At 68.1% G+C, this 52,832-nt stretch carries 60 protein-coding genes (2 of these 60 only partly in view); 32 read left to right on the forward strand and 28 right to left on the reverse strand.

Annotation, left to right across the window (positions count from 1 at the left end):
• Positions 1-18: the final stretch of a porin gene (locus tag XINFAN_RS04990; protein WP_124085384.1), read on the forward strand. The gene continues 975 nt to the left of window position 1, outside the view; only the last 18 of its 993 coding nucleotides appear in the window; the start codon falls outside the window, past its left edge; its stop codon occupies positions 16-18.
• A 165-nt stretch (positions 19-183) separates the two neighbouring features.
• Complete coding sequence (locus tag XINFAN_RS04995; protein ID WP_124085385.1) at positions 184-837, forward strand: YggS family pyridoxal phosphate-dependent enzyme; 654 nt, start codon at positions 184-186, stop codon at positions 835-837.
• A 40-nt stretch (positions 838-877) separates the two neighbouring features.
• Here XINFAN_RS04995 and XINFAN_RS05000 read toward each other — a convergent pair whose 3' ends face one another.
• Together XINFAN_RS05000 and ribA are read right to left on the reverse strand one after the other, a co-directional pair.
• Positions 878-1,345, reverse strand: a complete 468-nt coding sequence (locus XINFAN_RS05000; protein ID WP_124085590.1) for a L,D-transpeptidase family protein — start codon at positions 1,343-1,345, stop codon at positions 878-880.
• Positions 1,346-1,398: 53 nt separating this feature from the next.
• Positions 1,399-2,511 (reverse strand): GTP cyclohydrolase II, encoded by a 1,113-nt coding sequence (gene ribA / locus XINFAN_RS05005; RefSeq protein WP_233352126.1) that lies wholly within the window; start codon positions 2,509-2,511, stop codon positions 1,399-1,401.
• Positions 2,512-2,666: 155 nt separating this feature from the next.
• Here ribA and XINFAN_RS05010 point away from each other — a divergent pair, with 155 nt between their 5' ends.
• Positions 2,667-3,353, forward strand: coding sequence for a response regulator transcription factor (locus XINFAN_RS05010; protein ID WP_124085387.1), 687 nt, complete (start codon positions 2,667-2,669; stop codon positions 3,351-3,353).
• Between the two features lie 346 nt (positions 3,354-3,699).
• Entirely contained in the window at positions 3,700-4,488 is a 789-nt protein-coding gene (locus tag XINFAN_RS05015) for an exodeoxyribonuclease III (RefSeq protein WP_124085388.1), read from the forward strand.
• A gap of 51 nt (positions 4,489-4,539) precedes the next feature.
• Here the strand turns inward: XINFAN_RS05015 and XINFAN_RS05020 are convergent, their stop codons facing one another.
• Positions 4,540-5,085 carry a TlpA family protein disulfide reductase gene (locus tag XINFAN_RS05020; protein WP_124085389.1) on the reverse strand — a complete coding sequence of 182 codons (546 nt, stop codon included), beginning with the start codon at positions 5,083-5,085 and terminating at the stop codon, positions 4,540-4,542.
• Between the two features lie 40 nt (positions 5,086-5,125).
• Here XINFAN_RS05020 and argH point away from each other — a divergent pair, with 40 nt between their 5' ends.
• From argH to XINFAN_RS05045, 5 genes are all read left to right on the forward strand, one after another.
• Entirely contained in the window at positions 5,126-6,529 is a 1,404-nt protein-coding gene (argH, locus tag XINFAN_RS05025) for an argininosuccinate lyase (RefSeq protein ID WP_124085390.1), read from the forward strand.
• 27 nt (positions 6,530-6,556) lie between these two features.
• Complete coding sequence (locus tag XINFAN_RS05030) at positions 6,557-6,688, forward strand: argininosuccinate lyase (protein WP_124085391.1); 132 nt, start codon at positions 6,557-6,559, stop codon at positions 6,686-6,688.
• On the forward strand, positions 6,688-6,912 hold the full coding sequence (locus XINFAN_RS05035; RefSeq protein WP_124085392.1) for a hypothetical protein: 225 nt from the start codon (positions 6,688-6,690) through the stop codon (positions 6,910-6,912). The genes XINFAN_RS05030 and XINFAN_RS05035 overlap by 1 nt, the downstream gene beginning before the upstream one ends.
• Positions 6,913-6,978: 66 nt before the next feature.
• A complete protein-coding gene (lysA, locus tag XINFAN_RS05040) occupies positions 6,979-8,244 on the forward strand; it encodes a diaminopimelate decarboxylase (protein WP_124085393.1) in 1,266 nt (421 codons plus the stop codon).
• Positions 8,245-8,283: 39 nt separating this feature from the next.
• A complete protein-coding gene (locus XINFAN_RS05045; protein ID WP_124085394.1) occupies positions 8,284-10,752 on the forward strand; it encodes a DUF4175 domain-containing protein in 2,469 nt (822 codons plus the stop codon).
• A gap of 52 nt (positions 10,753-10,804) precedes the next feature.
• Here the strand turns inward: XINFAN_RS05045 and XINFAN_RS05050 are convergent, their stop codons facing one another.
• On the reverse strand, positions 10,805-11,707 hold the full coding sequence (locus tag XINFAN_RS05050; RefSeq protein ID WP_124085395.1) for a zinc-ribbon domain-containing protein: 903 nt from the start codon (positions 11,705-11,707) through the stop codon (positions 10,805-10,807).
• A 168-nt stretch (positions 11,708-11,875) separates the two neighbouring features.
• Between XINFAN_RS05050 and XINFAN_RS05055 the strand changes: the two genes are divergently transcribed.
• The 4 genes from XINFAN_RS05055 to XINFAN_RS05070 are packed head-to-tail and all read left to right on the forward strand — an operon-like array spanning position 11,876 to position 14,771.
• A complete protein-coding gene (locus tag XINFAN_RS05055) occupies positions 11,876-12,547 on the forward strand; it encodes a cell division ATP-binding protein FtsE (RefSeq protein ID WP_124085591.1) in 672 nt (223 codons plus the stop codon).
• 2 nt (positions 12,548-12,549) lie between these two features.
• Positions 12,550-13,455, forward strand: coding sequence for a cell division protein FtsX (locus tag XINFAN_RS05060; RefSeq protein ID WP_233352141.1), 906 nt, complete (start codon positions 12,550-12,552; stop codon positions 13,453-13,455).
• Complete coding sequence (locus XINFAN_RS05065) at positions 13,452-14,180, forward strand: lysophospholipid acyltransferase family protein (RefSeq protein WP_124085396.1); 729 nt, start codon at positions 13,452-13,454, stop codon at positions 14,178-14,180. The genes XINFAN_RS05060 and XINFAN_RS05065 overlap by 4 nt, the downstream gene beginning before the upstream one ends.
• A 12-nt stretch (positions 14,181-14,192) precedes the next feature.
• A complete protein-coding gene (locus XINFAN_RS05070; protein WP_124085397.1) occupies positions 14,193-14,771 on the forward strand; it encodes a hypothetical protein in 579 nt (192 codons plus the stop codon).
• Here XINFAN_RS05070 and XINFAN_RS05075 read toward each other — a convergent pair.
• From XINFAN_RS05075 to XINFAN_RS05085, 3 genes are all read right to left on the reverse strand, one after another.
• On the reverse strand, positions 14,764-15,225 hold the full coding sequence (locus XINFAN_RS05075) for a hypothetical protein (protein ID WP_124085398.1): 462 nt from the start codon (positions 15,223-15,225) through the stop codon (positions 14,764-14,766). The two genes, XINFAN_RS05070 and XINFAN_RS05075, sit on opposite strands and share 8 nt — an antisense overlap.
• 41 nt (positions 15,226-15,266) lie before the next feature.
• Complete coding sequence (locus XINFAN_RS05080) at positions 15,267-16,226, reverse strand: acetyl-CoA carboxylase carboxyltransferase subunit alpha (protein ID WP_124085399.1); 960 nt, start codon at positions 16,224-16,226, stop codon at positions 15,267-15,269.
• Between the two features lie 472 nt (positions 16,227-16,698).
• Positions 16,699-17,658 (reverse strand): L-malyl-CoA/beta-methylmalyl-CoA lyase, encoded by a 960-nt coding sequence (locus tag XINFAN_RS05085; protein WP_124085400.1) that lies wholly within the window; start codon positions 17,656-17,658, stop codon positions 16,699-16,701.
• A gap of 181 nt (positions 17,659-17,839) precedes the next feature.
• Between XINFAN_RS05085 and dgcA the strand changes: the two genes are divergently transcribed.
• Complete coding sequence (gene dgcA, locus XINFAN_RS05090) at positions 17,840-18,802, forward strand: N-acetyl-D-Glu racemase DgcA (RefSeq protein ID WP_124085401.1); 963 nt, start codon at positions 17,840-17,842, stop codon at positions 18,800-18,802.
• 4 nt (positions 18,803-18,806) lie between these two features.
• The gene (locus tag XINFAN_RS05095; RefSeq protein ID WP_124085402.1) at positions 18,807-19,664 is read left to right on the forward strand and encodes a D-amino-acid transaminase; all 858 of its coding nucleotides are present in this window, start codon (positions 18,807-18,809) and stop codon (positions 19,662-19,664) included.
• A gap of 66 nt (positions 19,665-19,730) precedes the next feature.
• Here XINFAN_RS05095 and XINFAN_RS05100 read toward each other — a convergent pair whose 3' ends face one another.
• The 3 genes from XINFAN_RS05100 to XINFAN_RS05110 form a co-directional block, all read right to left on the reverse strand.
• Positions 19,731-20,741, reverse strand: coding sequence for a calcium-binding protein (locus XINFAN_RS05100; RefSeq protein WP_124085403.1), 1,011 nt, complete (start codon positions 20,739-20,741; stop codon positions 19,731-19,733).
• A gap of 239 nt (positions 20,742-20,980) precedes the next feature.
• Complete coding sequence (locus XINFAN_RS05105; protein ID WP_124085404.1) at positions 20,981-21,295, reverse strand: DUF1244 domain-containing protein; 315 nt, start codon at positions 21,293-21,295, stop codon at positions 20,981-20,983.
• Positions 21,288-22,034: an N-formylglutamate amidohydrolase gene (locus XINFAN_RS05110; RefSeq protein ID WP_124085405.1), complete on the reverse strand. Its 747-nt coding sequence runs from the start codon at positions 22,032-22,034 to the stop codon at positions 21,288-21,290. The genes XINFAN_RS05105 and XINFAN_RS05110 overlap by 8 nt, the downstream gene beginning before the upstream one ends.
• Positions 22,035-22,206: 172 nt before the next feature.
• Here XINFAN_RS05110 and pyk point away from each other — a divergent pair, with 172 nt between their 5' ends.
• The 4 genes from pyk to rplT all read left to right on the forward strand — a co-directional run bounded on the left by pyk (position 22,207) and on the right by rplT (position 24,603).
• Positions 22,207-23,652, forward strand: a complete 1,446-nt coding sequence (gene pyk, locus XINFAN_RS05115; protein WP_124085406.1) for a pyruvate kinase — start codon at positions 22,207-22,209, stop codon at positions 23,650-23,652.
• Positions 23,653-23,687: 35 nt separating this feature from the next.
• Positions 23,688-23,912, forward strand: a complete 225-nt coding sequence (locus tag XINFAN_RS05120; protein WP_124085407.1) for a hypothetical protein — start codon at positions 23,688-23,690, stop codon at positions 23,910-23,912.
• Between the two features lie 112 nt (positions 23,913-24,024).
• Positions 24,025-24,225 (forward strand): 50S ribosomal protein L35, encoded by a 201-nt coding sequence (gene rpmI, locus XINFAN_RS05125; RefSeq protein ID WP_124085408.1) that lies wholly within the window; start codon positions 24,025-24,027, stop codon positions 24,223-24,225.
• Positions 24,226-24,237: 12 nt separating this feature from the next.
• Positions 24,238-24,603, forward strand: coding sequence for a 50S ribosomal protein L20 (rplT, locus tag XINFAN_RS05130; RefSeq protein ID WP_124085409.1), 366 nt, complete (start codon positions 24,238-24,240; stop codon positions 24,601-24,603).
• Between the two features lie 49 nt (positions 24,604-24,652).
• On the opposite strand, the gene XINFAN_RS05135 is transcribed toward rplT, so the two are convergent.
• The gene (locus tag XINFAN_RS05135; protein ID WP_124085410.1) at positions 24,653-25,066 is read right to left on the reverse strand and encodes a DUF4260 family protein; all 414 of its coding nucleotides are present in this window, start codon (positions 25,064-25,066) and stop codon (positions 24,653-24,655) included.
• Positions 25,067-25,198: 132 nt separating this feature from the next.
• On the opposite strand from XINFAN_RS05135, the gene pheS reads away from it, so the two are divergent.
• Positions 25,199-26,278 carry a phenylalanine--tRNA ligase subunit alpha gene (gene pheS / locus XINFAN_RS05140; protein WP_124085411.1) on the forward strand — a complete coding sequence of 360 codons (1,080 nt, stop codon included), beginning with the start codon at positions 25,199-25,201 and terminating at the stop codon, positions 26,276-26,278.
• Positions 26,279-26,335: 57 nt separating this feature from the next.
• Here pheS and XINFAN_RS05145 read toward each other — a convergent pair whose 3' ends face one another.
• Both XINFAN_RS05145 and XINFAN_RS05150 read right to left on the reverse strand, forming a co-directional pair.
• Complete coding sequence (locus tag XINFAN_RS05145) at positions 26,336-27,478, reverse strand: TIGR03862 family flavoprotein (protein WP_124085593.1); 1,143 nt, start codon at positions 27,476-27,478, stop codon at positions 26,336-26,338.
• Between the two features lie 15 nt (positions 27,479-27,493).
• The gene (locus XINFAN_RS05150) at positions 27,494-28,111 is read right to left on the reverse strand and encodes an enoyl-CoA hydratase/isomerase family protein (RefSeq protein WP_124085412.1); all 618 of its coding nucleotides are present in this window, start codon (positions 28,109-28,111) and stop codon (positions 27,494-27,496) included.
• Positions 28,112-28,236: 125 nt separating this feature from the next.
• Here XINFAN_RS05150 and XINFAN_RS05155 point away from each other — a divergent pair, with 125 nt between their 5' ends.
• From XINFAN_RS05155 to XINFAN_RS05170, 4 genes are all read left to right on the forward strand, one after another.
• Entirely contained in the window at positions 28,237-29,745 is a 1,509-nt protein-coding gene (locus XINFAN_RS05155; RefSeq protein WP_124085413.1) for a DUF2125 domain-containing protein, read from the forward strand.
• A gap of 82 nt (positions 29,746-29,827) precedes the next feature.
• A complete protein-coding gene (locus XINFAN_RS05160) occupies positions 29,828-31,396 on the forward strand; it encodes a hypothetical protein (RefSeq protein WP_124085414.1) in 1,569 nt (522 codons plus the stop codon).
• Between the two features lie 73 nt (positions 31,397-31,469).
• Positions 31,470-32,816, forward strand: a complete 1,347-nt coding sequence (locus XINFAN_RS05165) for a TldD/PmbA family protein (protein WP_124085415.1) — start codon at positions 31,470-31,472, stop codon at positions 32,814-32,816.
• Complete coding sequence (locus tag XINFAN_RS05170) at positions 32,803-33,594, forward strand: 3'(2'),5'-bisphosphate nucleotidase CysQ (RefSeq protein ID WP_124085416.1); 792 nt, start codon at positions 32,803-32,805, stop codon at positions 33,592-33,594. Before XINFAN_RS05165 ends, XINFAN_RS05170 begins: the two co-directional genes overlap by 14 nt.
• Here the strand turns inward: XINFAN_RS05170 and XINFAN_RS05175 are convergent.
• The 3 genes from XINFAN_RS05175 to XINFAN_RS05185 are packed head-to-tail and all read right to left on the reverse strand — an operon-like array spanning position 33,591 to position 35,162.
• Complete coding sequence (locus tag XINFAN_RS05175; protein ID WP_124085417.1) at positions 33,591-34,004, reverse strand: NUDIX hydrolase; 414 nt, start codon at positions 34,002-34,004, stop codon at positions 33,591-33,593. The two genes, XINFAN_RS05170 and XINFAN_RS05175, sit on opposite strands and share 4 nt — an antisense overlap.
• Entirely contained in the window at positions 34,001-34,279 is a 279-nt protein-coding gene (locus XINFAN_RS05180) for an NfeD family protein (RefSeq protein WP_124085594.1), read from the reverse strand. Before XINFAN_RS05180 ends, XINFAN_RS05175 begins: the two co-directional genes overlap by 4 nt.
• Before the next feature lies 1 nt (position 34,280).
• Positions 34,281-35,162, reverse strand: a complete 882-nt coding sequence (locus tag XINFAN_RS05185) for an SPFH domain-containing protein (protein WP_124085418.1) — start codon at positions 35,160-35,162, stop codon at positions 34,281-34,283.
• 155 nt (positions 35,163-35,317) lie between these two features.
• Here XINFAN_RS05185 and XINFAN_RS05190 point away from each other — a divergent pair, with 155 nt between their 5' ends.
• The 3 genes from XINFAN_RS05190 to lpxK are packed head-to-tail and all read left to right on the forward strand — an operon-like array spanning position 35,318 to position 37,761.
• The gene (locus XINFAN_RS05190; protein ID WP_124085419.1) at positions 35,318-35,560 is read left to right on the forward strand and encodes a DUF4170 domain-containing protein; all 243 of its coding nucleotides are present in this window, start codon (positions 35,318-35,320) and stop codon (positions 35,558-35,560) included.
• Positions 35,561-35,563: 3 nt separating this feature from the next.
• The gene (locus XINFAN_RS05195; RefSeq protein ID WP_124085420.1) at positions 35,564-36,766 is read left to right on the forward strand and encodes a 3-deoxy-D-manno-octulosonic acid transferase; all 1,203 of its coding nucleotides are present in this window, start codon (positions 35,564-35,566) and stop codon (positions 36,764-36,766) included.
• Positions 36,766-37,761, forward strand: a complete 996-nt coding sequence (lpxK, locus tag XINFAN_RS05200) for a tetraacyldisaccharide 4'-kinase (RefSeq protein WP_124085421.1) — start codon at positions 36,766-36,768, stop codon at positions 37,759-37,761. The genes XINFAN_RS05195 and lpxK overlap by 1 nt, the downstream gene beginning before the upstream one ends.
• Before the next feature lie 72 nt (positions 37,762-37,833).
• Here lpxK and dxs read toward each other — a convergent pair whose 3' ends face one another.
• The 6 genes from dxs to XINFAN_RS05230 form a co-directional block, all read right to left on the reverse strand.
• On the reverse strand, positions 37,834-39,753 hold the full coding sequence (dxs, locus tag XINFAN_RS05205; protein ID WP_124085422.1) for a 1-deoxy-D-xylulose-5-phosphate synthase: 1,920 nt from the start codon (positions 39,751-39,753) through the stop codon (positions 37,834-37,836).
• A gap of 12 nt (positions 39,754-39,765) precedes the next feature.
• The gene (locus XINFAN_RS05210; RefSeq protein WP_124085423.1) at positions 39,766-40,635 is read right to left on the reverse strand and encodes a polyprenyl synthetase family protein; all 870 of its coding nucleotides are present in this window, start codon (positions 40,633-40,635) and stop codon (positions 39,766-39,768) included.
• Positions 40,632-40,871: an exodeoxyribonuclease VII small subunit gene (locus tag XINFAN_RS05215; protein ID WP_124085424.1), complete on the reverse strand. Its 240-nt coding sequence runs from the start codon at positions 40,869-40,871 to the stop codon at positions 40,632-40,634. Before XINFAN_RS05215 ends, XINFAN_RS05210 begins: the two co-directional genes overlap by 4 nt.
• Before the next feature lie 11 nt (positions 40,872-40,882).
• The gene (locus XINFAN_RS05220) at positions 40,883-41,791 is read right to left on the reverse strand and encodes a histone deacetylase family protein (RefSeq protein WP_124085425.1); all 909 of its coding nucleotides are present in this window, start codon (positions 41,789-41,791) and stop codon (positions 40,883-40,885) included.
• Between the two features lie 67 nt (positions 41,792-41,858).
• A complete protein-coding gene (locus XINFAN_RS05225; RefSeq protein WP_124085426.1) occupies positions 41,859-42,554 on the reverse strand; it encodes a response regulator in 696 nt (231 codons plus the stop codon).
• A complete protein-coding gene (locus XINFAN_RS05230; RefSeq protein ID WP_124085427.1) occupies positions 42,554-43,048 on the reverse strand; it encodes a MarR family winged helix-turn-helix transcriptional regulator in 495 nt (164 codons plus the stop codon). Before XINFAN_RS05230 ends, XINFAN_RS05225 begins: the two co-directional genes overlap by 1 nt.
• 144 nt (positions 43,049-43,192) lie before the next feature.
• Between XINFAN_RS05230 and XINFAN_RS05235 the strand changes: the two genes are divergently transcribed.
• Positions 43,193-44,059 carry a branched-chain amino acid aminotransferase gene (locus XINFAN_RS05235; RefSeq protein ID WP_124085428.1) on the forward strand — a complete coding sequence of 289 codons (867 nt, stop codon included), beginning with the start codon at positions 43,193-43,195 and terminating at the stop codon, positions 44,057-44,059.
• A gap of 167 nt (positions 44,060-44,226) precedes the next feature.
• On the opposite strand, the gene XINFAN_RS05240 is transcribed toward XINFAN_RS05235, so the two are convergent.
• The 5 genes from XINFAN_RS05240 to mtgA form a co-directional block, all read right to left on the reverse strand.
• A complete protein-coding gene (locus XINFAN_RS05240; protein WP_124085429.1) occupies positions 44,227-44,655 on the reverse strand; it encodes an organic hydroperoxide resistance protein in 429 nt (142 codons plus the stop codon).
• A gap of 3 nt (positions 44,656-44,658) precedes the next feature.
• On the reverse strand, positions 44,659-44,826 hold the full coding sequence (locus XINFAN_RS21920; protein ID WP_199286366.1) for a hypothetical protein: 168 nt from the start codon (positions 44,824-44,826) through the stop codon (positions 44,659-44,661).
• 113 nt (positions 44,827-44,939) lie between these two features.
• On the reverse strand, positions 44,940-46,016 hold the full coding sequence (gene queG, locus XINFAN_RS05245) for a tRNA epoxyqueuosine(34) reductase QueG (protein ID WP_435530848.1): 1,077 nt from the start codon (positions 46,014-46,016) through the stop codon (positions 44,940-44,942).
• A 66-nt stretch (positions 46,017-46,082) separates the two neighbouring features.
• Positions 46,083-46,748 (reverse strand): FtsZ-binding protein FzlA, encoded by a 666-nt coding sequence (gene fzlA, locus XINFAN_RS05250; RefSeq protein ID WP_124085431.1) that lies wholly within the window; start codon positions 46,746-46,748, stop codon positions 46,083-46,085.
• Between the two features lie 87 nt (positions 46,749-46,835).
• A complete protein-coding gene (gene mtgA, locus XINFAN_RS05255) occupies positions 46,836-47,603 on the reverse strand; it encodes a monofunctional biosynthetic peptidoglycan transglycosylase (protein ID WP_124085432.1) in 768 nt (255 codons plus the stop codon).
• Between the two features lie 289 nt (positions 47,604-47,892).
• On the opposite strand from mtgA, the gene XINFAN_RS05260 reads away from it, so the two are divergent.
• The gene (locus tag XINFAN_RS05260; protein WP_124085433.1) at positions 47,893-48,309 is read left to right on the forward strand and encodes a hypothetical protein; all 417 of its coding nucleotides are present in this window, start codon (positions 47,893-47,895) and stop codon (positions 48,307-48,309) included.
• Between the two features lie 60 nt (positions 48,310-48,369).
• Here the strand turns inward: XINFAN_RS05260 and XINFAN_RS05265 are convergent, their stop codons facing one another.
• Entirely contained in the window at positions 48,370-49,392 is a 1,023-nt protein-coding gene (locus XINFAN_RS05265; RefSeq protein WP_233352127.1) for a LacI family DNA-binding transcriptional regulator, read from the reverse strand.
• Between the two features lie 322 nt (positions 49,393-49,714).
• On the opposite strand from XINFAN_RS05265, the gene XINFAN_RS05270 reads away from it, so the two are divergent.
• The 3 genes from XINFAN_RS05270 to XINFAN_RS05280 form a co-directional block, all read left to right on the forward strand.
• Entirely contained in the window at positions 49,715-50,770 is a 1,056-nt protein-coding gene (locus XINFAN_RS05270) for an ABC transporter substrate-binding protein (protein ID WP_233352128.1), read from the forward strand.
• 80 nt (positions 50,771-50,850) lie between these two features.
• Positions 50,851-51,648 carry an ATP-binding cassette domain-containing protein gene (locus XINFAN_RS05275; RefSeq protein ID WP_124085435.1) on the forward strand — a complete coding sequence of 266 codons (798 nt, stop codon included), beginning with the start codon at positions 50,851-50,853 and terminating at the stop codon, positions 51,646-51,648.
• A protein-coding gene (locus XINFAN_RS05280) for a sugar ABC transporter permease (RefSeq protein ID WP_124085436.1) crosses the window boundary here: on the forward strand, positions 51,645-52,832 show its 5' portion. Its footprint extends 69 nt past the window's final position; 1,188 of the gene's 1,257 nt are visible here — the first part of the coding sequence; the start codon lies at positions 51,645-51,647; its stop codon lies off the right edge, out of view. Before XINFAN_RS05275 ends, XINFAN_RS05280 begins: the two co-directional genes overlap by 4 nt.

The raw sequence follows: 52,832 nt of genomic DNA on the forward strand, positions 1-52,832 counted from the left end.
GTTCGCTTCGACTTCTGATCTTACGATCAGCGGTTACGGAAAGAGCGGGCTTTTGCCCGCTCTTTTCTTTTCTGCGCCTCGCTGTCGGAGCACCGCCCCGTCCTTTCCTTTTCCCGCCGCTCTGCCTAACCTGCGCCGGAGAAGGCCGCCTCTCTCTCGCGGGCGGAAAGGAAGGAAGACGGCATGGCTCTGGCAGAGATCACGACACGCATCGCGGCGGCGGAGCAGGCGGCGGGCCGGGCCGCGGGTTCGGTGACGCTGATCGCGGTGTCCAAGGTGCAGCCCGGCCCGCGGGTGCAGGCGGTGCTGGATCAGGGCCATCGGGTGTTCGGCGAGAACTACGTCCAGGAGGCGGCGTTCAAATGGCCGGCCTGGCGCGCGAAATACCCCGGCGTGAAGCTGCATATGATCGGTCCGTTGCAGACCAACAAGGCCAAGGTCGCGGTCGATCTTTTCGACGCGATCCATACGGTGGACCGGCCCTCGGTCGCAGAACGGCTGGCGCGGCTTGCCGATGCGCGCGGCGCAAGCCCCGATCTGTTCATCCAGGTCAACACCGGCGAAGAGGCGCAAAAGGCCGGGATCCTGCCCGGCCAGGCCGATGATTTCATCGCCGCCTGCCGGGGGATGTTCCTGCCGGTGGTCGGGCTGATGTGCATCCCGCCCGAGGACGAGGACGCCGCGCCGCATTTTCGGATGCTGGCGGAGATCGCCGCGCGCAACGGGCTGAGCGGTCTGTCGATGGGGATGAGCGCCGATTTCGAGACCGCCATCGCCCATGGCGCGACCCATATCCGCGTCGGCAGCGCGATCTTCGGAGACCGGGCGCCGCGCTGACGCCGCGCCGGTTTCTTGCAAGAAACCGGACCGGATTTCGTTACGAAATCCGGCGCGGGACGATCAGCCGCGCGCCCGGCGCGATCCGCGCCGCCAGCCACAACAGATCCGCCCGCGCGAAGGCGACGCAGCCCGCGGTCGGGTATCCGGGCCGGCGCCAGCTATGCAGGAAGATCGCCGAGCCGCGGCCCGGCACCGCAGGCTCGGTGTTCCAGTCGGTCAGCAGCACAAGATCGTAAAGCGGATCGGCGCGGCGCAGATCCTCATGCGAGAAACCATGCGGTGCGCGCACGGAACGGTTGTAGGCCGGATCGCGGCTGTCGTCCGACCACAGATCGCCGGGCCGGATCGGCCGCGCCCAGGGCGGCACCCGGCGCGCGCTCAGGCGGTCGGGGCGATAAAGCGCGCCGGTGATGCGCAGGACGCCTGCGGGCGTCGCCCCGTCGCCCTCGCGCTTGTCGCCCGAGACACCGCCGCGCCCGATGGAGCAGGGGATCAGCCGCCCCATGAAGCGCAGGCCGATGGGCGTCAGCACCAGATCCTGCGGGCTTTGGCCGGGGATCACAACAGATGCCCGGATTTCGCCGCCTTGGTCGCCAGATAGGCGGCGTTCTCGGCGGTCTTGCCCACCTTCAGCGGCACCCGGTCCACCACCCGCAGCCCGCAGCTTTCCAGCATCGCCACCTTGCGCGGGTTGTTGGTCAGCAGCCGCACGGCCGAGAAGCCCAGGCCGCGCAGAAGTTCGGCCCCGATGCGGAAATCGCGCTCGTCGTCCTCGAAGCCGAGCCGGTGATTGGCCTCGACCGTGTCGAAACCCTGATCCTGGAGCGAATAGGCCCGCATCTTGTTCGCGAGCCCGATCCCGCGCCCCTCCTGGTTCAGATACAGCAGCACCCCCGCGCCTTCCTCGCCCATCTGGGCGAGCGCGGCGTGAAGCTGCGGGCCGCAGTCGCATTTCAGGCTGCCCAGAACGTCGCCGGTGAAACAGGCCGAATGCAGCCGCGTCAGCACCGGGCGGTCGCGCGGCGGCTGGCCGATCTCGATGGCGTAATGCTCGTCGCCGCCGTCGTCGGGACGGAAGACATGCAGCCGCCCCGCGCCGGCCAGCGCCATCGGCAGCCGCGCCGCGACCACATTGTCCAGAGGCGACAGCCGCGACAGTGCGGGCATCGTCTCATCGAGCCGCAGGAAGGTCAGCCCGTGATCGGCGGCCAGCGCCAGCGGGTGTTCGACCTTCACGAGCAGCGCCGCCGGGAGCAGCCGCGCTGATTTCGCCAGCAGGACGGCGGCGCGATGCAGCGCGCCCGATCCGCCGTAAAGCCCGCGCACCGGGCCCTTCATCGGCACCCGCAGATCGTCCTGCGGATCGGCGATCGCCTTCAGCCAGCTGGTATCGGCGTCTTTCGGCACCGCGATCCGGGCGATGTCTCCGTCGCAGGCGAAGGCTTTCAGCGTCTCGGCGCGATGCGAGGTCAGCGCCAGTTCCGGGGTGCCGAGCGCCCGCAGGGCAGTCAGCCGCGCCGGGTCCAGCGCCTCGACCGCGACGGCGAGCGCCGCCTCGCCCTCGCCCGCCAGCACCACCGGCACCCCCATCCGCAGATCGCCGCGCGCGCGGGCAAGCCGTTCGGTGATGCCGGGGCCGAGGCTGGAAAAAGGCCGGGGGTCTGCTGTCATCGCTAATCTCCTGCGCCAATCTCTAGCGAAAGGATGACAGGATTGAAACATTCCCCGCCAAAGCGACACGAGCCCGTGAGTCCATTGTCGCAAATCTTGCGGCAAATGTGATGCGGGCGCATCTGTTGGGCCAGAGAAACGAAAGGACCACGATCATGGCCCAGCTTCGCAAGATCCTTCTGGTGGACGACGACGACGACCTGCGCGAGGCGCTGTCGGAACAACTGGTGATGACCGAGGATTTCGACGTGTTCGAGGCCGGGACCGGCGCCGAGGGGATGGAGAAGGCCAAGGCCGCGATCTACGATCTGGTGATCCTGGACGTGGGCCTGCCCGACACCGACGGGCGCGAATTGTGCCGGCGGATGCGGAAATCCGGGGTGAAATGCCCGATCATGATGCTGACCGGGCACGATACCGACAGCGACACCATTCTGGGCCTCGACTCGGGCGCCAATGACTATGTGACGAAGCCGTTCAAATTCCCGGTGCTGCTGGCCCGGATCCGGGCGCAGCTGCGCACGCATGAGCAGTCGGAAGACGCGATCTTCCAGCTTGGCCCCTATACTTTCCGCCCGGCGCAGAAGCTGCTGGTCGACGAGAAGGACCGCAAGATCCGCCTGACCGAGAAAGAGACCAATATCCTGAAATACCTCTACCGCGCGCAATCGGGCGTGGTGGCGCGGGATGTGCTGCTGCATGAGGTCTGGGGCTACAACGCCGGGGTGACCACCCATACGCTGGAGACCCATATCTACCGGCTGCGCCAGAAGATCGAGCCCGATCCCTCGAACGCGCGGCTGCTGGTGACCGAGAGCGGTGGCTATCGGCTGGTGGCGTAAAATCGCGCCATAATGTCGCCAGGCTGGTGTCTTTTTTCCGCGATATGGGAAAGGCTGACACCAGAGAGTTCCCCTTGCCGTGTCGGGGTTATGACACGGTTCCTCCCTGTTGGACTGGCCGGGCCCTCGGGTCCGGCCTTTTTTCAACCTGAGGGAGAGTTGCGAAAATGCCATGACGGCGCGCTGCGTGATCGGCCCCCATTCGCAAAAGCCAGATTTCATGGTACGTAATTACCACTCCCTGTTGGACTTTGCCCGGTGTTTCGCGTGATCCGTATCAGCGTGCCGGGCTTTCTTTTTGGCCCCGCGCTTGTTAGGGCTCGGGCCGTGCCACAGGAGAGACCCGATGCCCTTCACCCTCGCCACCTGGAACATCAATTCCGTCCGTCTGCGCGAGGGGCTGGTGTCGCGGCTGCTGAGTTCCGAACTGCCGGATGTTCTGTGCCTGCAAGAGATCAAGACCCCGCTCGACAAATTCCCGACCGAGGGGTTTGCGGCGCTTGGCTACCGTTACATGGTGGCGCGCGGGCAAAAGGGCTACAACGGCGTGGCGATCCTGTCGAAACTGCCGCTGACCGATGCGGGCGACCGCGATTATGCCGCGCTCGGCCATGCAAGGCATGTGGCGGCGCGGCTTGAGAACGGCGTCACCATCCATAATTTCTATGTCCCGGCGGGGGGCGACATTCCCGACCGCGCGCAGAATGTGAAATTCGGCCAGAAGCTGGATTTCATCGCCGAGATGCGTGACGTTTTTCATGCCGACCGGCCGGAGAAGGCGATCCTCGTCGGCGATCTGAACATCGCGCCGCGCGAGGATGACGTGTGGAATCACAAGGCTTTGCTGAAGATCGTCAGCCATACGCCGGTCGAGGTCGAGCATCTGGGCGCGGCGCAGGATGCCGGGAAATGGGTGGACATCACCCGTCAGGACATGCCCGAGGGGCGGCTCTATTCCTGGTGGAGCTATCGCAGCCCCGACTGGAACGCCGCCGACAAGGGCCGGAGGCTGGACCATATCTGGGCCACGCCGGACATCTCGAACGCGGGCCACGGCTCGCGCATCCTGCGCGACGCGCGGGGCTGGGAGCAGCCCTCGGACCATGTGCCGGTTTTCGCGACATTCGATCTTTAGGCGCAAATTTCTTCGAAGAAATTTGCAAATTCGTTCAAACGAATTTGGCGCTCAGGGACCGGCCATCAGCGCGGACAGCACCGCCTGGGCGCTGGCGCTGTCCCATTCGGCATCGCCGATCAGCCGGGCGACCTCCTGGCCTTCGGGGTTCAGGATCACCGTCACCGGCAGCGCCATGATCCCCATCTGCCGCGACAGGCCGGATTTCGGATCGCGCAGCACGGGCAGATTTGCGATCCCGGCCTCCTCGTAGAAGCGGGTGATCGCGGCGGGCTCGTTGCGACCCGTGGCGACCGGCACCACCGCCAGATCCGGCAGCGCGGCCTGGAGCCGGTCCAAAGACGGCATCTCGGCCCGGCAGGGCGCGCACCAGGTGGCCCAGAAGTTCAGCACCACCCATTTGCCGCGATACTCCGCCAGCGAGGCCGGGGCGTCGTCCAGCGTCACCAGCGCGGCCTCGGGCAAAGCGACCGGCGCCTCGTGCAGCGCGAGCTTCTTCATATCGCCCTCGCGCAGGGCCGCGGGATCTTCCGCCAGGGCGGGGTTTGCGCCAAGCGCCAGCACGGTATAAAGCACCGCCAGAGTTTTCCGCATCATCCTCTCCATACCCGCCACTCAATCCCCGGGACCAGCCCCCATGAGCGCATCCGACCAGACCAAAGCCGCCAACCAGATGTGGGGCGGGCGTTTCGCCGAAGGGCCGGATGCGATCATGCAGGCGATCAACGCCTCGATCGGATTCGACAAACGGCTTTACGCGCAGGACATCGCCGGTTCGCGCGCCCATGCCGCGATGCTGGCGGCGCAGGGCATTCTTACCGATAGCGATGCGCAGGTTATCAGGGAAGGGCTGCTCACCGTCTTGTCAGAAATCAAGGCGGGCACGTTTCCGTTCCGGGTGGAGCTGGAGGACATCCATCTGAACGTGGAATCGCGGCTGACAGAGATCGTGGGCGAGGCTGGCAAGCGCCTGCACACCGGCCGGAGCCGCAACGACCAGGTGGCGGTGGATTTCCGGCTCTGGGTGCGCGAGCAATGCGACGCGGCGATTTCCGGCCTGACCGCGCTGATGCAGGCGTTCCTGGTGCAGGCCGAACAGGGCGCCGATTGGGTGATGCCGGGCTTCACCCATCTGCAAACCGCGCAGCCGGTGACCTGGGGCCACCATATGATGGCCTATGTCGAGATGTTCGCCCGCGACCGCTCGCGGTTCCAGGATGCGCGGGTGCGGATGAACGAATGCCCGCTCGGGGCGGCCGCGCTGGCGGGAACCAGCTTTCCCATCGACCGGCATATGACGGCCGGGGCGCTCGGGTTCGACCGGCCGACGGCGAACAGCCTCGATTCCGTTTCCGACCGCGATTTCGCGCTGGAGTTCCTGTCGGCGGCCTCGATCTGCGCCATGCACCTTTCGCGCTTCGCCGAAGAGCTGGTGATCTGGTCCAGCGCGCAGTTCCGTTTCGTGCGGCTGTCGGACAAATGGACCACCGGCTCGTCGATCATGCCGCAGAAGAAGAACCCCGACGCGGCGGAACTGTTGCGCGCCAAGCTCGGGCGGATCCTCGGGGCGACGGTGGCTTTGTTCACCATCATGAAGGGCCTCGCGCTGACCTATTCCAAGGACATGCAGGAGGATAAGGAGCAGGTTTTCGACGCCGCCGACAATCTGATGCTGGGGCTGGCCGCGATGACCGGCATGGTCAGCGACATGGCGGCAAACCGCGAGAGCCTGGCGGTGGCGGCGGCAAGCGGATTCTCGACCGCGACCGATCTGGCCGACTGGCTGGTGCGGCGCCTCAATCTGCCGTTCCGCGAGGCGCATCACGTGACCGGCGCCCTGGTCGCCATGGCCGAGCAGGCCGGGATCGACCTGCCCGACCTGACGCTTGACCAGATGCGCTCGGTGCATCCCGGCATCACCGACGAGGTGTTCTCGGTCCTAGGCGTGGAAAACTCGGTGAACTCGCGCACCTCTTACGGCGGAACCGCGCCGGTGCGGGTGCGCGAGCAGATCGCGCGCTGGAAAGCCGCGCTGGCCTGAGGCAGGCTGCCCGCGAAGGAGACACCGATGCGCCTTGCCCTTTCCCTGCCGCTGATCGCGTTCCTCGCCGCCTGTGGCGTGGCGGGCGAGCCGAGCCATCCCGATGCGGGCGTCACCTTCTCGGGCCATATGGCGATCGGTACGAGCCGCAGCTTCTGATGCGCGGTGTTTCAAAAGATTGGGCCGCCGCCCTTTGCCTGTTCCTTGCGGGTTGTGCCGGGCAGCCGGTCTATGATCCGGTGCTGGGGGTGTATGTGGGGCGGGACGGCCAGGTCTACCCTTCGGTTTCGGGCGCGGTCGGCGGCGTCAGTGTCGGCGCGGGTTCCGGCGGCGGCTATGTCAGCACCGGGTTTGGCCCGATCCGGCTGGGCGCCGGGTTCTGAGCGGAATTGCGCGCGGCCCCGCCTCTGCTATAGCAGGCGTCGCAGGACCAGGGAAAGGCGCGGGCAATGGATCATTTCCTCTACCGGGGCGGCGTGCTTCATGCCGAGGACGTGGCCGTGCCCGAGATTGCCGCCGCGGTCGGCACGCCGTTCTACGTCTATTCCACCGCCACCCTGACCCGGCATTTCCGGCTGTTCTCCGAGGCGCTGGCGCCTTTGCCGCATCTGGTGTGTTTCGCGATCAAATCGCTGTCGAATGTCGCGGTGCTGAAGGTGCTGGGCGATCTGGGCGCCGGGATGGATGTGGTTTCCATCGGCGAATATCTGCGCGCCCGCGCCGCCGGGGTGCCGGGCGAGCGGATCGTGTTTTCCGGCGTCGGCAAGACCCGCGACGAGATCCGCATGGCCCTGGAAGGCGGCATCCGCCAGTTCAACGTCGAATCCGAACCCGAGATGCGGGCGATTTCCGGGATCGCCAGTGCGCTCGGCAAGACCGCGCCGATCACCCTGCGCGTCAACCCTGACGTTGACGCCAGGACCCACGCCAAGATCGCCACCGGCAAGAGCGAGAACAAATTCGGCATTCCGATTGCCCGCGCGCGCGAAGTCTATGCCGAGGCCGCCCGGCTGCCGGGGCTGAAGGTGGTGGGCATCGACGTGCATATCGGCAGCCAGCTTACCGAACTCGCCCCGTTCGAGGCGGCTTTCGCCAAGGTGGCCGAGCTGACGCAGACCCTGCGCGCCGATGGCCACACGATTGAACGGCTCGATCTCGGCGGGGGTCTCGGCATCCCCTACACCCGCTCGAACGAGGCGCCGCCCTTGCCGGTGGAATATGGTGCGATGATCCAGCGCACGCTCGGGCATTTGGGCTGCGAGATCGAGATCGAGCCGGGGCGGCTGATTTCCGGCAATTCCGGCATTCTCGTCAGCGAGGTGATTTACGTGAAGAACGGCGAGGGGCGGGATTTCCTGATCCTCGACGCCGCGATGAACGATCTGGTGCGCCCGGCGATGTATGAGGCGCATCATGACATCATCCCGGTGATCGAAGGCGCTCCGGGCGATCCGGTGCAGAACTTCGACGTGGTGGGTCCGGTCTGCGAAACCGGCGATACTTTCGCCAAGGGGCGCAGCCTGCCCTTGCTGGCCGAGGGCGATCTGGTCGCCTTCCGCTCGGCAGGCGCCTATGGCGCGGTGATGGCCAGCGAATACAACACCAGGCCGCTGGTGCCGGAGGTGCTGGTGAACGGGCATCAATTCGCCGTCATTCGGGAACGCCCGACCTTTGACGAAATCCTCGCGCGCGATAAACTGCCCGAATGGCTGTGAGGACGCCGCCCGCCGGGGGCGTGCGGGAACGGAGGCCGGATGAACCTCGACAGGATCGGCGCTGACACGCTGAAATCGCTGGTCTGGCCGCGCCGTCTGACGCTTCTGGGGCTGTGGGCCGAGCGGATCAGCCGCGCTTTCTGGCCGTTCTGGACGATTCTGCTGCTGGCTTTCTCGGCCGCGGCCTTCGGGCTGCATGAGGTCGGCAGCCTGACGCAGTTGCGGATCGGGCTGACGGTGGTCGGCGTTGCCGCGCTGGCGGCGCTGGCCTCTGGGCTGTGGCGGTTCCGCAGGCCGGGGGCCGATGAGGCGCTGGCGCGGCTGGACGCCAGCCTGCCGGGGCGCCCGATTTCGGCCCTGCGCGATGCCCAGGTGATCGGGGCGGAGGATCCGGCCTCGGTCGCGGTCTGGCGGGTGCATCTGGCGCGGATGGCGGGGCTGGCGCGCGGCGCGAAGCCGGTGGCGCCCGATCTGCGGCTGTCCTCACGCGATCCCTATGCGCTTCGCTACGTTGCGCTGACCGCCGCCGTCATGGCGGCTTTGTTCGGCAGTTTCTGGCGCGCGACCGAGGTGGCGGGGCTGACCCCCGGCCCGGCGGTGGCGATGCCCGGCGGCCCGGTCTGGGAGGGCTGGGCCCGGCCCCCCGCCTATACCGGCAAGCCGACGCTCTACCTCAACGACATCGCGGCGGGCGAGGTCGAGGTGCCGGTCGGCACCCGCATCCAGATCCGCATCTATGGCGACCAGGGCGCGATGGAGGTCGAACAGACCGTCGCCCAGGTCGCGCCCACGCCCGGGGACGCGACCATTCCCGCGGGGCTTGCCGGGCTCAGCGATCTGGTGGTCAGCCAGTCGGGACGGCTTGCCATCGAGGGCAGCGGCGGGCGCGAATGGCAGGTGATCGCCACGCCCGACAATCCCCCGGCGGTCGAGGTCTCGGGCGAGATGGGCCGCGAGGCCGACGGGCGTTTCAAACAGGGCTTCACGGCCAGCGACGATTACGGCGTGACGGCGGGGCGGGTGACGATCAGCCTCGATCTGGCGCAGGTGCCGCGCCGCTACGGGCTGGAACCCGCGCCCGAGCCGCAGGAGCCGGTCACGCTTGATCTGCCGATGCCGATGAAGGGCGACCGCGCGAAGATCGGGCAGACCCTGATCGACGACCTGTCGGAGCATCTCTTCGCCAACATGCCGGTGAGCATGGTGTTCTCGGTCTCGGATGCGGGCGGGAACCAGGGCGAGGCCGCGCCTTATGCCGTCACCCTGCCGGGCAAGCGCTTCTTCGATCCGATGGCGGCGGCGGTGATCGAGATGCGCCGCGACATTCTGTGGAACCGCGAGAATGTCTCGCGCGCGATGCAGATCCTGCGCGCGGTGATGCACCGGCCGGACGAGCTCAGCCGCTCGCAGAACGCGGCGAAACGCCTGCGGGTGCTGGTGCGCGCGGTCGAGGCGATGGACCAGCCGCTGACCGACACGCAGCGCGACGAGGTGGTCAAGGAGCTGTGGGATATCGCCTTCATCTTCGAGGAAGGCGATCTGGCCAGCGCTTACGAGCGGCTGCAACGCGCCCAGGACCGGCTGGAAGAGGCGATCCGGAACGGCGCCTCGCCCGAGGAAATCGACCAGCTGATGAAGGAAATGCAGCAGGCGATGCGCGATTATACCCGCGAGTTGGGCGAGCAGGCGCAGCGCAATCCGCAGGACCAGGGGAGCCAGGGCGAGGGCCGCGAGATCACCGGCGACCAGCTTCAGCAGATGCTCGATGAGATCGAGCGGCTGATGAAGGAAGGCAAGACCGCCGAGGCGATGGAGCTGATGGAGCAGCTGCGCCAGCTGATGGAGAACCTTCAGGTCCAGCAGGGCCAGGGCGGCGAGGGGCAGCAGGGCCAGGGCAATGGCGCGATGCGGGAACTGGGCGACACGCTCAAGGATCAGCAGGGCCTGTCGGACGATGCCTATCGCGACATGCAGCGCGGCCGCAACGGCGAGGGCGGCGATCCGGGTGCGCTGGCCGACCGTCAGCGCGAGTTGCGCGAGCGGTTGCGCGACCTCCAGGACGGGCAGTTGCCCGGCGACGGATCGGAAAAGGGCGAGTCGGGCCGCGACCGGCTCGACAGCGCCGAACGCGCGATGCGCGAGGCCGAAGAGGCGCTGAAGAACGGCGATCTGGCGGGTGCGCTCGACAAGCAGGCCGAGGCGATGCAGGCCATGCGCGAGGGGATGAAGGATCTGGGCGAGGCGCAGGCCGAAGCCGGACGCGAGCCTGGCGCCGAGGGCGGCGACCGCCCGCCGCGCGATGCGGCCCGGGTCGATCCGAATGCGGTCGATCCGCTTGGCCGCGAGCCGGGCGATGCGGCGCGGATCGGGTCGGACAAGAACATGGTGCAGAACGATCCCGACCAGCGCGCCCGGGACCTGCTGGACGAGATCCGCCGCCGCTCGGGCGAGGCCGGGCGGCCGGATGCCGAACTCGACTATCTGAAACGGTTGCTGGATCTGTTCTGAACGGATCCGGCACAGGGCGCCGCCCGGCCGAAGCCGGGCTGCCGAAGCGGAGTTACACTTCGCTGGTCAGGGCGCGGGTGGCGGAATCCATCAGCCCGTTCAGCCAGAGCCGCAGATTGTCGACGAAGAGGACATAGCTGTCGAGCGGGCCTTTCAGCGCGGGCACCAGCGCCGAGATGCTGCCGGCCGCCAGATAGACCACGGTGGCCACCAGCAGCAGGAACAGCGCCATGAGGAAGCCGGTCCTGAACCCGCCGCGGCGGGTCAGATCGGGCAAAGCGTCGATTTCCGAATCGGGGTCCTGGCCGCTGTCGCCGGGTTGCAGCGTGGAATTGATCTCTTCGACATCGGGCAGCAGGTCGCGCCGCGCCACCAGACGGGCCGGGGCGGGCTCCGGCTCTTCGTCCTCGCCGCGCAGCATGGCGAGCCGCTTCTGCGCCGGGGTCAGCGCGGCGGGCGGCGGAATATCCACCCCCAGTTCGGGCTGGGTCTGCATTTCGGTTTCCGCCTCGGCGCGGCGGCTGGCGCTGCGCTGCGCCTCGGCCCGGCGGGCCTCGGCCTCATGCTCGGCCTCTTCGCGCAGGATCGACAGCACCGCATCGTCCAGCTCTCGCTTCGGCGGCGGGGCGGGCTCGGCGGGGTCTTCGGCGGCGGCGGTCTCGGGTTCCGGGACGGGCTCCGGCGGTTCGGAAGGCGCGGCAGCGGTCCCGGCGGGGGGCGGCGCGTCGTCGCTCGCCGCAGGCAGGGCAGGCGCCGCAGCGGCGGGTTCGGCGGGGGGCGGCGCCAGATCATCGCCGTAAAGCGCGGCCTCGGCCTCGGCGGCCTCCACGGTTTCCGGGGGCAGCTGGAACCAGGCATGGCCGCAGTTCGAGCATTGCACATCACGCCCGGTTTCGGGGATCGCGTCTTCCGGCACTTCATACCTGGCGTCACAATTTGGACATGCCAGCTGCATCACATTACCCCGCCCGATACAAAGCCCTGTTATCGTTCTAGCAATTATCGCTCACCCGGCCAAGACTATGTGACCCGCTCTTGTGCAATCGACGGCGGTCGTGCGATTTATGACGCCATTCGCAGCCCCGGCCGCCCGGCGGGCGGCGCGGTGCATGGGGGTGAGCGGGTGATTGCCTTTGAGAATGCGGCCTATAACTACGGTGGAGGCGAGCTTCTGTCCGAGGTTTCGCTGCGTCTGGCCCCGGGGTCGTTCCATTTCCTGACCGGCCCGTCGGGTTCGGGCAAGACCACCTTTCTGAAGCTGGCCTATGCCGAACTGCTGCCGACCGCGGGCCATGTGACGATCTTCGACCGCGAGGTCCGGGGCCTGTCGCGCGACGAGGTGGCCCGGCTGCGCCGGCGGGTGGGCGTGGTGCATCAGGATGTGCAGTTCCTCGACCATCTGCCTCTGGCCGCGAATGTGCAGCTGCCGCTGACGGTCTCCGGCCGCAAGAGCGACGCGCGGGACCTGGGCGATCTGTTGCAATGGGTGGGGCTGGCGCATCTCTCGGATGCGCTGCCGCCCTCGCTCTCGGGGGGCGAGCGGCAGCGCGCGGCGCTGGCGCGCGCGGTGATCATGGGGCCGGACGTGATCCTTGCCGACGAGCCGACCGGCAATGTCGACTGGGAGATGTCGCTGCGCCTTCTGACGCTGCTGGTCGAGCTGAACCGGATGGGCAAGACCATCCTCGTCGCCACCCACGATCTGAACCTGATCCGCCAGGCCAAGAACCAGGTGCCTGCCCGGGTGCTGCGGATCTCGCGCCGCCGGATCCAGCTTGCGGGGGCCGATCTGTGAAACTGCCGAAACCGCTGGCCCGCGCCGCCGCTTTGCTCAGTTCCGACGCCCGCGCCGACCGGGTGGTGCCGCCCTCGGGCCATACCGCCTGGCTGACCTCGTTCACCGCCGGAGCGATGACCTTCCTTTGCGTCTTCGCGCTGGCCTTGTCGCTGGCCTCGGGGCGTCTGGCCAGCCGCTGGTCGGATGCGCTGGCGCGCACCGCGACGATCCGGCTCTCGGCGCCGCCTGAACAGATGCAGGCCCAGACCGAGGCGATTCTCGCGCTGCTGGCCACCACCCCGGGGGTGGAAAGCGCCCGCGCCCTGACCGATGAGGAAAACCGCGCGCTGCTGGCGCCGTGGTTCGGGGCGGACCTGCCGGTCGAGGAACTGCCGCTGCCGCGCCTGATCGAAGTGACCGAGGCCGACCCCGGCTATGACGGCGAGGGGCTGCGCCAGCGCCTGGCGGCCGAGGCGCCAGGCGCGGTGCTGGACGACCATACCCGCTGGCGCCGCCCGCTGGCCGAGGCGGCGGGGCGGCTGCGGCTTCTGGGCTGGCTGTCGATCGTGCTGATCGGCACGGCGATGGCGGCGATGGTGACGCTGGCCGCCAATGCCTCGCTGGCCGCCAATGCCCAGGTGGTGCGGGTCTTGCGGCTGGTCGGCGCCGACGATCATTACATCGCCCGGGCCTTCGTGCGCCGCTTTACGCTGCGCGCCTTTGCGGGGGCGGGGGCGGGGGCGCTGGCCGGTCTGATCGGTATCATGATCCTGCCGCGCACCGATGCCGCGGGCGGCTTCCTGACCGGGCTGGGATTCTCCGGCGCGGGCTGGCTGCTGCCGTTCCTCTTGCCGCCCCTTGCCGGTGCGGTCGCCTTCTTCGCCACCCGCCACGCCGCCCTGAGCAAGCTGAGGGAATTCAGATGATCGCCATCCGCTGGCTTCTTTCGCTGATCTTCGTCGTCCAGATGTATCTGATGATGGCGGTGATCGCGATCGTGTTCTTCCCGCTGGCGCTGGCCTCGCGCGAGGGGGCGCTGGCGGCCTGCCACGCCTATGCCCGCTGGGTGATCTTCACCGCCCGCATCCTGTGCGGTCTGCGCACCGAGGTGCGCGGCGAGGTGCCGCAGGACGAGGTGCTGATCGCCGCCAAACATCAGAGCTTTTTCGACATCATCGTGATCTTCGGCGCGCTCCCGCGGCCGAAATTCATCATGAAGCGAGAGCTGATCTGGACGCCCTTCCTCGGCCAGTATGCTTTGCGCATCGGCTGCGTCCCGGTTGATCGCGGCAAGCGCGGCGCGGCGGTCGCGAAGATGAGGGCCGATGTCGAGAAGGGCCGCGCGCAGCCGGGGCAACTGGTGATCTATCCGCAGGGCACCCGCGTGGCGCCCGGTGCGTCGAAACCCTACAAGCCCGGGATCGGCCTGTTGTATCAGCAGCTTGGCCAGCCCTGCGTGCCGGTCGCCACCAATATCGGCGTGTTCTGGCCCAAACGCAGCCTCTTGCGCAAACCCGGCCTCGCGGTGGTCGAGTTCCTGCCGCGGATCGGGCCCGGCCTCGCCATGGGCGAATTCATGGCCCGGCTGGAGCGCGAGGTGGAGACCCGCTCGAACGAGCTGATGGCCGAGGCGGGGTTCGTAGCGCAGTAAAGGTGTAAGGGTATGGCGGTGTTTCGTTTTCTGTTCGCGGTGTTGCTGGGGGGGCTGGCTCCGGCGCTGGCCGACCCCGCCGGGCAGACCGATGAGCCCCTGGTGATGCGGCTGATCTTCGAGGATTGCCTCGGCTATGTGACCGCAAAGAAACCGCCGTTCGAGGGGCTGGCGCTCGCCCCGATCCCGCCCGAGGCCGAGGCGTCGCTGCCCGCCGCTTCGGCCGGGATCGCCAACCGTCATCAGCTGCTCAGCCCGCGCTACTTTGCGATCTGGGGCGAAGACGAGGATGTCCGTCTGTGTATGATCCAGACCATGATCTCTTCGGACGAGCCGATGCTGCTGGTCGAGACCGAGGGTTTTCTGGACCGGATCACCGCCCGCGCCGCCGCCCATGGCATGACCGAGGCCGATGTCGGCGAGGAGTTCAGCCCGTTCTACACCAATGACTGGAGCGAGCCGGGCGACGACGGCTCCACCGGGCTGCGCATGGTGGTGATGCCCACGGGCGGCACCGAAGACGGCGCGCTGGCGGATGCCGGGCTGATCATCGTCGCCGCGGGCCTCGGCTGGCGGCCGCCGTCTAACTGATCGGGCAGTCGCCTACGTCGATGTCGAGACCGAGTCGCACCTCGGGGCCGTATTCCCGGCCCGAAGTGTTGATGTAAAGCGCGCCGGCCTCGGTGAAGATATCCTCGTCCTGGATCTGCATGGTGGTGAATTCCGGGTCGATCCGCACAGCGCGGAACAGCGCGCATTCGGTCTCGAACCGCAGGACGTAGCCGTTGAACTGCGCCTCGTAGAACCGGCCCCCGCCGCGCGGATAGCTCAGCTCGATCCGCTGCGGGGCGATTTCGACCGTGACCGGCACCACATCGAGCCCGCTGAGGAAGCCTTCGGGCTCCAGCCCGAATTCGACGCCGTCACCCACCGTCACCGTGCGGCCCCTGGCTTGCAGATAGGGCTGCGCCGGATCGTCCCAGGTCATCACCGTGAAGGTGACGGTGCGCCCTTCCAGCGTTCCGGCTGCAGCCGGCGCAACCATGACCAGCGCCGCGAGAAAGCCCCGAAGCGCCGGCCCGCCCATCAGGCCGCCAGCCCTTTCGAGCCCATATCGAGGAATTTCTGCCTCCGGTCGCGGATCAGCGCGGCGGGCTTCTTGTCGGTCAGCTCGGCCAGCATCGCCTCGATCGCCTTGCCTACCGCCCCGACCGTCTCGGAAGGCGCGCGCTGCGCGCCGCCGACGGGTTCCTTGACGATACGGTCGACGATGCCCAGTTTTTGCAGATCCTGGGCGGTCAGGCGCAGGGCCTCGGCCGCCTCGCGCATCTTCTCGGCATCTTTCCACAGGATCGACGCGCAGCCCTCGGGCGAGATCACCGAATAGACCGAATGTTCCAGCATGGCGACGCGGTTGGCGGTGGCGAAGGCCACGGCCCCGCCCGAGCCGCCCTCGCCGATGACGACCGAAATCAGCGGCACGCCGATGGAGAGGCATTTCTCGGTCGAGCGGGCGATGGCCTCGGACTGCCCGCGCTCTTCGGCGCCCTTGCCCGGATAGGCGCCGGGCGTGTCGACGAGCGTGATCACCGGCAGGCGGAAACGGTCGGCCAGATCCATCAGCCGGATCGCCTTGCGGTAACCCTCGGGGCGGGCCATGCCGAAATTGTGCTCGATCCGCGATTTGGTATCATGGCCCTTCTCATGGCCGATCACCACCACCGGGCGGTCGTTGAACCGCGCGATCCCGCCCAGCACCGCATGATCGTCGGCAAAGGCCCGGTCGCCGGCCAGCGGAGTGTATTCGGTGAACAAAGCCTCGACATAGGAACGGCAATGCGGCCGGTCGGGGTGGCGCGCGACCTGGCATTTCTGCCAGGCGGAGAGGTTCTTGTAGAGATCGCGCAGCGCGGTCTCGGCCTTGCGGTCCAGCGCCTCGGCCTCTTTCGACATATCCATGCCGGACTGGCCGCGCGCCAGCGCCCGCAATTCCTCGGCTTTGCCTTCGATCTCGGCCAGGGGCTTTTCGAAATCGAGATAGATCATGCGCAGGACCCTCGTTCTGATCGCCCCTATATGGCGGCAGAGGGGGCGAAGTGCAACTCGGCTGGCAACCTGCGGCGCAAGCAAGGGGCTTCGCGCCCCGGCGGGTGCCGCGCCTCCCCCCGAGGGATGGGATCAGGATGAAAACCGCAGCGGATTTCATCCTGATCCAAATACCCCCGCCGGAGGCATCCGCCGAAAGCCGCGCGCGACCGGCCTCCCGGGATGCGGCGCGCAGGTCATTTTCTGTCCTGAAATATCCCCGCCGGAGGCTTCCCCGGCCGGGCCGGGGCGCAGGGGCCGCAAAAGGCAACACCCCGCGGCTTTCGCCACGGGGTGCGCATCCTCCCGTTTGCCGCGCGGGGCCTCCTCTCCCCGTTGGTCGCGGCGCGGGTTTTCTTTCCGCCCTGATCCTGTGCGGTGTTCCCGCGAGTCTGCGCAAAGGACGGGCGGCGAGTCAACGGATTCCTTCCCGTCAGCCCCCGGCGATGATTTCCGCCTGGCGGACGATGACCTCGGCCTGGCGCATCGAGGCGATGTCGATCAGCCGGCCCTTGTAGGTCGCCGCGCCCTGGCCCGCGGCCTTGGCGGCTTCCATCGCGGCGAGGATCTCGCGCGCCTCGGTCACCGCGGCGTCGGAGGGCGTAAAGACCTCGTTCGCCAGCGCCACCTGTTTCGGATGGATCGCCCATTTGCCGACCATGCCGAGCGTGGCCGAGCGCAGGGCCTGGGCGCGGAAGCCCTCGTCATCCGAGAAATCGCCGAACGGGCCATCGACCGGCAAGACGCCATGGGTGCGACAGGCGGCGACGATGGCGGCCTGGGCCCAGTGCCAAGGGTCGGACCAGTATTTCTGGCCCTCGCGGTGCATGTAGTAGTTTTCCTGGGTGCCGCCGATCCCGGTGGTCTGCATCCCCATCGAGGCCGCGAAATCGGCGGCACCGAGGCTCATGGCCTGGAGGCGCGGCGAGGAAGCCGCGATTTCCTCAACATGGGCGATGCCGGCAGAGGTCTCGATGATGACCTCAAGGCTGATCGGCTTCCGGCGCGCTTTCGCGCGCTCGACGCCGGTGACCAGCGCGTCCACCGCATAGACATCCGCTGCGCAGCCGACCTTGGGGATCATGATCTGATCGAGCCGGTCGCCGGCGTTTTCCAGCAGGTCCACCACGTCGCGATACCAGTAAGGCGTGTCGAGCCCGTTGATCCGAACCGAGAGGGTCTTTTTGCCCCAGTCGATCTCGTTGATCGCCTGGATGATGTTCCGGCGCGCGGATTCTTTGTCGCCCGGCGCGACCGAGTCTTCGAGATCGAGGTTCACCACATCGGCGGCGCTGGCGGCCATCTTCTCGAACAGGGCGGGGCGCGAGCCGGGGCCGAAGAGCTGGCAACGGTGGGGGGGGGCGGGGGCGGGCGGTTGCAGGCGGAAGCTCATGTCGCGTTCACCGTGAAATCATGTTTCGTGATGGGTCTGTGTTTCGGTATAATATTGCTTTTGCAATTGCAATGCCGCTGTGCAGCGTGTGCAGGTGGACGGGGCGGCGCAAATCTGATCTGTCGGAACCGGGGGCGCTTCGCCCCCCGGACCCCCCGAGAGTATTTAAGTCAAGGTGAATATGATCACGGTCAGTTCCGATGTCTTCCGTCTCGCCCAGGTCTTTACCATCTCGCGCGGCAGCCGGAGCGAGGCGAAGGTGCTGACGGTGCGGGTGACGCGCGGCGGCGTGAGCGGATGGGGCGAATGCGTGCCCTATGCGCGGTACGGCGAGAGCCCGGAGAGCGTGGCGGCGCAGATCCGTGCTTTGCCCGAGGGGATCGGGCGGGCGGATTTGCAGCAGGCGCTGTCGCCGGGGGCGGCGCGCAATGCGGTGGATTGCGCTTTGTGGGATCTTGAGGCGAAGGCCGCCGGGCGGCGGGTCTGGGATCTGGCCGGGCGCCCGGCGCCGGGGGCGGTGACGACTGCCTTCACACTCTCGCTGGCCGAGCCTGAGGCGATGGAGGCGGCGGCGCAGGCGGCGGCGGCGCGGCCGGTCCTGAAGATCAAGCTCGGCACCCCGGACGACATGCCCCGGCTGGAGGCGGTGCGGCGCGGGGCGCCGAAGGCACGGCTGATCGTCGATGCCAATGAGGGCTGGACGCCGGAGATCTACCGCGAACTGGCGCCCAGGCTGGTGCGGATGGGCGTGGCGCTGGTCGAGCAGCCCTTGCCCGCGGGCGAAGACGGTGCGCTGGCGGAGATCGGGCGGGTGCTGCCGGTCTGCGCCGACGAGAGCTGCCACGACCGCGACAGCCTCGCCCGGCTGCGCGGGCTTTACGATGTGGTGAATATCAAGCTCGACAAGACCGGGGGGCTGACCGAGGCTTTGGCCACCGCAGATGCGGCGCGCGGGATGGGGTTCGTGCTGATGGTCGGCTGCATGGTCGGATCAAGCCTGGCCATGGCGCCCGCCGTCTTGCTGGCGCAGGGCGCGGAGCATGTTGATCTTGACGGGCCGCTCTTGCTGGCGGAAGACCGGCCGCACCCGCTGCGTTACGATCTGTCGCAGCTTTACCCGCCTGAGCGCGAACTCTGGGGATGAGAGCATGACCCGCACCGTTTATGTCAATGGCCAGTATCTGCCGGAAACCGAGGCCACGGTTTCGATCTTCGACCGGGGTTTCCTGATGGCCGACGGGGTCTATGAGGTGACCTCGGTGCTGGACGGAAAACTCATCGATTTCGCGGGCCATCTGCGCCGGCTGCAACGCTCGCTGGACGAGCTGGAGATGAAGAACCCGCTGTCGGAAGACGAATGGCTGGCGGTGCATCGCGAGTTGGTGGCGCGGAACGGGGTGGAAGAGGGGATGGTCTATCTCCAGGTCACCCGCGGCAATCCGGGCGACCGCGATTTCGCCTGGGCGGCGGACGTGGCGCCGACCGTTGTGCTGTTCACGCAAACCAAGCCCGGCCTTGCCGACAATCCGCAGGCCAGGACCGGGATCAGGGTGATTTCGGTGCCCGATATCCGCTGGGGCCGGCGCGACATCAAGACGGTGCAGCTTCTGTATCCGTCGATGGGCAAGATGATGGCGAAGAAGGCCGGGGTGGATGATGCCTGGTTCACCGAGGACGGTTTCGTGACCGAGGGCACCTCGAACAACGTCTATATCATCAGGGGGAACAGGATCGTCACCCGGCCCCTGTCGTCCGAGATCCTGCACGGGATCACCCGCTCGGCCGTGCTGCGGTTCGCCGCCGAGGCGCAATATGAGGTCGAGGAGCGGGCCTTCACCGTCGAAGAGGCGCAGGGCGCGGATGAGGCGTTCCTGACCTCGGCCTCGGCCTTCGTGATGCCGGTGGTGGAGCTGGACGGCGCGGCGATCGGCACCGGCAAGCCCGGCCCGGTGGCGACCCGGCTGCGCGAGATCTACCTCGACGAGATGCGCAAGGCGGCGGTCTGAGCGCAGCGTCGCAAAGAAAAGGCCGCCTCACCGGGGCGGCCTTTCGCATTTCGGGGGCTGGAGGGATCAGGCGGCCACGGGTGCGGGCGACAGATGCCGCGTCACCACGAACTGATCGCTGTCCACCGCGTCGGGCAGGATGTCCTGCAACAGTACCTCGTCCTGGCCGTTCACGGTAACGATGGTATGGGCGCCCTCGGCGCGCAGTTCCACCACCGGCAGTTCCGGCCCCTCCACCACATGGATATGCAGCGAATCCTCGGCCGGGTTGAAATCGGTGACGGTCATCAGCCCGATTCCGAGACCGCGGTGGTCCAGCTCGAACGTGTCGTGACCGGCGCCGCCCGTCAGCGTGTCGCCGCCATCGGCGGTCAGCCAGTCGTTGCCGTTGCCACCGAAGAGCTGGTCGTTGCCGACATGGCCCGGGATGCTGTCCACGGCGCGGATATAGTCGTTGCCGGAGCCGCCGTAGAACACGTCCGAGCCGCCGGACGAGCGCAGCGCATCGTTGCCGGTGTCGCCGTAGAGCGTGTCGTCGCCGATGCCGGTGTGCATGATGTCGCGGCCCGCGCCGCCGCGGGCGAACAGATCGCCATCGGCGCCCGAGGCGTCCAGAATGTCGTTGCCGTCGCCGAGGAAGATCCGGTCGTCGCCGTCGCCCGCGCCGACATCTACGCTGTCGTTGCCTGCGCCGGCCCAGATGTTGTCGTTCCCGGCGCCGCCAACGATGGAATCATCGCCGTCGCCGCCCTGGATCCGGTCGGCTCCGTCGCCGCCGTAGAGCGAGTCGTTGCCGGCGCCGCCGATCAGATCGTCATCGCCCGCATCTCCCGAGAGCATGTCGTCGCCCTCGCCGCCGTCGATTCTGTCGTTGCCGCCGAGGCCGAACACTTCATCGTCACCGCCAAGCGCCATGATGTCATCGTCGCCCTGGGTTCCGGTCAGCAGATCCTCGCCCTCGGTGCCGCGGATGATGTTGTCGCTGCCGCCGTCGCCGCTGTTGTCGTCATCATCGTCGTTCACGGCGATAACGACTCCGGCCACCAGCAACAGTGGCAGTAAGAACAACAGTTCCATAATAAAGCCCCCGATCGTTAATCAGACGTTAATATCTTCAAGCGATGGAGGGTGGTCGGGGATCTGTCAACCGGACTCGCCCGCGGGCGGCGGATTGGTGACGATCTGGCCCGGGTGCGGGGCCTGCGCGGGCTTTGTTGCCAGTGTGGAAACCGGGCGGAAGGGTGGCAAAAGCCGGGCGAAATCCGGCCCGGCCGGCCGGCGAATCGGCGGATAAACCGGGGGTTGAGCCCGGGAGGTTATTCCGGTTGCGGCACGTTCCTCGCGAAAGCCTCGCGGAAGGCGGCCTGCTTCTCCGGCCCGGCTTCGGTCTGGTTCCGCGCCACCCAGTCGGCATAGGGCATGCCATAGACGATGGCGCGCGCTTCTTCCTTCGAGAGGGGGATGCCGTGCCCGGCGGCGGCCTCCTGATACCAGCGGCTCAGACAGTTGCGGCAGAAACCGGCGAGGTTCATCAGGTCGATGTTCTGCACATCGGGTCGGGCGTCCAGCAGGTGGCGCATCAGCGCGCGAAAGGTCGCGGCCTCGATCTCGGTGCGGGTCTGGTCATCCATGGCTTGCCTCCTTGAGCGCGGCGGTCAGGATCGGCGCGAGGCGCGCGGCCCAGGCCTGTTGCGCGGCCTCGTCTGCGATCAGATCGTTTCTCAGCTCGATCAGGGTATTGTGGCGCCCGGTTGCAAGGGCGTGGCGGTCGATGGCATCGCCGGGGAGATGGCCGGAATAGGGTTCGTTGTCGCCGGTGCAAAGATCCGGCTCCGCCCGCAGCAGCGCGATCAGCGGCAGCGAGAGCCGGCTGTCCAGATGCGAATGCAGCACGCCGATATGCCAGGGCCGCGGCGGGCGGCCGTTCAGCTGCCGCGTGAAACTGTGGACCGCAAGGATCACCGTATCCTCCCGCCGCGCGGCCAGCCTTGCGCAGGCGGCGTGATAGGGGCGGTAGAGCCGGTCCAGCCGCTCGGCGATTCCGGCGGCATCTGTCCGGCGATTCGCCGGGATCACGCTGCCGTCGTAAAGCCGCATCACCAGCGTCGGGTCGTCCTCGCCGCGGTTCGGGTCGATCACCAGCCGCGAGAAGCGCGAACAGATCACCGGGCTGTCGAGCAGCCGCCCGAGCGCGCGCGCCACCCCTTCGGCCCCGGGGTCGAAGGCGATATGGCGGTTCATATCCGCCGCGGGCAGGCCGAGGTCGCCGCCGCCCACCCAGTCGGGCACCCGGTTGGTGGCGTGATCGCAGGTGATCAGCCAGCGGCCGGGGCGGTCCTCTCCCTCGATCCTGAATGCGTCCGCGGACATTTCCCTGCCCTTATCCCTTGTCGGGCCGGATCTTTCCCATCCCGCGCGGGGCGTCAAGAGCGGGCGGGAAAAGCCGGGCTTTGTCACAAATCGTTCTGTTGCGGGCGCTAACAGTTTGCGCCATAAGGCGGGTGGCCCACATCGCAACACGAATAATTCCAGGGAGGATGGCATGCGCCGCCACCGTAACGTGAAGATTGTGGCCACGCTCGGGCCTGCGTCCAGCAGCTATGAGATGATCCGCGCGCTGTTCGAGGCCGGGGCCGATGTGTTCCGCCTGAACATGAGCCACGGCATCCACGACGACATCAGCGAGCGTCACAGGATCATCCGCCAGGTGGAAAAGGATCTGGGCCGCCCGATCGGCATTCTCGCCGATCTTCAGGGGCCGAAGCTGCGGCTGGGTGTGTTCGGCGCGGGCGCGCATGACCTGGAGGACGGCGACCGCTTCCGCCTCGATCTGAGCGACGCTCCGGGCGACGGGACGCGGGTGCAATTGCCGCATCCCGAGATTTTCGCGGCGCTTGAGCCGGGCGCGATGCTGCTGGTCAACGACGGCAAGATCCGGCTGAAGGTGGAAAGCTGCGGTCTGGATTTCGCCGATTGCGTGGTCGAGGTCGGCGGCACGATCTCGAACCGCAAGGGGGTGAACGTGCCCGATGTGGTGCTGCCGCTGGCGGCCCTGTCGGAAAAGGACCGGCGCGATCTGGAATTCGTCTGCGAGCTGGGGGTGGACTGGCTGGCGCTCTCGTTCGTGCAGCGCCCCGAGGATGTGCTGGAAGCGCGCGATCTGGCGAAGGGCCGTGCCGCGATCCTGTCGAAGATCGAGAAACCGGCGGCGGTGAAAGCCTATGAGGAGATCCTGAAGGTTTCCGACGGGATCATGGTGGCGCGGGGCGATCTGGGGGTGGAACTGCCGGTCCATTCGGTGCCGCCGATCCAGAAGCGGCTGGTCCGCAAGGCCCGTGCGGCCGCCAAGCCGGTGATCGTCGCCACCCAGATGCTGGAAAGCATGATCGAGAACCCGATGCCCACCCGGGCCGAGGTTTCGGACGTGGCCACCGCGATCTACGAGGGCGCCGATGCGGTGATGCTCTCGGCGGAATCGGCGGCGGGAAGGTTCCCGGTTGAGGCTGTCTCGACGATGGACAACGTGGCGCGCTCGGTCGAGGCCGATCCGACCTATCTGGCGATCATCGATGCCAGCCGCGTGGTCCGGCGCGAGACGGTGGCCGATGGCATCGTCGCCGCCGCGCGCGAGATCGCCGAGGCGACCGACATCAAGGCGATCGCCTGTTTCAGCCAGTCGGGCACCACCGTGGGCCTGGTCGCGCGCGAGCGGCCGCATGTGCCGATCATCGCGCTGACGCCGCTGTTCTCCACCGCGCGGCGCCATGCGCTGACCTGGGGCGCGCATTGCGTGATCGTGCCCGAGCAGGAGCGGTTCAAGGGCGCGGTCCTCTATGCGGTGCGCGCCGCGCGGGCGGCGGGATTCGCACAGGAAAGCGACCAGATCGTGGTCACCGCCGGGGTGCCGTTCAATGTGCCGGGCAGCACCAATATCCTGCGCGTGGCCCCCTGCGATGAACGATTGATTTCAAAGGTCGAGCCCGGCTAATCTTCGCCCGTCAGGGTGTTGCCGCAGGTGAAACCATGGATACCGATCTGCTTCTGACGATTGGCATTTTGCTCGCGGTTCTCACGCTGCCCTCGCTGTTGTCGGCCTGGGTCGACGGGCGGGTGCCGCGGGTGGGCGCGATCCTCCTGATCGCGGCGGCGGGCCTTGTGGTGGTGGCCGTCATGCAGCGGCCCGGGGGCTATGCGTTCAAGGACATCCCCCGGGTGATGGTCTCGGTCGCCGGGCGCTATATCAACTAGCGCTTTTGCCCTTGCCCCGGGGCGCGCCCCGTCCTATAGCAGCGGCTCTTACGAACCGCGTGGCCGGCGAATGTGGCATGCCGAGTCGCGCGCGAAAACACTGGAGTGTGAAATGCCCAAGATGAAGACGAAATCCGCTGCGAAAAAGCGGTTCTCCTTCACGGCCAATGGCCATGTGAAGGCCGGTGTGGCCGGCAAGCGCCACGGCATGATCAAGCGTTCGACGACCTTTATCCGTCAGGCGACCGGGACCATGATCCTGAGCGAGCCCGACGCGAAGATCGTCAAGAAATACATGCCGTATAACCGCTAAGGAGAGCCAGAGATGTCCCGCGTCAAATCCGGCAAGGTCACTCACGCCCGCCACCGCAAGGTGATCAAGCAGGCGAAAGGCTATTACGCCGCCCGCTCGACGAATTTCCGCACCGCCACCCAGGCGGTGGACAAGGCCAATCAATACGCGACCCGCGACCGCAAGGCGAAGAAGCGCAGCTTCCGTTCGCTGTGGATCCAGCGCATCAACGCCGCGGTGCGGCTGTTCGATCCGGCCTTCACCTATTCGCGCCTGATCGACGGTCTGGCCAAGGCCGGGATCGAGGTCGACCGCAAGGTTCTGGCCGATCTGGCGGTGCACGAGCCCGATGCGTTCAACGCCATCGCCGGCAAGGCCCGCGAGGCGCTGGCCGCCTGAGATCCGCGTCTCAGCTTTCAGGAAAAGCCCCGGCAACGCCGGGGCTTTTTCATTTCCGCCCGATCCGGCCCAGATGGGTATCGGCAAAGCCGCTGGCGTATTTAAGCCCGTAGCCGAGCGCCCGGTCGAAACCGGCATGGGCCAGCAGCAAGAGCCCGGCCAGCAGCACCATGCGCGGCGCCTCGCTTCCCGCCAGCCGCAGCGCCAGATCCGTGCCGATCAGCGCCAGCGGCAGGAGCAGCGAATGCAGGGCGTTATAGACCACCGCCCCAATCCGCGCGCCCGCCCGATACGCCGGCAGGCCCAGATCGGGGGCGAAGAACAGCAGCAGATAGGGCCAGAGCCCGCCCCCCGCCAGCGCCCAGGCCGCGGTCGCCGTCAGAAAGAGGCCAAGCTCCTCCAGCCGGATCAGCATCCGGACCCCGCCCCGCACCTGCCCGTTTTGCGCAATTCGTTCCGGCATTCGTCTCTCCTTTGTGCGGTGCTTTCCTCTGCCCTGGCGGGCCGGCCTCGTCCAGCGCCCGCCCTTGCAATCGCGGCCCCGCCCGGCTAACCCCTGAGCCGCACTTCAGCCGTTACTCCCTGCGAGGCTCCGATGGATCTGACCGAACTCCGTGGCAAATATATCGGGGCCGTGGCCGGCGCCGCCGACGAGGCCGCGCTGGAAGAGGTGCGGGTGGCGGCCCTCGGCAAGAAGGGCGAGATTTCCGCGCTGATGGCGACGCTCGGCAAGATGGACCCCGAGGCGCGCAAGGCCGTCGGCGCCCATCTGAACGAGCTGAAAACCGAGATCGACACCGCTTTGCGCGCCCGCAAGGCCTCGCTGGCGGATGCCGCGCTGGACGAGCGGCTGAAATCCGAATGGCTCGACGTGACGCTGCCGGGCCGCCCGCGCCCGCAGGGCACGATCCACCCCGTCAGCCAGGTGATGGACGAGCTGACCGCGATCTTCGCCGATATGGGTTTTTCCGTTGCCGAAGGGCCGCAGGTCGAAAGCGACTGGTATAATTTCGACGCGCTGAACATCCCGCCGGAACATCCCGCGCGGCAGGAGCATGACACGTTCTTCATGCACCGCGCCGAGGGCGACAACCGCCCCCCGCATGTGCTGCGCACCCATACCTCGCCGGTGCAGATCCGTGCCGCGCTTGAACACGGCGCGCCGATCCGGGTGATCGCTCCGGGCCGGGTCTACCGGATGGACATGGACCAGACCCATACCCCGATGTTCCACCAGGTCGAGGGCATGGCGATCGACCGCGACATTTCGATGGCCAATCTGAAATGGGTACTGGAGGAATTCTGCCGCGCCTTCTTCGAGGTCGACAAGGTGGAGCTGCGCTTCCGCGCCAGCCATTTCCCCTTCACCGAACCCTCGGCCGAGGTGGATATCCGTTACTCCAACGTCGGCGGCCAGCTTCGCATCGGCGAGGGCGACAAATGGATGGAGATCCTCGGCTCGGGGATGATGCACCCGAAGGTGCTGGCCGCGGGCGGGATCGACCCGAACGAATGGCAGGGCTTCGCTTTCGGCCTCGGCATCGACCGGATCGCCATGCTGAAATACGGCATCCCCGACCTGCGCGCCTTCTTCGAGAGCGATCTGCGCTGGCTGCGCCACTACGGTTTCAGTGCGCTGAACCTGCCGGACCTGCCGGGCGGCCTTTCGCGCTGATCCTTTCATCCTGATGAAAATATCCTGCGGGGGTCCGGGGGCGCAAAGCCCCCGGCGCTACGCCACAAGCGCCGCCGCCTGCCCGGCCCAGAGCCCGGTCGCCAGACAGCCGGTCAGCAAGTAGCCGCCGGTGGGCGCCTCCCAGTCCAGCATCTCGCCGCAGGCGAACACGCCGGGCAGCGCGCGCAGCTCCAGCCCTTCGGTCAGGCTTGCACGGGTGATGCCGCCCGCGACCGAGATCGCCTCGTCCAGCGGGCGCGGGCCGTCGTGGCGCACCGTCAGGTGTTTCAGCGAGGCAAACGGCGCCTCGCGCGCCCATTCCATCGCCAGACCGGCGGCGGCGGGCGAGAGCCCCAGCTTGCGCAGCCGGTTGACGAGGCTTTCGCCCGGCCGCATCCGGGCGAGGCGGGCGGCGATTTCCTCCCCGGTCAGATCGGGCAGCAGGTCGAGCACAAGCCCGGCCCCGTCGCGCACCGCGGCAGAGACGGCATAGATCCCGCCGCCTTCCAGCCCGCGGGCCGAGATCACGAATTCGCCCCGCTCGCGCCTGCCGCCGGCGATCAGCGCCGCGCCCTTCACCGGCTGGCCGAAATGCCGCGCCATATGCGGCGACCAGGTGACGCTGAGCCCCATGTTGGCGGGTTTCCAGGGCGCGATCCCCACGCCGCGCGCCGCGACCCAGGGCACCCAGGCCCCGTCCGATCCAAGCCGCGACCAGCTTGCGCCGCCCATGGCCAGCACCGTGACAATGGGCGAAACCAGCCGCGGGCCGCCCGACATGTCGAAAGCAAATGCCTCGCCCTGCCAACCGGTCCAGCGCCAGCGCGGACGCAACTCTACCCCTTTGCCCGCCAGCCGCGCCAGCCAGGCGCGCAACAGCGGCGAGCCCTTCATCGCCACCGGAAACACCCGCCCCGAAGAGCCGGTGAACACTTCCTGGCCGAGGGCGCGGCTCCATTCCATCACATCGGCGGGGCCGAAACCGCGCAGGATCGGCGCCAGCCAGCCGGCGCTGTAATGGCGGGCGAAATCCGCCGGAGCCTCGTCTTTCGTCAGGTTCAGCCCGGATTTCCCCGCCATCAGGAACTTGCGCGCCGGGCTTGGCTTCGCCTCGGCCAGCACCACCCGCCGCCCGGCATCGGCCAGAGCCTCGGCCGCCATCAGCCCCGCAGGGCCCGCGCCGATCACCAGGGCGTCGATCCGTTCCATCCGGCGTCAGGCCAGCGTCATCCGCCGGATCGCCGCGACATGATCCGGCCGCGCGGCCAGCGCGTCATGGGCCAGGGCGCGGGCGGCGTCGGTCACCTCACCCGATTCCACGATGCGGTCGATCAGGCCAAAGGCCAAAGCCTCCTGTGCGCCGATCCTCGCCCCGGCCATCAGGATCAGCCGGGCGCGGGCCGGGCCGATCAGCGCCACCAGCCGGGCCGGGTCCGAGGGCTGCGGCAGATAGCCCAGCTTCATCACCGGATAGAAGAAATTCGCCCCCGGCACCGCGATGCGCAGATCGCAGGCCAGGGCCACGCCGAAGGCCCCGCCCGCCAGGGTTCCGTTCAGCGCGGCGATCGACAGGCCCGGAAAAGCCGCGATCGCGGATGAGGCGCGCTCCCAGACCGGATCTGTCGCAAGCCCCGCCTTCGCCGCATCCAGATCGGCCCCGGCCGAGAACACCTTGCCCGCGCCGGTCAGGATCAGCGCCCGCGCGCCCGCGTCCCAGGCGCCCCGGGCGGCCAGGGCGATCTCTTCCAGCATCCCGGCGGTCAGCGCATTGGCTTTTTCCGGCCGCTCCAGCCGGATGATCCGCAGCCCGCCCTCGTCTTCCACCCCGATCATCGCAACTCCCCCGCATGACGGGATTGTCATTCCGCGCCGGGGCGGGTCATGTCAACCGCCCCTTGACGCGGCCCGGCCGGGGCATGACCATGCGCGCAACGAATTTTCAGCGATGAGGCCTGGTTATGAAACACTGGACGCTTTCGGCATCCACCGCGATTGCCCTGATCCTTTCCGCGGCCCCTTCTCTGGCCATCACCCCCGAAGAGGTGTGGGAGAACTGGAAGACGCTGGCCACCGGCACCGGCGGCACGCTGACCACCACTTCCGAGACCCGCAACGGCAATGTGCTTGAGGTGAAGGGCCTGACCACGACAGCCACCGACGGGCTGTCGGGCGACACTTTCACCACCACCATCGACAGCGTGACGCTGACCGACCGCGGCGACGGCACGGTCGAGGTGAAGATGTCCGACAGCTATCCGCTGACCTTCACCGAGGCGGGCGGCCAGCCGGGCAAGCCCACCATGCTGTTGCAGGTGGGCCAGCCGGGCGCGGTGGTGATCGCCTCGGGTACGGCGGATGCCGCCAGCTACGACTTCACCCTTCCGGCGCTGACGGTGGATCTGGTCGAGGGCCATAACCGCCGTGGCGACAAGGTGGACGTGACATTCACCGTGACCGCCGCCGATCTGGCCGGGAAATATCTGGTTTCGCCGCGCGAGGGTGGCGGCTTCGGGCTGGAATCCTCGATGACCTCGGGCGCGGTGAAGATCGCCGCTTCGGGGAACGAGAACGGCAACAGCTTTACCGGCGCGTTCGATCTGGCGGGGCTCAGCGTCACCTCTGCGGGCACCTTCATCGACCAGGCGCTGATGGCGGATATGATCCAGGCTCTGCAATCGGGCTTCGCCATCGACAGCAAGGCCGAGATCGGCGCCATCACCACCTCGTTCCAGCTGGTTGAGAACGGGGTGACGTCCAGCTTCTCGGGCCAGCTTGGCGGGGCCGGGTTCCATGCCGTGCTGGACAAGACGAAAGTGGATTACGGCTTCTCGCTGAAGGACGGCAAATTCGCCGCCGACATGCCAGCGGCCGGGGTTCCGGCAGGGGATACCGCATTCACCGAGGTGAGTTTCGCCCTCGCGATGCCGGTTGGCGTCTCGGATGTGGCGGGGGATTTCAGCTTCCTGACCCGGCTGACCGATCTGACCATGTCCGAATCGGTCTGGGGCCTGTTCGATCCCGGCGCGCAGCTCGCGCGTGATCCGGCCTCGCTGGTGGTCGATCTGAAGGGCAAGGGCGCCTGGCTGACCGACATCTTCGCCCAGGGCGGCATGGTCGGGACTTCCGACATGCCGGTCCGGCTCGATTCACTCGATCTGGCTCAGGTGCTGCTGAAACTCGCCGCCGCCGAGGTGAATGCGAATGGCGCGCTGACCTTCGACAACAGCGATCTGCAAACCTTCCAGGGCTTCCCCGCGCCCGAGGGCAAGGTGACGGTCAACCTGTCGGGCGTCTCGGCGCTGCTCGACAAGCTGGTCGCCATGGGCTTCATCAGCGCCGACGATCTGACCGGCGTGCGGATGGGGCTGGCGATGTTTGCGCGCCCCGGCCCCGGCCCCGATCAGCTGATCAGCGAGATCGAGTTCCGGGAAAAGGGCCTGTTCGTGAACGGCCAGCAGATCATGTGATCCGGAACGGCTGCGGCGGGGGCCAGGCCGGTCCCGCCGCCTGTCTTTCGTCCCGGCCGATGTTTGCAGAGTTTTCCGCCTTATGACGCTTCTTTCCCGCCGTTTCTCCCCGCTGGCCGGGGCCGCCCTGCTTGCCACGCTTTCGCCCCCGCCGCTCCTGGCCCAGGGGGTGGTCGCCAACGAGCTCTGGGCCGCCTGGCAGGAGGGGGCGAAAAGCGCGGGCGCGGTGCTGAGCGCGGTCGAGCTGCGCGAGGGCAACCGGCTGGTGTTGCAGGATCTGCGGCTGGACACCGGCGGCGACGGCGGGGTGATCCAGCTTGAAACGGTGACGCTGACCAATCAGGCCGACGGCTCGGTGGGCGTGATCCTGCCCGAGCGGTTTCCCTTGGTGATCGAACTGCCGCCCGTGCCGCAATCCGGCGAAACGACCGCCTATCGCCCCGAGAAGGTGGTGCTCGGCGTCGAGGCGCCGCAGTTGCAGGTCATCGTGCGCGGCATCGGCGAGCGCGCCGATTTCCAGGCCAATGCGCCGCAGATCACCGTCTCGCTCGACCGTTTCATCCCGCCGCTGCCCGCCGGCCAGGGCGAGGTCACGCTCAGCATGGCGCTGGAGGGGGCGGATCTGCGCTATCTTCAGGATCTGGCGGTGGCGGTGCCGCTCGTCGATGGCGCGCTGGCCTTCGAGAGCCTGACCGCCAGCCTGATCGTCAACGGCAGCGAGGACGGCAACGGCGTGATGGCGCTGAGCGCGGGCAAATCCTCGGCCACCTTCTCGGGCGCGGTTCCGGCCGGGGCGGCGGAATCGACGGCGGAGGCAGAGGTGGGCGAGGCGCTGAAGCTGCTGGAGAACGGGCTGCGGGTCAGTGCGAAGATCGACCTCGGCCCGCTGGCCTTCACCGGCGACATCCGGCCCGCGGGCGAGGAGATTCCCACCGCCTTCGACCTTTCCGCCATGGCCACGGTGCTTTCAGTGGGGCTGGATGCCGCCGCCATCGGCTATGAGGCGGCGGTCAGTGGCTTCGGTGTCCGGGTGACGGCCGACATGCCCGACGTGCCGGGCAACGAGATTTCCCTCAGCCTTGAGGAATACCGCACCTCGGCGAAGGCCGGTCTGAACGGGCTGCGCGGGCCGCAGGACTGGAGCCTGGCTTACGTGGTCCGCGGTTTCGGGATGTCCGAACAGATGTGGGATCAGCTTGACCCCGCCCGGATCATGCCGCGCGAACCGATGACCGTCGCGCTGGATCTGGCGGGGCGCTACGGGATCCTCCCCGAGGCGCTGGCGCCCGGCTGGACCCCTGCGGCGGGCCAGACCCCGCTCAGCGAATTCGGCTTCCGCGTGAACGAGTTCAATCTGGATCTGGTCGGCCTGACCATGACCGGCGAGGGCGGGCTGGATCTGGACATGACGGACCTGACCAGTTTTGACGGTTTCCCGGCGCCCTCGGGGCGGCTCAGCTTCCTGACCAGCGGGGCCTACGGTCTGATCGACCGGCTGGTGCAACTGGGCCGGATGACCGAAGAGGATGTGATCGGCGCGCGGGCGGCGCTTCTGATGATCGGCCGGGCGGGCGAAGCATCCGACACCCTGCACACCGATCTCGATTTTCACGACAAGGGCTTTTTCCTGAACGGGATCAGAATACGCTGAGCCGGGGGCGGGGCACGGGTTGCGCCCACGCGCCCGGACGACTACCTCTGAGCCGTTCCAGCGGAGGATTTCCATGTCAGAGACCAGGCTTTCCGATCTGGCCGAGGCCCTGATGCGGGCCGCGCTGAAGGCGGGTGCCGATGCGGCGGACACGCTGGCGGTCGGCGGCACGGCGATTTCGGTCGATATCCGTCAGGGCAAGCTGGAACAGGCCGAACGCGCCGAGGGCACCGAGATCGGTCTGCGGGTGCTGGTCGGGCGGCGCCAGGCCTGCGTCTCGGCCTCGGATACCGCGCCCGCGACGCTCGCCGCGCTGGCCGAGCGCGCGGTCGCCATGGCGCGCGAGGCGCCCGAGGATGCCTCGGTCGGGCTGGCCGATGCGGGCGATCTGTCCGCGCTGCGCGACGCCGGGGCGCTGGAACTGGAAGACACCGCAGCCGATCCGGGAGCCGCCGATCTGGAGCGCGCCGCCCGCGCGCTGGAAGCCGCGGCACTGTCGGCGGAAGGCATCACCCAGGCCGAGGCTTCGGCCACTTTCTCGCGGCGCGCGATCCATATCGTGCAGTCGAACGGTTTTTCGGGCGGCTACGGCCGCACCGGCCACAGCCGCGTGGTCACCGCCTTCTGCGGCCAGGGCACGGCAATGGAGCGCGATTACGCGGGCGAGGCGCGCAGCCATGCCGCGGATCTGCCCGATCTGGAAGGCATCGGCACGCTGGCGGCAACGCGGGCGCTGGCGCGGCTTGGCGCGGTGAAGCCACCGACCGGCACCTTCCCGGTGCTCTATGACGAAAGGGTGGCGTCCTCGCTGATCGGCCATCTGCTCGGTGCGATCAACGGCGAGGCGATTGCCCGCGGCGCGTCCTGGGCGAGGGATCTGATGGGGCAGGAGGTGCTGCCCCGCGGGATTTCGCTGCATGAGGATCCGCACCGGCTGCGCGGCCCGTCCTCGCGCCCGTTCGATGCCGAGGGGCTGGCGGCGCGGGCCAAGGATTTCGTGGCCGATGGCGTCTTGCAAAGCTGGGTGCTGGATCTGAGCACCGCGCGACGGCTGGGCCTGACATCCACCGCCAATGCGATGCGCGGGCCTTCGGCGCCCCCTTCGCCCGGCACGACGAACCTGGACCTGACCCCGGGCCAGGCCAGCCGCGAGGATCTGATCGCGGAAATGGGCACCGGGCTTCTGGTCACCTCGCTGATCGGGTCCACGATCAACCCGACCACCGGGGATTATTCGCGCGGCGCCTCGGGCTGGTGGGTTCAGGATGGCAGGCTCTCGCATCCGGTGCATGAATGCACCATCGCGGGTAATCTGCGCGACATGCTGCGCCGGATCGTGCCCGCGAACGACGCCCGGCCGCAGCTTTCGATCCGGGTGCCCTCGCTGCTGGTCGGGGGGATGACCCTTGCCGGTGTCTGAGCCAGCGGCTGATACCGCGCTGCTGGTTGACGCGGCCGAAGCGGCGGGGAAGATCGCGCTCGGCTACTGGCGTCGCTCGCCCGAGGCCTGGGACAAGCCCGGCGATGCGGGTCCGGTCTCCGAGGCCGATCTGGCGGTGGATCGCGCCTTGCACGAGGAACTGACGGCGGCCCGGCCCGGCTATGGCTGGCTGTCCGAGGAAACCCCGGACGATGCCGCGCGGCTGTCGCAGGAGCGGGTGTTCATCGTCGATCCCATCGACGGCACCCGCGCCTTCCTTGCGGGCGACGAGGCCTGGGCCGTGTCGCTTGCGGTGGCGGTCGGCGGCAGGATCACGGCGGCGGCGGTGCATCTGCCTGCGCGAGGGCTGACCTATGCGGCCAGTCTCGATACGCTGGCCACCTGCAACGGCTTGCCGATCGCGGCCAGCCAGCGCCAGGACCTAGAAGGCGCCGATCTGATGACCAACAAGGCCAATCTGGCGCCAGCCTTCTGGCCCGGCGGCCTGCCCGAGGTGAAGCGCAGCTTCCGCTCGTCGCTGGCCTGGCGGCTGTGTCTGGCGGCCGAGGCGCGGGCCGATGCGATGCTGACGCTCCGGCCGACCTGGGAATGGGACGCCGCCGCCGGCAGCCTGATCGCCGAGCGCGCCGGCTGCCGGATCAGCGACCGCCGGGGCCGGGCGCTGGCCTTCAACCGGCCCGAGCCGCAAACGGATGGCGTGATCGCCGCGCCCCCGGCGCTGCACCGGGCGCTGATGACCGCGCTTGGCGCGGACTAGCCAAAGTCTGCGACGGCGCGCACCCTTTCACGCAGGGCGGGCACCGAATCGGGGCGGGTCAGGAAGCTGGCGACCTCCATCATCTGCCAGCCCTGGCCTTCGCTGCCAAAGCGGATGCGGGCGATTTCTTCGGCAGTGATCCGGCCCGCGAAGAACACGCCGGGGCGCGGATCGCCGGTCATCGACGGGAATACCAGCCGCCGCTCCAGCCGCGCGGGCGGCAGGGTGAGGCCGAACTCCTCGTTCAGCTCGCGCAAGAGGCAGGCTTCGGGCGTCTCGTCCCCCTCGCGCCCGCCGCCGGGCAGATCCCAGTGGCCTGGCCAGGGCAGGCCGGGGAAATCGTCGCGCAGGTAGGTCAGCAGACGCGCGCCGTGAAAGAGCGCGGCCTTGGCGCCGCAGAAATCCGTCACGGATTGTCGTTGATGTCGCGTTCCCAGATCTTCACCTGGCCCTCGCGCTGCCCCATGATCCGCCGCATCGCCAGCCAGGCCAGCAGCGAGAGGATGGCGAAGATCAGCATCAGCAGCGGCAGCCCCGCGCTGATGCCAAGGCCCACCAGCACCCCGGTCAGCGCCGCGCCGATCGCGAAGCCGACGAAGATATAGCCCGGGACGATGATCTCGATCACGCCGAGCACCACGCCAAGCACGATCCATGCCCACCAGACGGTCCAGATCTGATCCATCTCAGCCACGCCCTTTCAGCATCTTGAACGCATCGCCGAAGGCTTCCAGCGCATTGGCCGGGATCAGGATGGTCTGCTTGCCGTTGCCCCTGGCCACGGCCTCCAGCGCCTCGACCTGTTTCAGCGCGACCTGGAACTGCGCCGCCTCCAGCCCGTTCTTGGCGATGGCCCCGGCGATGACCTCGGTCGCATAGGCCTCGGCATCGGCGGTGACGCGGCGGGCCTTGGCCTGCTGCTCGGCGGCGTAAAGCTCGGCATCGGCCTGCAACTCGACGGACCGCTTCTTGCCCTCGGCCTCGGTCACCTGGGCGCGGCGGGCGCGCTCGGCATTGAGCTGTTGCAGCATGGCGGCGCGGGTGGCGTCGTCGAGATTGACATCGAGGATCTCGGCCCGCGTCACCTCGACCCCCCAGTCGTCCACCATGGCGGCGACCTGTTCGCGCACCCGCTCGATCAGCTGGCTGCGGTTGGACTGCACCTGGTCCAGTTCCAGCTTGCCGATTTCCGAGCGCACGATCCCCGCCACGGTGGTGGCGATGGCGCCGTCGATGTCGCGGATCCGGTAGACGGTCTTTTCGGGTTCCGTCACCCGGTAGAACACCGAGGTTTCGACCTTCACCAGCACGTTGTCGGCGGTGATCGCGTCCTGGCTGGCGTTCGGCAACTGCCGCTCCAGCACCGAGACCTTATGCGCGATGCGGTCAAGGAACGGCACCACGAAATTGATCCCCGGCCCCAGCACCGATTTCAGCCGCCCGAAGCGTTCGACCACATGCTTTTCTGACTGCGGCACGATGCGCACGCCAAGGAAGATGCAGAGAATGACGAAGAGGGCGACCGCCAGATAGACGGCGTTCCAGCCCGCGAAACTGCTCAGATCCATCGCTCATTACTCCCAACAGCGCCACATTCCGAAGGCATGATCACTGTGCCGCCTGGGCGGATGCGCCGCAAGGGCGGAGTTTCCGCCCGCCTTCCCTCCGGGCCCGCGCCGCTATAGGTTGGCGCGGTATTCTCACCCTCGCGGCAAGGACGGCCATGACCCAGAGGCTTCATCTCGTTTTCGGCGGCGAACTGACGTCGCCCGACAAGACCCAGTTCAGGGATGTGGACAAGATCCATATCGTCGGCATGTTCCCCGATTACGATTCCGCCTTTAAGGCCTGGAAGGCCGAGGCGCAGCGCACGGTGGACGACGCCCATACCCGCTATTTCATCGCCCATATCCACCGGCTGCGGGATGAGGAAAAGCCCGCCTCGGCCACCGAGGAACTGGGCTGATCCATGGTGGTATCGCCCGGGCGCAGCTGGTGGACGCTGGGCGGACGGCGGATGCCGGAGGGGGCCGCGCGCCGGCCCGCCCGGCCGTCCGGGCCGCTGGTCTGGCTGCATGTCGGGGGGCCGGCCTCGGTTTCCGGGATGCGCGAACTGGCGGTGCGGCTGACCGAGGAAGAGGATGTCGCGGTGCTGATGACCGGCGCGCCTTCCGGGGCCGGGGGCGTGTTGCACGACGATATCCCCGCCGAGACCGCCGCCGAGGTGCGGGCCTTCCTGGACCACTGGCACCCCGGGGCGGCGGTGTTCTCTGAGGGTGAGATCCGTCCGGCGCTGCTGCACGAGGCGGCCGAGCGGCGGTTGCCCATCCTCTTGGCCGATGCGCGCGATCCGCATCTGCCGCGCGGGCGCGAAAGCTGGATCCCCGGCGCGATGCGGCGGGCACTGGCGGCGTTCACGAAGATCTACGCCATCGATGCCGCTGCGGCGCGGGCCTTCCGCAAGGCGGGCGCGGCGCAGGGCAAGGTGACGATCGCCGGGCGGCTGGAGGAAAGCTCTTCGGCGCTGCCCTGCCTGGAGGCCGAGCGCGAATATCTGGCGAAGCTGATGGTGGCGCGGCCGGTCTGGTTCGGCGCCGGGGTGCCCGAGGGCGAAGAGGGCGTGGTGATCGAGGCGCAGCGCCAGGCGATGCAGATGGCGCATCGCATCCTGCTGATCCTGATGCCGCAGGATCCGGCGCGGGCGGGGCCGCTGGCGCGGTCGCTGGAAGAGGCGGGCTGGCGGGTGGCCTCGCGCAATGACGAGAGCGAGCCCGAGCACGACACCGAGATCTATATCGTCAGCGACCAGGCTGAACTGGGCCTGTGGTATCGGCTGGCGCCGATCACCTATCTGGGCGGCGGGCTTTCCGGCACCGGGCTGCATCTGAGCCCGCTGGAGCCGGCGGCGCTCGGCTCGGCCATCGTGCACGGGCCGCGGCCGGGGGCGTTCGGGGCGCCGCTCGGCCGGCTGGGCGCGGCGCGGGCGGCGCGGGCGGTGGCCTCGGGGCGCGATCTGAACGAGGCGCTCGGCGATCTGCTGTCGCCCGACCGCGCGGCCCGGCTGGCCCAGGCGGCCTGGGGGGTGGTGTCGGAAGGCGCCGAGGTGACCGAGAACGTGCTCGTAACCCTGCGCGGGCTGACCGGCGCCCGCACCGCAAGCGGGGGCGGCTGATGCGCGCCCCGGGGTTCTGGAACCATCCGCCGGAACGGCCGGGGCTGGCGGCGCGGCTGCTCGCTCCGCTGGGCGCGTTATATGCGGGTGCGACGGCGCGGCGGCTGGCGCGCGGGGCAGGCTATCGCGCCGGTGTGCCGGTGATCTGCATCGGCAATCTGAACGCGGGCGGGGTGGGAAAGACGCCCACGGTCATCGCCCTGACCGAACGGCTGAAAGCGCGCGGGCATCAGGTCCATGTGGTCACCCGTGGCTACGGCGGGCGCGAGGAAGGCCCGCTGCGTGTCGATGATATGCGCCACACCTCCGACCGGGTGGGGGACGAGCCCCTGCTGATCGCGCCCTTCGCGCCGGTCTGGGTGGCGAAGGACCGCGCCGCCGGGGTGCGCGCCGCCGAGGCGGCGGGCGCGGGGGTGATCCTGCTCGATGACGGGCATCAGAACCCCTCGGTGGTCAAGGATCTGTCGCTGGTGGTGGTCGATGCGGAACAGGGTTTCGGCAACGGGCGCTGTATCCCGGCGGGGCCTTTGCGCGAGCCGGTGAGCGCGGGCCTCTCCCGCGCCGATGCGGTGCTGTCGATCGGGATTGACGCCGCGCAGGCGGCGTTCCGCGCCCGCTGGGGCGCACAGATCGCCGGGCTGCCGCATCTGACCGGGCGGCTCATGCCGTTGCAGATGGGGATGGACTGGCAGGGCACGCGGGTGCTGGCTTTCGCGGGCATCGGCAATCCGGCGAAATTCTTCGCCACTTTGCGCGCCGAGGGGGCCGAGGTGGTGCGGGCCGAGCCGCTCGACGATCACCAGAAGCTCTCGCCCGCTTTGCTGGCGCGGCTGGAGGCCGAGGCGAAACTCCTGGGCGCGCAACTGGTGACGACCGAGAAGGACGCGGCCCGGTTGCCGCTTTCCTTCCGCATGAAGGTGCTGACCCTGGTGGTGCGGCTGAAGATCGACGATCCGGCGGTGCTTGACGATCTGCTGACCAGGATGGGGCTGTGACTCCGAAATCTTCGAAGATTTCGGGCTAATTCCTTCGAAGGAATTAGCCCGTTTCCTTTAAAGGAAACGGGGTCAGGCGCGGCGGCTGGCCGTGGCGATCCCCAGAACCTCCAGCACTTTTGCGGCGATCTGCGCGGCATCCATCCCGGCGATGCGATACATCGCCTCGGGGCTGGCCTGGTCGATGAAGATATCCGGCAGCACCATGGACCGGAACTTCAGCCCGCGGTCGAACACGCCCTCATCGGCCAGAAGCTGCGCCACATGGCTGCCGAAGCCGCCCACGGCGCCCTCTTCGACGGTGATCAGCGCCTCATGCTCACGCGCAAGCCGCAGGATCAGATCGCGGTCGAGAGGTTTGGCGAAACGCGCATCCACCACGGTCGGCGCCAGCCCGCGCGCGGCCAGAGCCTCGGCGGCTTTCAGCACCTCAGACAGCCGCGTCCCGAACGAGAGCAGCGCCACCCGCCCGCCTTCGCGCATCACCCGGCCGCGGCCGATCTCCAGCACCGCGCCCCGGTCGGGCATCTCCACCCCCGCGCCTTCGCCGCGGGGATAGCGTAAGGCGATGGGGCCCTCGTCCCAGGCCACGGCGGTCGCCACCATATGACGCAATTCGGCCTCGTCGGCGGCGGCCATCACCACCATGCCGGGCAGATTGCTAAGGAAAGCCACGTCGAACGACCCGGCATGGGTGGCGCCATCCGCCCCCACGAGGCCAGCCCGGTCGATGGCAAAGCGCACCGGCAGTCGCTGGATCGCCACGTCATGCACCACCTGGTCGTAGCCGCGTTGCAGGAAAGTGGAATAGATCGCGCAGAACGGCTTCATCCCGCCCGCCGCCAGCCCGGCGCTGAACGTCACCGCATGCTGCTCGGCGATGCCCACGTCGAACAGCCGCCGCGGAAACCGCGCACCAAACAGGTCGAGCCCGGTGCCGTCCGGCATCGCCGCCGTCACCGCAACGATCTTGTCGTCGCGCGCGGCCTCGTCGATCAGGCTCTCGGCAAAGACGCGGGTGTAAGACGGCGCGTTGGAGGGCGTCTTCTTCTGCTCGCCGGTCACCACGTCGAACTTCGCCCGCGCATGGCCGCGGTCGGGGGAGTTCTCGGCCGGGGCGTAGCCCTTGCCCTTTTTCGTCAGCACATGGATCAGCACCGGCCCGGTGGCCCGCGCCTTCAGCATCCGCAGGATCGGCAGAAGCTGGTCCAGATCATGCCCGTCGATCGGCCCGACATAGGTGAAGCCGAGCGCCTCGAACAAGGTTCCGCCGACCGCCATGCCCTTGAGCATATCGCGCGCGCGTTTCGCCCCCTCTTGCAGCGGCGCGGGCAAGAGCGAGACCAGCCCCTTCGCCACCTCTTTCAGGTCCTGGACCGGGGCCTCGGCGTAAAGGCGGCTCAGATAGGCCGAAAGCGCCCCCACCGGCGGCGCGATGGACATCTCGTTGTCGTTCAGCACCACGAAGAGCCGCTTCTTCAGCGCGCCCGCGTTGTTCATCGCCTCGAACGCCATCCCCGCCGACATCGAGCCGTCGCCGATCACCGCGATGGCGTCGCCCGCATCGCCGCCCAGTCCCGCCGCGCAGGCGAAGCCGAGCGCCGCCGAGATCGAGGTGGAACTATGCGCCGCGCCGAAAGGATCATAGGGGCTTTCCGAGCGTTTGGTGAAGCCCGAGAGCCCGCCTTCGGTGCGCAGAGTGCGGATCCGGTCGCGCCGCCCGGTCAGGATCTTGTGCGGATAGCACTGGTGGCCCACGTCCCAGATCAGCTTGTCGCGCGGGGTGTCGAACACCGCGTGCAGTGCCACGGTCAGCTCGACCACGCCAAGGCCCGCGCCCAGATGCCCGCCGGTGACCGAGACCGCCGAGATCGTCTCGGCCCGCAACTCATCGGCAAGCTGGCGCAACTCGCGGTCGCTCAGCCCTTTCAGGTCCGAGGGGAAATGCACCCGGTCAAGCAAGGGCGTGGCGGGGCGTTGCGGATCAGCCATGCGTGGTCCCTCTCAGGCCTGGCGGGTGATGGTGAAACGGGCGGCTTCGATCAGCGGCAGCGCGCGCTCGCCCCAGGGGGCCAGCGCCGCCTCGGCCTCGCGGATCAGCGCCTGCGCGCGGGCGCGGGCGCCGTCGAGCCCCAGAAGCGACACGAAAGTCGCCTTGCCGCGCCCGGCATCCTTGCCGGTGCGCTTGCCGGTGGCATCCGGGTCGCCCTCGACATCCAGAAGATCGTCGTGGATCTGGAACGCGAGGCCAAGCGCGCGGGCGTATTCGCCCAAAGGCGCCGGATCGGCGCCGGCCAGCACCGCCCCGGCCTCGGCGGCGTAGCGGATCAGCGCGCCGGTCTTGCCGGCCTGAAGCGCGGTGATCTCATCAAGCGTCAGCGCCCGCCCGGCGCTCTCAGCCGCGATGTCCAGCGCCTGGCCCAGCACCATCCCCTCGGCGCCGGAAGCCTTGGCCAGCCGCGCCACCAGTGCGATCCGCACCTCGGCGGGCCCGAGCGCCGGATCGGTCAGAAGTTCAAACGCCAGCGTCTGAAGCGCGTCCCCCGCGAGGATCGCGGTCGCCTCGTCCCATTTCACATGAACCGTGGGCTGGCCGCGGCGCAGATCGTCGTCGTCCATCGCCGGCAGATCGTCATGCACCAGGCTATAGGCATGCAACGCCTCGACCGAGGCCGCCGCCGCCAGCGCCCGTTCCGGGGCGACATTGTGCAGCCGGGCGCTTTCCAGCACCAGAAAGCCGCGCAGCCCCTTGCCGCCGCGCAAAGCGTAGCGCATCGCATGGATCACCGGCTGCTCGGCGCGCGGCGCCAGCTCCGCCTCCAGCCGCGCCGCGACCAGCGCGGCATCCCGGGCCAGCCGTTCGGGAAAGCTCACAGCCCCTCCGCCGGTGCGGTCCCCACGGCCTTGCCCTCCTGGGCGCGGATCATCTCGACGCGCGACTCGGCCTCGGCCAGCTTGCGCGCGCAATGCTCTTTCAGCGCGGCGCCGCGTTCGTAAAGCGCGATGGATTGTTCCAGCGCGACCTCGCCGCGTTCCAGTTGGCCGACCACGCCTTCCAGCGCCGCCATCGCTTCCTCAAAGCTCATTTCGGTAACGGGTTTTTCGGTCATGAGCCGGGGCCTCAGCGTGAAAGATCGGTCATTGTGCCAACATAAGCCGCGACGGATGCCGCAAGCGCGGGAAGATCATAACCGCCTTCCAGAGTCGAGACCAGCTTTCCGCCGGACACGTCCCACAGCCGCGCGGCGAGCCAGGCGAAATCCCCCGCTTCCCAGTCCAGCGCGGCCAGCGGATCGTCGCCATGCGCGTCGAACCCGGCCGAGACGATCAGCAGTTCGGGCTTGTAATCGGCAAGCGCGGGCAGGATCGCGCGCTCATACTGCCGCCGCATATGGGCGCCATCGGTGCCCGCAGCCAGCGGCAGGTTGAGGATCTGGCCATGCGCGCCGCGCTCGGCCGCTGACCCTGAGCCGGGGAACAAGGGCATCTGATGCGAGCCCGCGAACAGGCAGCGCGCCTCGTCCCACAGAAGGTCCTGAGTGCCGTTGCCGTGATGCACGTCGAAATCTACCACCGCCACGCGGCTCAGCCCATGATGGTCCAGCGCCCGCTTCACCCCGATCGCGGCGGTGCCGTAAAGGCAGAACCCCATGGCGCGCTCACGCTCGGCATGGTGGCCCGGCGGGCGCGCGGCGACGAAGGCGGCGCTGTCCTCACCCGCCAGCACCGCATCCACCGCCGCCGCCATGCCGCCCACGGCACGCAAAGCCGCCCGGTGCGAGCCGGGTGAAAGCCAGGTGTCGCCGTCGAGCGCCGCCAGCCCCTCGCGCGGCACGGCGGCCTTCACCTTCGCCAGATAAGACGCCGGATGGCAGCGCAACACCTCGGCCTCATCGGCCAGCGGACAATCGCGGCGCTCAACGGCCAGCCCCTCCAGCCCGCGCGCCACAGCCTCCAGCCGCGCAGATCGCTCCGGGTGCCCCTCGGGCGTCAGATGCTTCCGGCAATCCTTATGCGAATAGACCAGCATTGTCTTTCATCCTGACCTAAATACCCCGGGGGTGCGGGGGCAGGGCCCCCCCGCGCCAGCGACCGCGTCAGTCCGGCGCCAGCATATAGCCTTCGCCGCGCACCGTCTGCAGATAGCGCGGCGCTTTCGGGTCGTCTTCGATCTTGCGGCGCAGCCGGGTGATCTGCACATCCACCGCGCGCTCCTGCGCCTCTTCCTCGCGGCCCATGTCGAGGACCAGCCGCTCGCGGGTGATCGCCTCGCCGGGGCTGGCGGCGAACAGCCGCATCAGCGCGGCCTCGGTCGCGGTCAGCCGCACGATCTCGTCGCCGCGCCACAATTCGCCGCGGTCCATATCGTAGCGCACCGCGCCCAGGTGCAGCATCTTCGGGGCCGCCGCGCCCGCCACCGCCTGCGGCACCCGGCGCAGGATCGCCCCCACCCGCAGCAAAAGCTCCTTCGGCTCGAACGGTTTGGCGAGATAGTCGTCCGCCCCGGCCTCCAGCCCCTCGATCCGGTTCTGGGTCTCGCCGCGCGCGGTCAGCAGAAGGATCGGCGTCTGCATGCTTTTGCGCAGATCGCGGGTCAAAGCGATGCCGTCCTCATCCGGCATCATCACGTCGAGCACGATCATGTCGAATTCCAGCCCGGCAAGCAGCCGCCGCGCCTGCGAGGCATCCTTCGCGACCGTGACCATATAGCCGTTGCGCACCAGGAACTTCTGCAACAGCACCCGGATCCGCTCGTCGTCATCGACCACCAGAAGATGTGCGTCACCCGTCATCAGGAGCCCTCCCGCAGGCGGTTGTAATAATCGCGCAGATCGGGGTCCATCATCGCCTCAAGCACTTGGCGGAAGCCCTGGACCGCGGCGGGGCCGGCAGCGCGATAGGCCGCGCGCATCCGGGCGCGCTGCGCATCGGAGAGCTGCTTCTCCATCGCCTCGCCCTTTTCGGTAAGGTAGAGATGCCGCTCGCGCCCGTCCTTGCGGCCTTTTTCGCTGCGTACATGGCCGTCGTCGATCAGCGTGCGCAAGACCCGGTTCAGGCTTTGTTTCGTCACGCCGAGGATCCCCAGCAGGTTCGACACCGTGGTTCCGGGCGAGCGGTGGATGAAATGCAGCGCCCGGTGATGGGCGCGGCCGTAATCCATGGTGGCGAGGATGCGGTCCGGGTCGGCGGTGAAGCCGCGATAGGCGAAGAACATCGCCTCGATTCCTTTGCGCAGCTGCTCGTCGGTCAGGAACAGCAGGCTTTCGCCGCCCGGGGTCTGCACCATTTTCCGCCTCCTTTTCGGCGGAATTTACGTCAGCCTTGTTGACTTTCCAAGTTCTAAAGCGTAGCGAGTCCGTGCTTTGGCGCAAGATAATGGCCGCAACGGACGCAATCTGCGCAACTTTTGTAAAAACGGAGGGGCCGGGATATGGCGGCATATGACGATCGCGACGGAAAGATCTGGATGGACGGCAAGCTGGTCGAATGGCGCGGCGCCAATGTCCATATTCTGACCCATGCGCTGCACTATGCCTCGGCCGTGTTCGAGGGCGAACGCTGCTACAACGGCAAGATCTTCAAATCGACCGAACATTCCGAGCGGCTGATCCATTCGGGCAAACTGCTCGACATGGACATCCCCTGGACGGTGGAGCAGATCAACGCCGCCAAGGACGAGGTGCTGAAGGCGAATGGCTATACCGACGCCTATGTCCGCGCCATCGCCTTCCGCGGCGCCGGTGACGAGATGGGCGTCGCCGCGCTGGCCAATCCGGTGCGTCTGGCGATCGCGGCTTGGGAATGGGGCGCCTATTACGGCGACGCCAAGTTCAAGGGCGCCAGGCTCGACATCTCGAAATGGAAGCGCCCCTCGCCCGAGACCATCCCCTCCGAGGCCAAGGCGGCCGGGCTTTACATGATCTGCACCATGTCGAAACACGCCGCCCAGGCCCGCGGCTGTTCGGATGCGATGATGTTCGATTATCGCGGCTATGTCGCCGAGGCGACCGGGGCGAACATCTTCTTCGTCAAGAACGGCGAGGTGCATACGCCGAAAGCCGATTGCTTCCTGAACGGCATCACCCGCCAGACCGTGCTGCAAATGCTGCGCGACATGCAGATCACCGTGCATGAGCGCCACATCATGCCCGAGGAACTGGAAGGTTTCGAGCAATGCTGGCTGACCGGCACCGCGGCCGAAGTGACCCCGGTGGGGCAGATCGGCACCTATAATTTCGAGGTGGGCGAGCTGACGAAGCGCGTCGCCACCGAATACGAAAAGCTGGTGAGGTCGTAAGGCGCCGCCGGTGTGAGAAAGCCCCGCTTTGGCGGGGCTTTTCTTTTCGGGCCGGCTTCCTGTCGGGCCGGGAAAGGGGCGTTGCCCCTCGCGGCTGCGCCGCTCACCCCAGGGTATTCAGGTCAGGGTGAAAGCCATGAGTGCCGCGCGGAAGCGGGCCGGCGCGCTCAGGCCAGTTCGGTCCCGACCTCGATATTGCCTTTGGTCGCGTTCGAGTAGGGGCAGATGAAATGCCCGCGTTCGATGATCTTTTCCGCCTGGGCGCGGTCGAGTCCGGGCAGCGAGACGGTCAGCTTCACCTTGAGGCCGAAGCCGCCGTCGGAGCGCGGGCCGATCCCGACCTCGGCCCGCACCGAGGCGTCGTCGGGCACCTTGCCCAGATCCTCGCTCTGCGCTGCGAAGCGCATCGCGCCGAGGTAGCAGGCGGCATAGCCGAGCGCGAAGAGCTCTTCGGGGTTGTGGCCCTGGCCAGAGCCGCCGAGCTCCTTCGGGCTGGCCATGGTCATGGTCAGCTGGCCGTTCTCAAGCGTGGCCAGCCCATTGCGCCCGCCGCCGGTCGCTTTCGCCGCCGTGCGGTATTTGACATCGACGGACATGGCTCAGACCGTCCGTCCGCGCTCGATGCGCAGGAACTGCCGGATGCGGCTGGTGCCGGCGACGCCGCGCGGCTTGTGGAAGGTCTCGCGCCCGCTGCGGGCGATGCGCAGGAAGGCCTGCACCCGGGACCCGGTGCTGGATTTGCGTTTGTCGGCCAGATGTTTGCTCATAACGTCCTCCTTGGGCGCCAATCGGTCGGAGGCAGAGCCTAACACAGGTGGGCCGGTTTCCACAGAGCGTCATCCTGCGAATGCGAAATAACCCGCCGCGTCTGCCGCCCGGATCAGGCGGAAACCAGCCGTGCCAGCGCCCATTCGGCCGCCTCGGCCACCACGGGATCGGGATCGTCCAGCAGAGCGCGGGCCGAGGGCGCGAGCGCCGGCATTCCGGAATTTCCGATGGCGTAGAGCACATTCCGCACGAAGCGGTCGCGGCCGATGCGCTTGACCGGGCTGCCGGCAAAGCGCGCGCGGAATCCGGCATCGTCCAGCGCCGCCAGTTCCGCCAGTTCCGGCGCGCCGACCCGCGGCTGATAGCCGACCTCTCTCGCCGCGACCGCGAATTTGTTCCAGGGACAGGCGGCCAGGCAATCGTCGCAGCCGTAGATCCGGTTGCCCATCCGCGCGCGCAGATCCGGCGCCACCGGCCCCTTGTGCTCGATGGTCAGGTAGGAGATGCAGCGCCGCGCATCCAGCCGGTAGGGCGCGGGAAAGGCATCGGTCGGGCAGGCGGTCAGACAGGCCCGGCACGATCCGCAATGCGAGACCTCGGGCGGATCCTTCGGCAGGTCCAGCGTGGTGAAGATCGAGCCGAGGAAGAACCAGTTCCCCAGGTCGCGGCTCAGCAGATTGGTGTGCTTGCCCTGCCAGCCAAGGCCCGCCGCCTGCGCCAGAGGCTTCTCCATCACCGGGGCGGTGTCGACGAAGACCTTGATCTCCTCGTCCCGGGCCTGATCCAGCAGCCAGCGCCCCAGCCGTTTCAGCCGCCGCTTGACCAGATCGTGGTAATCCTTGCCCTGGGCATAGACGCTGACCGCCGCGCGGTCAGGCTGCGACAGCACCGCGCGCGGATCGGATTCGGGCGTGTAGACCTCGGCCAGCATGATCACCGATTTCGCCTCGGGCCAGAGCGCGCTGGGGTCGCCCCGCCAATGCGCCCGCTCCTCCATCCAGCCCATCGAGCCGTGATGCCCCGCCGCCAGAAATTCCCGTAGCCGCTCTGCCGTTCCGGGCACAGCATCGGGCGCGCAGATGCCGACCCTGGAGAAGCCTTCCTCCAGGGCCCGCGCGCTCAGCCGCGCTTTCAGATCTGATGGATCTGTGGCTTTCACCCTGATGCAAATACCCTCTGGGCCGTCCATTGGTTTCGCCATTGGTTCGGGGAACCATCGGACTGCGGAAGGCAAAGCGCCCCCGGCGCCCGGCCATCAGAAATCCAGATCGGCATAGTGCTGCGGCGGCGGGAAGCCCGGCACCTGATCCGAGAGCAACGTGCGGAACGAGGGGCGCGATTTGATCGTGGCATACCAGGTCTTCACCACCGCATGGCGGTTCCAGTCCACGTCCGAGATATAATCGAGGCTGGACAGATGCGCCGCGGCGGCGAAATCGGCCAGCGTCATCACATCGCCCGCCAGCCAGCGCCGCTGATCGAGCAGCCAGGCCAGATAGTCGAGGTGATATTTGATCCGCGCCGCCCCGGATTTGACGTTCTTCGAATCCGGATAGCCTTCCTTGGTCAGCTTCTTGTTCACCCGCTCGTAAAGCAGTTTCGAGGTCACTTCGTTGTGGAACTTGTCGTCGAACCAGATGCAGAGGCGGCGCACCTCATAGCGCATTTCGGGATCGCGCGGCAGAAGCTGCGGATGGGGGTGGGTCTCGTCGAGATATTCGCAGATCGCCTGGCTCTCGCTGAGAAGCCGCCCGTCGAGCCGCAGCACCGGCACCTTGCCCGCCGGATTGCGGCGCAGGAAGTCGGGGCTCTGCTCCCAATAGCGTTCCTCGACCAGTTCGACCTCGATCTTCTTCTCGGCCAGCGTCAGGCGCACCTTGCGGCAAAAGGGGGAAAGCGGAACGTGATACAGGCGGTTCATGGTGCGGATCCGGGGAATGCTTTCCCTGTCCTAGCCGCTGGCCAGCGCCCGATCAATCCCGGCGGGCGCGGGCGGGCGTCTCCCGGCTCAGTCGAAACAGCCCGCGCGGCCGTCGGCTTTGATCGTCTCAGCGCCCGAAAGGATGGCGCGGGTGCGCCGTTTCACGAAATCCGAGGGTTTCGAGGCCGAGCGCCCCTTCGGGTCGGGCAGCACCGCCGCCAGCCGCGCGGCCTGAAGCGCGGACAGCTCGCGCGCATCCACCCCGAAGTAATGCTGCGCCGCGGCCTGGACGCCGAACACGCCCTCGTCGAATTCGGCCACGTTCAGATAGACCTCCAGAATGCGCTGCTTGGACCAGAACAGCTCGACCACCGGGGTCAGCGTGGCCTCCATCGCCTTGCGGGCGTAAGAGCGCCCGTGCCAGAGAAAGACGTTCTTCACCACCTGCTGGCTGATGGTCGAGGCGCCGCGGTTCGAGCCGGAATTGATCGCATCGCGGATCGCCGCCATGTCGAAACCCCAATGGGTGCAGAAATTCGCATCCTCGGCCGCGACCGCCGCGCGGCCCATGACCGGGGCGATCTCGTCCCAGGACACCCAGTCCCGCTGCACCCCGCCGAGCCGCCAGCTTTCCTGAAGCTGGTAGATGTTGAAGGGCGGCGGCACGAAGCTGAACAACAGGATCAGCAGCAGGAAGAACCCGGCGACCCCCGCCGTCACCCGCAGCGCCCAGACCCTGAGGCGCTTCAGCAGCCCCGGGCGCGGCGGCGGCGCCTTTTTCGCGGGCGCGCGGGCGCGCGGCTTGCGGGGCGCAGGCCGGGGGTCTTCGGGCTGGTCTGGGGTGTCCTCGGCCATGCTCTCTGCATTGGCCCGATCCGGCACGGGCCGTCAAGCGGGGCGTGCCGTGACGGGGGCGTCGCGGGGTTCTGCCCTGGCGGTTCACAATTCCGGCATCGCGCCGGCGCCTTCTGCGCGGGGGCCGGGCGCCGGCTGGGGCGCTGAAAGCCGGAATTTCCGCAGGAAAGTCGCCTGGCCTCGCGCAATCCGGCCCGGACAAGGTGCCCGCCGGGCCGCGCAGGCAAGGCGACGGAATCCGCTCCGGGCCGCGTGTGACCCCGCAGAGACCCATGAAAGGAGACCTCCCATGGCGAAACCGCTGATCCTTCCCGCCGCGATCGCCGCGGCGCTTGCGTTCACCGCGCTGCCCGCGCTGGCGCAGGACACCGCCCCGGCTGCCGAGACCACCGCGCAGGCGCCGCGCGCCCGGGCCGCCGCGATCCGGCTGGACTTCGGCGCGGGCCGTTCGGTTCATGTGATGTGCGGCCAGACCGACCTCGCCGCCTGTGCCGAGGCCGTGGCGCCGCTGGTCGAGAAAGTCGCCTCCACCCCGGCAGCCGGGCCCGCGAAGGACGGGGCCAAAGGCAAGGGGAAACATCACAAGAAGGGCATGGACTGGAAACGGCCCGGCGGCGGTGCGGGCGGGCCCGGCAAGGGTCATGATCACGCCCCGGCAGGCGCGCCTCCCGCTCCGCCGCCCGCGGACGGGCCTGCGCCGCAGTAAGCCGGATGAAATCGGGGCCGCCGCGCGAGGTCGCGGCGGCTTCTCGGGGCGCCCCTCGTCTCAGACCGGGGCGAATCGGGTGGGGATCTCGCTGACGCCGGGCCGGGTTTCCTCGCTGTCGACCAGATCGAACAGCCGCGCCAGCATGGCCGGCACGTCCTGTTGCAGCATGACGATGTTCTCGGTCAGCACCGCGGCCAGCGGGTCCCAGTCGAAACAGCCGATATGCGGCGCGTGGTTGCCGTAATGGCGGCTCGCGCGGCTCCATTGCAGCACGCCTTCCAGCGAGATGGTGGAGTTGACGAACAGCCCCGCAGGCAGGCGGGGCCGCCGCGCCGCCAGATCTTCCAGCGCACGGCGGGATTTTTCCGGCGCGTAACCGGCGGCGAGGATCAGCTCCTCGTCCACCGCGATCCCGGCCTCGGCATGGGCGTCGCGAAAGCCGCCGATCCGCTCGGCGGTGTTGTGATCGCCGGGGCGGCCGCCGACGAACAGCAGCGGCTCGCCCGCCCCCCGCGCGGGTTCCGAGGCCGCAAGGATCCGCCGGGTCAGCGCCTTTGCGCCGCCGCGGTTGTCCGAGATCACCGAGGGCGCCAGCCGCCCCGGCAGGTCGAGGTTCAGCGAGCGCACCCCCGCCGCCCGCGCCAGTTCGGTGATGCGGTCGGGATCGGTGGCGCCGGTCGCCACCAGGCAATCCACCTGATGCGAGATCATCGCCCGCGCCGCCTGAATCTCCAGATCCGGGTCGCGCTGCGTGCAGGTGATGATCGGGAACAGCCCGCGCGCCCGCGCCATCACCTCGAACCCCTCGGCGATCGAGCCGAAATAGCGGTTGTCGTATTTCGGCACGATCATGCCGATCAGATGCGAGCGTTCGCGCCGCAGCCCGCTGGCCTGCATGTTCAGCGCATAGCCCTGCTCGTCGGCGATCCTCAGGATGCGGGCGGCGGTGGATTCGCTGATCCGGCGTTTCTTCCAGGTGCCGTTCAGCACCGCGCTGACCGCGGTGGGCGAGGCCCCCGCCAGCCCGGCCAGATCGTAGATCGTGGTGCGTCTGCCTGGGCTGGTGCGGGCGGGTTTCACGGCGGTTTCCTTCCCGGGAAGCTGGCTCCGGTAACAGGCAACTTGACAGCTATCCCGCCATGGCGCAAGTTTGCTCCATCGGTTGAGCATCGTTGCGCAACCGATGGAACACGGCCGATTCGACTGAATGTTCATCTGAATGTTCATCTGAATGTTCGTCTGAATACGGCCCGGGGGAGGAATGCGCGGAACCGGATGCGGCGGCCTGTGCCGCCCCTTGTCCGGCTGCGCCGGTGCGTTGCGTCCGGGGAGGCGCGGGGCCCCGGTTCGACTTCCCGGGACGGGCGGCCGGTCTGTCGCATGAACGGGAGGAGAAACCCTGATGAAACTGAACGCCCTGACCGCCCGCACCCTGTCGGCGGCCGCCCTGAGCGCCGTGATGGGAACCGCCGCGCTGGCCGAACCCTCGGGCCTCGTCGGCTTTTTGATGCCCGACCAGGCCTCGACCCGCTACGAAGAGCACGACTTCCCCGGCTTCAGGGCCGGGATGGAAAAGCTCTGCCCCTCCTGCGAGGTGATCTATCAGAACGCCAATGCCGATGTTGCGCTGCAACAGCAGCAGTTCAACGCGCTGCTGACCCAGGGCGCCAAGGTGATCGTGCTGGATCCGGTCGATTCGGCCGCCGCCGCCGGGCTGGTGACGCTGGCGCAGTCGCAGGGCGTGAAGGTCATCGCCTATGACCGGCCGATCCCCGGCGCGCCCGCCGATTACTACGTTTCCTTCGACAACGAGGGCATCGGCTATGCCATCGCGAAATCGCTGGTCGATCACATGAAGGCCGAAGGGATTCCGGACGGCTCGGGCGTGTTGCAGATCAACGGCTCGCCCACCGATGCGGCCGCCGGGCTGATCCGCGACGGCGTGCATCGCGCGCTGGCCGAATCGCCCTACGAGACTTTGGCCGAGTTCGACACGCCCGACTGGGCGCCGCCGCGCGCGCAGGAATGGGCGGCGGGCCAGATCACCCGCTTCGGCGATCAGATCAAGGGCGTGGTGGCCGCGAACGACGGCACCGGCGGTGGCGCGGTCGCGGCCTTCAAGGCGGCGGGCGTCGATCCGGTTCCGCCGGTGACCGGCAACGACGCGACCATCGCGGCGCTGCAACTGATCATCTCGGGCGATCAGTACAACACCATCTCGAAACCTTCCGAGATCGTGGCGGCGGCGGCGGCGAATATCGTGGTGCAGTTCCTGAACGGCGAGACGCCCGAGGCGAAGACCACGCTCTACGAGACCCCCTCGGAGCTGTTCGTGCCCGCCGTGGTGACGCGCGAGAACATCAAGGCCGAGATTTTTGATGCCGGCATCCAGACCGCCGATCAGATCTGCACCGGCGAATATGCCGCCGGCTGCCAGGAGTTGGGGATCACCCAGTAACCCTTCGGGGTGGCGCTGCCACTTGTCCTGTCCGGCCGGGCTCAGTCCGGCCGGATGCCCCATCCGAAAAAGGCGCGGTCATGAGCGGGAATGAAACAGGGCGGGCGGGTGAGCGGCTGCTCAGCCTGCGCGGCATATCGAAGAAATTCGGCGCGGTCTCGGCGCTGACCGACATCGAGCTGGATGTCCATGCCGGCGAGGTGGTGGCGCTGGTCGGCGACAACGGCGCCGGGAAATCGACGCTGGTGAAGGTGCTGGCCGGGGTGCACCAGCCCACGGCGGGCACGGTCGAATTCATGGGCCGCGAGGTCACGCTCGACAGCCCGGCGGCGGCGCTGAACCTCGGGATCGCCACGGTGTTCCAGGATCTCGCGCTCTGCGAGAATCTCGACGTGGTGGCGAACCTGTTCCTTGGCCATGAGATGAACCCCTGGCAGCTCGACGAGGTGCAGATGGAGGTCCGGGCCTGGACGCTGCTGCGCGAACTCGCCGCCCGCATCCCCTCGGTGCGCGAGCCGGTCGCCTCGCTTTCCGGCGGGCAGCGCCAGACCGTGGCCATCGCGCGCTCGCTGCTCTTGTCGCCCAAGGTCATCATGCTGGACGAGCCGACCGCGGCTCTGGGCGTGGCGCAGACCGCCGAGGTGCTGAACCTGATCGAGCGGGTGCGCGACCGCGGCCTCGGCGTGATCATCATCAGCCATAATATGGAGGATGTGCGCGCCGTCGCCGACCGCATCGTCGTGTTGCGGCTCGGGCGGAACAACGGCGTGTTCACCCCCGACGCCAGCAATCACGAACTGGTCGCCGCCATCACCGGGGCGACGGAGAACGCGGTCTCGCGCCGCGAAAGCCGCAAGGCCGCCGAGGTGACGGAATGAGCAACCAGCCGCAAAAACCTCTCGCCCCCAAAGCCCTGGACCGCGCCGACGAGCGGGTCAGGAACGACGACAGCATCGCGGGCGCGCTGCGCGGTTTCCTCGACCGGGTGCGCTCGGGCGATCTGGGGATCCTGCCGGTCGCCGTGGGGCTGGTGGTGATCTCGGTGGTGTTTTCGATGCTGAACCCGGTGTTCCTGGCGCCGAACAACCTGGTGAACCTGCTCTTTGACTGCGCCACGGTGGGGGTGATCTCGCTGGGCATCGTCTGTGTGCTGATGCTGGGCGAGATCGACCTGTCGGTGGGCTCGATGAGCGGGCTCGCCTCGGCCATGGTCGGCGTGCTCTGGGTGAACATGGGCTGGCCGATCCCGGTCGCCATCGGCGCGGCGCTGATCGCCGGGGCGGTGATCGGCTTCATCTACGCCACGCTTTACACGAGGCTGGGGATGCCCAGCTTCATCGCGACGCTGGCGGGGCTGCTCGCGATCCTGGGGATGCAACTCTACATCCTCGGGCCGACCGGCTCGATCAACCTGCCCTATGCCTCGCCGCTGGTGCGGTTCGGCCAGCTTATGGTGATGCCGGCCTGGTTCTCGCATGCGGTGGCGCTGCTGCCGGGGATCGTGCTGTTGCTGACCGGGCTTGGCACCGCTGCCCGGCGCCGCGCGGCGGGGCTGACCGCGCAGCCGATGAGCCTTCTCCTGATCAAGGCCGGGGTGCTGACGGCGGCGCTGGAATTCGCGGTCTGGTATCTGAACCTCGGGCGCGGTGTGCCGTGGATGTTCGGCCTGTTCGCGCTGCTGGTCGTCGTGCTGCAATATGCGCTGACGCGGACGAAATGGGGCCGCTCGCTTTTCGCCGTCGGCGGCAACCGCGAGGCGGCGCGGCGCTCGGGCATCAACGTGCGGCGGATCTATTATTCCGCCTTCATGCTATGCTCGACGCTTGCGGCGCTTGGCGGTGTGCTGGCGGCGGCGCGGCTTGCGTCTTCCAGCCAGCAGGCGGGCACCGGCGATGTGAACCTGAACGCCATCGCGGCGGCGGTGATCGGTGGCACCAGCCTGTTCGGCGGCCGCGGCTCGGCCTGGGCGGCGCTTTTGGGCATCATCGTGATCCAGGCGATCTCGAACGGGCTGACGCTTCTGAACCTGTCGTCGAGCCTGCGTTACATGATCACCGGCGGC

Origin of the sequence: Pseudogemmobacter humi, assembly GCF_900609055.1 — a bacterium.
GTDB lineage: Bacteria > Pseudomonadota > Alphaproteobacteria > Rhodobacterales > Rhodobacteraceae > Pseudogemmobacter > Pseudogemmobacter humi.

Excerpts from the sequence above, each read along its gene's own strand:
- XINFAN_RS05035 (WP_124085392.1), top strand. The coding sequence starts at position 6,688 with ATGCGCGGTGTTTCAAAAGATTGGGCCGCCGCCCTTTGCCTGTTCCTT.
- pheS (WP_124085411.1), top strand. The coding sequence starts at position 25,199 with ATGGATCTGACCGAACTCCGTGGCAAATATATCGGGGCCGTGGCCGGC.
- XINFAN_RS05075 (WP_124085398.1), bottom strand. The coding sequence starts at position 15,225 with ATGGTTGCGCCGGCTGCAGCCGGAACGCTGGAAGGGCGCACCGTCACC.
- XINFAN_RS05275 (WP_124085435.1), top strand. The coding sequence starts at position 50,851 with ATGAGCGGGAATGAAACAGGGCGGGCGGGTGAGCGGCTGCTCAGCCTG.
- XINFAN_RS05225 (WP_124085426.1), bottom strand. The coding sequence starts at position 42,554 with ATGACGGGTGACGCACATCTTCTGGTGGTCGATGACGACGAGCGGATC.
- XINFAN_RS05105 (WP_124085404.1), bottom strand. The coding sequence starts at position 21,295 with ATGGATGACCAGACCCGCACCGAGATCGAGGCCGCGACCTTTCGCGCG.
- XINFAN_RS05120 (WP_124085407.1), top strand. The coding sequence starts at position 23,688 with ATGGATACCGATCTGCTTCTGACGATTGGCATTTTGCTCGCGGTTCTC.
- XINFAN_RS05230 (WP_124085427.1), bottom strand. The coding sequence starts at position 43,048 with ATGGTGCAGACCCCGGGCGGCGAAAGCCTGCTGTTCCTGACCGACGAG.
- XINFAN_RS05085 (WP_124085400.1), bottom strand. The coding sequence starts at position 17,658 with ATGAGCTTCCGCCTGCAACCGCCCGCCCCCGCCCCCCCCCACCGTTGC.
- XINFAN_RS05185 (WP_124085418.1), bottom strand. The coding sequence starts at position 35,162 with ATGGATCTGAGCAGTTTCGCGGGCTGGAACGCCGTCTATCTGGCGGTC.
- XINFAN_RS05260 (WP_124085433.1), top strand. The coding sequence starts at position 47,893 with ATGGCGAAACCGCTGATCCTTCCCGCCGCGATCGCCGCGGCGCTTGCG.
- lysA (WP_124085393.1), top strand. The coding sequence starts at position 6,979 with ATGGATCATTTCCTCTACCGGGGCGGCGTGCTTCATGCCGAGGACGTG.
- mtgA (WP_124085432.1), bottom strand. The coding sequence starts at position 47,603 with ATGGCCGAGGACACCCCAGACCAGCCCGAAGACCCCCGGCCTGCGCCC.
- XINFAN_RS05165 (WP_124085415.1), top strand. The coding sequence starts at position 31,470 with ATGTCAGAGACCAGGCTTTCCGATCTGGCCGAGGCCCTGATGCGGGCC.
- XINFAN_RS05070 (WP_124085397.1), top strand. The coding sequence starts at position 14,193 with ATGGCGGTGTTTCGTTTTCTGTTCGCGGTGTTGCTGGGGGGGCTGGCT.
- XINFAN_RS05150 (WP_124085412.1), bottom strand. The coding sequence starts at position 28,111 with ATGATCGGGGTGGAAGACGAGGGCGGGCTGCGGATCATCCGGCTGGAG.
- fzlA (WP_124085431.1), bottom strand. The coding sequence starts at position 46,748 with ATGAACCGCCTGTATCACGTTCCGCTTTCCCCCTTTTGCCGCAAGGTG.
- rpmI (WP_124085408.1), top strand. The coding sequence starts at position 24,025 with ATGCCCAAGATGAAGACGAAATCCGCTGCGAAAAAGCGGTTCTCCTTC.
- dxs (WP_124085422.1), bottom strand. The coding sequence starts at position 39,753 with ATGGCTGATCCGCAACGCCCCGCCACGCCCTTGCTTGACCGGGTGCAT.
- XINFAN_RS05235 (WP_124085428.1), top strand. The coding sequence starts at position 43,193 with ATGGCGGCATATGACGATCGCGACGGAAAGATCTGGATGGACGGCAAG.
- XINFAN_RS05220 (WP_124085425.1), bottom strand. The coding sequence starts at position 41,791 with ATGCTGGTCTATTCGCATAAGGATTGCCGGAAGCATCTGACGCCCGAG.
- XINFAN_RS05190 (WP_124085419.1), top strand. The coding sequence starts at position 35,318 with ATGACCCAGAGGCTTCATCTCGTTTTCGGCGGCGAACTGACGTCGCCC.
- XINFAN_RS05015 (WP_124085388.1), top strand. The coding sequence starts at position 3,700 with ATGCCCTTCACCCTCGCCACCTGGAACATCAATTCCGTCCGTCTGCGC.
- argH (WP_124085390.1), top strand. The coding sequence starts at position 5,126 with ATGAGCGCATCCGACCAGACCAAAGCCGCCAACCAGATGTGGGGCGGG.
- XINFAN_RS05180 (WP_124085594.1), bottom strand. The coding sequence starts at position 34,279 with ATGGATCAGATCTGGACCGTCTGGTGGGCATGGATCGTGCTTGGCGTG.
- XINFAN_RS05095 (WP_124085402.1), top strand. The coding sequence starts at position 18,807 with ATGACCCGCACCGTTTATGTCAATGGCCAGTATCTGCCGGAAACCGAG.
- XINFAN_RS05065 (WP_124085396.1), top strand. The coding sequence starts at position 13,452 with ATGATCGCCATCCGCTGGCTTCTTTCGCTGATCTTCGTCGTCCAGATG.
- XINFAN_RS05240 (WP_124085429.1), bottom strand. The coding sequence starts at position 44,655 with ATGTCCGTCGATGTCAAATACCGCACGGCGGCGAAAGCGACCGGCGGC.
- XINFAN_RS05100 (WP_124085403.1), bottom strand. The coding sequence starts at position 20,741 with ATGGAACTGTTGTTCTTACTGCCACTGTTGCTGGTGGCCGGAGTCGTT.
- XINFAN_RS05195 (WP_124085420.1), top strand. The coding sequence starts at position 35,564 with ATGGTGGTATCGCCCGGGCGCAGCTGGTGGACGCTGGGCGGACGGCGG.
- XINFAN_RS05050 (WP_124085395.1), bottom strand. The coding sequence starts at position 11,707 with ATGCAGCTGGCATGTCCAAATTGTGACGCCAGGTATGAAGTGCCGGAA.
- XINFAN_RS05155 (WP_124085413.1), top strand. The coding sequence starts at position 28,237 with ATGAAACACTGGACGCTTTCGGCATCCACCGCGATTGCCCTGATCCTT.
- XINFAN_RS05270 (WP_233352128.1), top strand. The coding sequence starts at position 49,715 with ATGAAACTGAACGCCCTGACCGCCCGCACCCTGTCGGCGGCCGCCCTG.
- XINFAN_RS05215 (WP_124085424.1), bottom strand. The coding sequence starts at position 40,871 with ATGACCGAAAAACCCGTTACCGAAATGAGCTTTGAGGAAGCGATGGCG.
- XINFAN_RS21920 (WP_199286366.1), bottom strand. The coding sequence starts at position 44,826 with ATGAGCAAACATCTGGCCGACAAACGCAAATCCAGCACCGGGTCCCGG.
- queG (WP_435530848.1), bottom strand. The coding sequence starts at position 46,016 with ATGGACGGCCCAGAGGGTATTTGCATCAGGGTGAAAGCCACAGATCCA.
- XINFAN_RS05080 (WP_124085399.1), bottom strand. The coding sequence starts at position 16,226 with ATGATCTATCTCGATTTCGAAAAGCCCCTGGCCGAGATCGAAGGCAAA.
- XINFAN_RS05045 (WP_124085394.1), top strand. The coding sequence starts at position 8,284 with ATGAACCTCGACAGGATCGGCGCTGACACGCTGAAATCGCTGGTCTGG.
- XINFAN_RS05000 (WP_124085590.1), bottom strand. The coding sequence starts at position 1,345 with ATGGGGCGGCTGATCCCCTGCTCCATCGGGCGCGGCGGTGTCTCGGGC.
- XINFAN_RS05030 (WP_124085391.1), top strand. The coding sequence starts at position 6,557 with ATGCGCCTTGCCCTTTCCCTGCCGCTGATCGCGTTCCTCGCCGCCTGT.
- lpxK (WP_124085421.1), top strand. The coding sequence starts at position 36,766 with ATGCGCGCCCCGGGGTTCTGGAACCATCCGCCGGAACGGCCGGGGCTG.
- ribA (WP_233352126.1), bottom strand. The coding sequence starts at position 2,511 with ATGACAGCAGACCCCCGGCCTTTTTCCAGCCTCGGCCCCGGCATCACC.
- XINFAN_RS05020 (WP_124085389.1), bottom strand. The coding sequence starts at position 5,085 with ATGATGCGGAAAACTCTGGCGGTGCTTTATACCGTGCTGGCGCTTGGC.
- pyk (WP_124085406.1), top strand. The coding sequence starts at position 22,207 with ATGCGCCGCCACCGTAACGTGAAGATTGTGGCCACGCTCGGGCCTGCG.
- XINFAN_RS04995 (WP_124085385.1), top strand. The coding sequence starts at position 184 with ATGGCTCTGGCAGAGATCACGACACGCATCGCGGCGGCGGAGCAGGCG.
- dgcA (WP_124085401.1), top strand. The coding sequence starts at position 17,840 with ATGATCACGGTCAGTTCCGATGTCTTCCGTCTCGCCCAGGTCTTTACC.
- XINFAN_RS05135 (WP_124085410.1), bottom strand. The coding sequence starts at position 25,066 with ATGCCGGAACGAATTGCGCAAAACGGGCAGGTGCGGGGCGGGGTCCGG.
- XINFAN_RS05010 (WP_124085387.1), top strand. The coding sequence starts at position 2,667 with ATGGCCCAGCTTCGCAAGATCCTTCTGGTGGACGACGACGACGACCTG.
- XINFAN_RS05160 (WP_124085414.1), top strand. The coding sequence starts at position 29,828 with ATGACGCTTCTTTCCCGCCGTTTCTCCCCGCTGGCCGGGGCCGCCCTG.
- XINFAN_RS05110 (WP_124085405.1), bottom strand. The coding sequence starts at position 22,034 with ATGTCCGCGGACGCATTCAGGATCGAGGGAGAGGACCGCCCCGGCCGC.
- rplT (WP_124085409.1), top strand. The coding sequence starts at position 24,238 with ATGTCCCGCGTCAAATCCGGCAAGGTCACTCACGCCCGCCACCGCAAG.